47 protein-coding genes and 1 pseudogene (2 of these 48 cut by a window edge) are annotated in these 57,671 nt (G+C 71.5%); 22 read left to right on the forward strand and 26 right to left on the reverse strand.

All coding sequences use genetic code 11. From position 1 onward, the window contains the following. The 3 genes from ACFO6S_RS10355 to ACFO6S_RS10365 form a co-directional block, all read left to right on the forward strand. On the forward strand, nt 1–505 hold the 3' portion of the coding sequence (locus ACFO6S_RS10355) for a hypothetical protein (RefSeq protein WP_378416614.1). Its footprint begins 77 nt before the window's first position; the window shows 505 of its 582 coding nt (coding positions 78–582); its start codon lies off the left edge, out of view; its stop codon occupies nt 503–505. Continuing rightward, complete coding sequence (locus ACFO6S_RS10360; RefSeq protein ID WP_378416615.1) at nt 498–1,160, forward strand: DUF6308 family protein; 663 nt, start codon at nt 498–500, stop codon at nt 1,158–1,160. Before ACFO6S_RS10355 ends, ACFO6S_RS10360 begins: the two co-directional genes overlap by 8 nt. A gap of 610 nt (nt 1,161–1,770) precedes the next feature. Continuing rightward, entirely contained in the window at nt 1,771–3,303 is a 1,533-nt protein-coding gene (locus tag ACFO6S_RS10365) for an HNH endonuclease signature motif containing protein (protein ID WP_378416616.1), read from the forward strand. A gap of 35 nt (nt 3,304–3,338) precedes the next feature. Here ACFO6S_RS10365 and ACFO6S_RS10370 read toward each other — a convergent pair whose 3' ends face one another. Then, the gene (locus ACFO6S_RS10370; protein ID WP_378416619.1) at nt 3,339–4,073 is read right to left on the reverse strand and encodes an Ltp family lipoprotein; all 735 of its coding nucleotides are present in this window, start codon (nt 4,071–4,073) and stop codon (nt 3,339–3,341) included. 284 nt (nt 4,074–4,357) lie between these two features. Between ACFO6S_RS10370 and ACFO6S_RS10375 the strand changes: the two genes are divergently transcribed. Continuing rightward, the gene (locus ACFO6S_RS10375) at nt 4,358–4,657 is read left to right on the forward strand and encodes a type I restriction-modification enzyme R subunit C-terminal domain-containing protein (protein WP_378416621.1); all 300 of its coding nucleotides are present in this window, start codon (nt 4,358–4,360) and stop codon (nt 4,655–4,657) included. A 13-nt stretch (nt 4,658–4,670) separates the two neighbouring features. Here the strand turns inward: ACFO6S_RS10375 and ACFO6S_RS10380 are convergent, their stop codons facing one another. From ACFO6S_RS10380 to ACFO6S_RS10390, 3 genes are all read right to left on the reverse strand, one after another. Further along, nucleotides 4,671–5,327: a M50 family metallopeptidase gene (locus tag ACFO6S_RS10380; protein ID WP_378416623.1), complete on the reverse strand. Its 657-nt coding sequence runs from the start codon at nt 5,325–5,327 to the stop codon at nt 4,671–4,673. A gap of 34 nt (nt 5,328–5,361) precedes the next feature. Beyond that, nucleotides 5,362–6,780: an amidase gene (locus tag ACFO6S_RS10385; RefSeq protein WP_378416625.1), complete on the reverse strand. Its 1,419-nt coding sequence runs from the start codon at nt 6,778–6,780 to the stop codon at nt 5,362–5,364. A gap of 91 nt (nt 6,781–6,871) precedes the next feature. Further along, a complete protein-coding gene (locus tag ACFO6S_RS10390; RefSeq protein WP_378416627.1) occupies nt 6,872–8,461 on the reverse strand; it encodes an ABC-F family ATP-binding cassette domain-containing protein in 1,590 nt (529 codons plus the stop codon). A gap of 244 nt (nt 8,462–8,705) precedes the next feature. On the opposite strand from ACFO6S_RS10390, the gene ACFO6S_RS10395 reads away from it, so the two are divergent. Next, a complete protein-coding gene (locus ACFO6S_RS10395; RefSeq protein ID WP_378416629.1) occupies nt 8,706–9,779 on the forward strand; it encodes an exonuclease/endonuclease/phosphatase family protein in 1,074 nt (357 codons plus the stop codon). Here ACFO6S_RS10395 and ACFO6S_RS10400 read toward each other — a convergent pair. Continuing rightward, the gene (locus tag ACFO6S_RS10400; RefSeq protein WP_378416631.1) at nt 9,776–10,321 is read right to left on the reverse strand and encodes a hypothetical protein; all 546 of its coding nucleotides are present in this window, start codon (nt 10,319–10,321) and stop codon (nt 9,776–9,778) included. The two genes, ACFO6S_RS10395 and ACFO6S_RS10400, sit on opposite strands and share 4 nt — an antisense overlap. A 145-nt stretch (nt 10,322–10,466) precedes the next feature. Here ACFO6S_RS10400 and ACFO6S_RS10405 point away from each other — a divergent pair, with 145 nt between their 5' ends. Further along, nucleotides 10,467–12,326, forward strand: coding sequence for a penicillin-binding transpeptidase domain-containing protein (locus ACFO6S_RS10405; RefSeq protein ID WP_378416632.1), 1,860 nt, complete (start codon nt 10,467–10,469; stop codon nt 12,324–12,326). A gap of 87 nt (nt 12,327–12,413) precedes the next feature. Here ACFO6S_RS10405 and ACFO6S_RS10410 read toward each other — a convergent pair whose 3' ends face one another. The 3 genes from ACFO6S_RS10410 to ACFO6S_RS10420 form a co-directional block, all read right to left on the reverse strand. Continuing rightward, on the reverse strand, nt 12,414–12,590 hold the full coding sequence (locus tag ACFO6S_RS10410; RefSeq protein ID WP_378416634.1) for a hypothetical protein: 177 nt from the start codon (nt 12,588–12,590) through the stop codon (nt 12,414–12,416). A 100-nt stretch (nt 12,591–12,690) separates the two neighbouring features. Beyond that, a complete protein-coding gene (locus ACFO6S_RS10415) occupies nt 12,691–14,160 on the reverse strand; it encodes a peptide MFS transporter (protein WP_378416636.1) in 1,470 nt (489 codons plus the stop codon). 84 nt (nt 14,161–14,244) lie between these two features. Beyond that, entirely contained in the window at nt 14,245–14,619 is a 375-nt protein-coding gene (locus tag ACFO6S_RS10420; protein WP_378416638.1) for a DUF3054 domain-containing protein, read from the reverse strand. Between the two features lie 163 nt (nt 14,620–14,782). On the opposite strand from ACFO6S_RS10420, the gene ACFO6S_RS10425 reads away from it, so the two are divergent. After that, the gene (locus tag ACFO6S_RS10425) at nt 14,783–16,321 is read left to right on the forward strand and encodes an FAD-binding protein (RefSeq protein ID WP_378416640.1); all 1,539 of its coding nucleotides are present in this window, start codon (nt 14,783–14,785) and stop codon (nt 16,319–16,321) included. Between the two features lie 71 nt (nt 16,322–16,392). Here the strand turns inward: ACFO6S_RS10425 and ACFO6S_RS10430 are convergent, their stop codons facing one another. Then, nucleotides 16,393–16,944 (reverse strand): YceI family protein, encoded by a 552-nt coding sequence (locus tag ACFO6S_RS10430; RefSeq protein ID WP_378416642.1) that lies wholly within the window; start codon nt 16,942–16,944, stop codon nt 16,393–16,395. A 296-nt stretch (nt 16,945–17,240) separates the two neighbouring features. On the opposite strand from ACFO6S_RS10430, the gene ACFO6S_RS10435 reads away from it, so the two are divergent. Next, entirely contained in the window at nt 17,241–17,849 is a 609-nt protein-coding gene (locus tag ACFO6S_RS10435) for a hypothetical protein (RefSeq protein ID WP_378416644.1), read from the forward strand. Between the two features lie 67 nt (nt 17,850–17,916). Here ACFO6S_RS10435 and leuA read toward each other — a convergent pair whose 3' ends face one another. Further along, the gene (leuA, locus tag ACFO6S_RS10440) at nt 17,917–19,593 is read right to left on the reverse strand and encodes a 2-isopropylmalate synthase (protein ID WP_378416931.1); all 1,677 of its coding nucleotides are present in this window, start codon (nt 19,591–19,593) and stop codon (nt 17,917–17,919) included. Nucleotides 19,594–19,787: 194 nt separating this feature from the next. On the opposite strand from leuA, the gene ACFO6S_RS10445 reads away from it, so the two are divergent. Continuing rightward, nucleotides 19,788–20,519, forward strand: coding sequence for a FadR/GntR family transcriptional regulator (locus tag ACFO6S_RS10445; protein ID WP_378416646.1), 732 nt, complete (start codon nt 19,788–19,790; stop codon nt 20,517–20,519). A gap of 11 nt (nt 20,520–20,530) precedes the next feature. On the opposite strand, the gene ACFO6S_RS10450 is transcribed toward ACFO6S_RS10445, so the two are convergent. Both ACFO6S_RS10450 and ACFO6S_RS10455 read right to left on the reverse strand, forming a co-directional pair. Continuing rightward, a complete protein-coding gene (locus ACFO6S_RS10450) occupies nt 20,531–21,715 on the reverse strand; it encodes a lysylphosphatidylglycerol synthase transmembrane domain-containing protein (protein WP_378416648.1) in 1,185 nt (394 codons plus the stop codon). Between the two features lie 54 nt (nt 21,716–21,769). Further along, nucleotides 21,770–23,224: an adenylate/guanylate cyclase domain-containing protein gene (locus ACFO6S_RS10455; protein WP_378416933.1), complete on the reverse strand. Its 1,455-nt coding sequence runs from the start codon at nt 23,222–23,224 to the stop codon at nt 21,770–21,772. A 235-nt stretch (nt 23,225–23,459) separates the two neighbouring features. Here ACFO6S_RS10455 and ACFO6S_RS10460 point away from each other — a divergent pair, with 235 nt between their 5' ends. Both ACFO6S_RS10460 and ACFO6S_RS10465 read left to right on the forward strand, forming a co-directional pair. Beyond that, the gene (locus ACFO6S_RS10460; protein WP_378416649.1) at nt 23,460–24,620 is read left to right on the forward strand and encodes an AI-2E family transporter; all 1,161 of its coding nucleotides are present in this window, start codon (nt 23,460–23,462) and stop codon (nt 24,618–24,620) included. A 46-nt stretch (nt 24,621–24,666) separates the two neighbouring features. Beyond that, complete coding sequence (locus ACFO6S_RS10465) at nt 24,667–25,329, forward strand: DUF1707 SHOCT-like domain-containing protein (RefSeq protein WP_378416934.1); 663 nt, start codon at nt 24,667–24,669, stop codon at nt 25,327–25,329. Between the two features lie 21 nt (nt 25,330–25,350). Here ACFO6S_RS10465 and ACFO6S_RS10470 read toward each other — a convergent pair whose 3' ends face one another. From ACFO6S_RS10470 to trmB, 3 genes are read right to left on the reverse strand one after another with little or no spacing between them, the layout of a single operon-like run. Next, nucleotides 25,351–28,224, reverse strand: coding sequence for an MMPL family transporter (locus ACFO6S_RS10470; protein WP_378416651.1), 2,874 nt, complete (start codon nt 28,222–28,224; stop codon nt 25,351–25,353). After that, complete coding sequence (locus ACFO6S_RS10475; RefSeq protein WP_378416652.1) at nt 28,224–28,922, reverse strand: NYN domain-containing protein; 699 nt, start codon at nt 28,920–28,922, stop codon at nt 28,224–28,226. Before ACFO6S_RS10475 ends, ACFO6S_RS10470 begins: the two co-directional genes overlap by 1 nt. Then, a complete protein-coding gene (gene trmB / locus ACFO6S_RS10480; RefSeq protein WP_378416935.1) occupies nt 28,919–29,698 on the reverse strand; it encodes a tRNA (guanosine(46)-N7)-methyltransferase TrmB in 780 nt (259 codons plus the stop codon). The genes ACFO6S_RS10475 and trmB overlap by 4 nt, the downstream gene beginning before the upstream one ends. 285 nt (nt 29,699–29,983) lie before the next feature. Here trmB and ACFO6S_RS10485 point away from each other — a divergent pair, with 285 nt between their 5' ends. From ACFO6S_RS10485 to epsC, 7 genes are all read left to right on the forward strand, one after another. Continuing rightward, nucleotides 29,984–30,763: a hypothetical protein gene (locus tag ACFO6S_RS10485; protein ID WP_378416653.1), complete on the forward strand. Its 780-nt coding sequence runs from the start codon at nt 29,984–29,986 to the stop codon at nt 30,761–30,763. Continuing rightward, entirely contained in the window at nt 30,756–32,261 is a 1,506-nt protein-coding gene (locus ACFO6S_RS10490) for a hypothetical protein (protein ID WP_378416655.1), read from the forward strand. Before ACFO6S_RS10485 ends, ACFO6S_RS10490 begins: the two co-directional genes overlap by 8 nt. Before the next feature lie 46 nt (nt 32,262–32,307). After that, the gene (locus ACFO6S_RS10495) at nt 32,308–32,604 is read left to right on the forward strand and encodes a DUF6802 family protein (RefSeq protein ID WP_378416657.1); all 297 of its coding nucleotides are present in this window, start codon (nt 32,308–32,310) and stop codon (nt 32,602–32,604) included. Between the two features lie 265 nt (nt 32,605–32,869). After that, a complete protein-coding gene (locus ACFO6S_RS10500) occupies nt 32,870–33,580 on the forward strand; it encodes a hypothetical protein (protein WP_378416659.1) in 711 nt (236 codons plus the stop codon). A 365-nt stretch (nt 33,581–33,945) separates the two neighbouring features. Then, nucleotides 33,946–35,772 (forward strand): phosphoenolpyruvate carboxykinase (GTP), encoded by a 1,827-nt coding sequence (locus ACFO6S_RS10505; RefSeq protein ID WP_378416660.1) that lies wholly within the window; start codon nt 33,946–33,948, stop codon nt 35,770–35,772. A 177-nt stretch (nt 35,773–35,949) separates the two neighbouring features. Next, nucleotides 35,950–36,885, forward strand: coding sequence for a cysteine synthase A (cysK, locus tag ACFO6S_RS10510; protein WP_378416661.1), 936 nt, complete (start codon nt 35,950–35,952; stop codon nt 36,883–36,885). 5 nt (nt 36,886–36,890) lie between these two features. After that, complete coding sequence (gene epsC / locus ACFO6S_RS10515) at nt 36,891–37,475, forward strand: serine O-acetyltransferase EpsC (RefSeq protein ID WP_378416662.1); 585 nt, start codon at nt 36,891–36,893, stop codon at nt 37,473–37,475. Between the two features lie 15 nt (nt 37,476–37,490). On the opposite strand, the gene ACFO6S_RS10520 is transcribed toward epsC, so the two are convergent. Then, nucleotides 37,491–38,453 carry a cation diffusion facilitator family transporter gene (locus ACFO6S_RS10520; protein ID WP_378416664.1) on the reverse strand — a complete coding sequence of 321 codons (963 nt, stop codon included), beginning with the start codon at nt 38,451–38,453 and terminating at the stop codon, nt 37,491–37,493. Between the two features lie 218 nt (nt 38,454–38,671). Between ACFO6S_RS10520 and ACFO6S_RS10525 the strand changes: the two genes are divergently transcribed. Next, entirely contained in the window at nt 38,672–39,220 is a 549-nt protein-coding gene (locus tag ACFO6S_RS10525) for a hypothetical protein (RefSeq protein ID WP_378416665.1), read from the forward strand. Between the two features lie 119 nt (nt 39,221–39,339). Here ACFO6S_RS10525 and ACFO6S_RS10530 read toward each other — a convergent pair whose 3' ends face one another. The 4 genes from ACFO6S_RS10530 to ACFO6S_RS10545 form a co-directional block, all read right to left on the reverse strand. Then, a complete protein-coding gene (locus ACFO6S_RS10530) occupies nt 39,340–40,785 on the reverse strand; it encodes an aldehyde dehydrogenase (protein ID WP_378416666.1) in 1,446 nt (481 codons plus the stop codon). A 95-nt stretch (nt 40,786–40,880) separates the two neighbouring features. After that, entirely contained in the window at nt 40,881–42,098 is a 1,218-nt protein-coding gene (locus ACFO6S_RS10535) for a phosphotransferase family protein (protein ID WP_378416668.1), read from the reverse strand. 173 nt (nt 42,099–42,271) lie between these two features. Continuing rightward, nucleotides 42,272–43,159: an ROK family protein gene (locus ACFO6S_RS10540; RefSeq protein WP_378416670.1), complete on the reverse strand. Its 888-nt coding sequence runs from the start codon at nt 43,157–43,159 to the stop codon at nt 42,272–42,274. A 73-nt stretch (nt 43,160–43,232) separates the two neighbouring features. Continuing rightward, nucleotides 43,233–43,985 (reverse strand): class I SAM-dependent methyltransferase, encoded by a 753-nt coding sequence (locus ACFO6S_RS10545; protein WP_378416937.1) that lies wholly within the window; start codon nt 43,983–43,985, stop codon nt 43,233–43,235. Between the two features lie 179 nt (nt 43,986–44,164). Between ACFO6S_RS10545 and ACFO6S_RS10550 the strand changes: the two genes are divergently transcribed. Continuing rightward, the gene (locus ACFO6S_RS10550) at nt 44,165–45,397 is read left to right on the forward strand and encodes a glycosyltransferase family 4 protein (protein ID WP_378416672.1); all 1,233 of its coding nucleotides are present in this window, start codon (nt 44,165–44,167) and stop codon (nt 45,395–45,397) included. Here ACFO6S_RS10550 and ACFO6S_RS10555 read toward each other — a convergent pair. Then, nucleotides 45,335–47,194, reverse strand: coding sequence for an MmpA family trehalose lipid delivery protein (locus ACFO6S_RS10555; RefSeq protein WP_378416673.1), 1,860 nt, complete (start codon nt 47,192–47,194; stop codon nt 45,335–45,337). The two genes, ACFO6S_RS10550 and ACFO6S_RS10555, sit on opposite strands and share 63 nt — an antisense overlap. A 32-nt stretch (nt 47,195–47,226) precedes the next feature. Between ACFO6S_RS10555 and ACFO6S_RS10560 the strand changes: the two genes are divergently transcribed. After that, nucleotides 47,227–48,450: a polysaccharide biosynthesis protein gene (locus ACFO6S_RS10560; protein WP_378416675.1), complete on the forward strand. Its 1,224-nt coding sequence runs from the start codon at nt 47,227–47,229 to the stop codon at nt 48,448–48,450. Nucleotides 48,451–48,751: 301 nt separating this feature from the next. Here the strand turns inward: ACFO6S_RS10560 and pgfA are convergent, their stop codons facing one another. After that, on the reverse strand, nt 48,752–49,939 hold the full coding sequence (pgfA, locus tag ACFO6S_RS10565; protein WP_378416676.1) for a cell envelope lipid trafficking protein PgfA: 1,188 nt from the start codon (nt 49,937–49,939) through the stop codon (nt 48,752–48,754). A gap of 211 nt (nt 49,940–50,150) precedes the next feature. On the opposite strand from pgfA, the pseudogene ACFO6S_RS10570 reads away from it, so the two are divergent. After that, a pseudogene (locus ACFO6S_RS10570) lies at nt 50,151–51,200 on the forward strand (acyltransferase family protein); the annotation flags it as partial. Nucleotides 51,201–51,223: 23 nt separating this feature from the next. On the opposite strand, the gene ACFO6S_RS10575 reads toward ACFO6S_RS10570, so the two are convergent. From ACFO6S_RS10575 to ACFO6S_RS10590, 4 genes are all read right to left on the reverse strand, one after another. After that, nucleotides 51,224–55,657: an alpha-(1->3)-arabinofuranosyltransferase domain-containing protein gene (locus ACFO6S_RS10575; protein WP_378416939.1), complete on the reverse strand. Its 4,434-nt coding sequence runs from the start codon at nt 55,655–55,657 to the stop codon at nt 51,224–51,226. Between the two features lie 12 nt (nt 55,658–55,669). After that, nucleotides 55,670–55,840, reverse strand: coding sequence for a DUF2613 domain-containing protein (locus ACFO6S_RS10580; protein ID WP_378416678.1), 171 nt, complete (start codon nt 55,838–55,840; stop codon nt 55,670–55,672). A gap of 292 nt (nt 55,841–56,132) precedes the next feature. Further along, a complete protein-coding gene (locus ACFO6S_RS10585) occupies nt 56,133–57,224 on the reverse strand; it encodes an isochorismate synthase (protein ID WP_378416679.1) in 1,092 nt (363 codons plus the stop codon). A gap of 47 nt (nt 57,225–57,271) precedes the next feature. Then, on the reverse strand, nt 57,272–57,671 hold the 3' portion of the coding sequence (locus tag ACFO6S_RS10590) for a universal stress protein (protein ID WP_378416680.1). It continues 68 nt past the right edge of the window; the window shows 400 of its 468 coding nt (coding positions 69–468); its start codon lies beyond the right edge, outside the window — the gene reads right to left on this strand; the stop codon is at nt 57,272–57,274.

Consider the following 57,671-nt stretch of genomic DNA (forward strand, 5'->3'; position numbering starts at 1 on the left):
CGACCTGATCTCCGGATACCTCGCGGACGCGTTCGACGACCCGGCCGGCGGCGAGGTGGAGCGGTGGACGCTGAGCGCGCTGCCGTCGACCAACAGCTCCGCGGAGCGGCAGCGGCTGTTCACCCTCAACGTCGGGCCGATGGAGGTGCTCTTCGTCGAGCGGTTCACCGAGGGCGGCGAGATCGTGGACTACCGCACCGTGTTGTACGTCTCGGAGTCCGCCCTGACCGCCGAAACCGGTTGCACCCTGGACGAACTCGCGCTCCGAACGCCGTTGGTGCGGATGCAGCCCACCTCGATGGCGTTCGCCGAGGGGGACGGCGTCATGCTGGACTGGTTCCTCTCCGACGAGGGTGCGGACGAGCAGTTCTTCGAACTGCCGCTGGACAAGGCCACCCGGCCCCTCGCCGAGCACCTCGTCACGAAGGGACGCGGTCCGTACGCGCAGGACCACAACCGCTCGTTCGCGGCCCACGTCCTCGCGCAGGAGTCGGCCGATGAGTGATGCCGCCCTGCCGATCCGGCTGCCCAAGGTGCTGCGGGAGGGGGCCGACGCCGGCGCGATCGACGTGCTGCAGGAGTACTTCACCCGCCCGGCCGTCAAGACCGGCTACCTGCGTCCCGGTGCGCTGTGGGACACCTGGGACCCGAGCGGGCGACGCGACGCCGACTGTGACGTCTTCACCACCGACGACCTGGTCGCCGCCACCCTGCTGTCGGTGCAGGTTCCCGCGCAGGCGGCGCTGATCCTGCTGGGAGACAAACGGCCCGAACTCGATGCCTTGCTCGCCGAAGTCGGGGCCGACCGCGACCTCGCCGACCGAGACGAACCGCTCACCGAGCAGTCGCCGCAATGGCGGCTCGAGACGGCACTGACGCAGATCCACGGAATCGGCCGCACCACCGCGTCGAAACTGATCGCCCGCAAACGCCCCCGGCTGCACCCGGTCTACGACGACGGGGTCGGCCGGGAACTGGGCACCAGAACCGAGCACCTGGAAGCTGTGCGGTCCGCGCTGCACGAGAACGACCGCGCCCTGCACCACCGGCTGATCCGGTTGCGGGACGAGGCCGGGATCGGCGAGACGGTCTCGGCGCTCCGGATCCTCGAGGTGCTGGCCCGGATGCAGGGCAAGAAGTACATTCCCCGCACCGGGTGACCGTCGGCCCTGGTCCGCGCGTCATGCCCGACGCAGGAGCGGCGTTCGCCCGGTGTCGGGGATGCCGGTGTGGGCGGGATGCGCCGCTCCGCTGCGCTCCGACTGGAACCTGGTTGTGCATGCCACCGGGCTGAGCCTGGCGATAATGCACTTGGCCCATCCTCATGGCCGTGCACTGCGGCTGTCTGCATACCGGTGAACGAGGCGGTCGTCACTGCACACACTGATGGCATCACTGTAGGTAACAGCCTCTGGCCCACCATCAGTGCCTTCAGCCCTCCCGGGTTGACGAGGGCTCGGAGCGCCGGCCGCAAGGTGGTCACGGAGGTGCTGATTGCCTCTGCCAGCTCTCTCGCGGACATCGTCCGGCCGGTCGCGAGTTGATCGACGACCTTGCCTTCGTTTCCGGTCCGCGCCGCGCGAGCCGAGGGCGTGGCAGTGATCGAGCGCCGCGCGCCGATGTCCAGCACCACCCCATCGGCGACCAGCACGTCGAGCGACTCCTGCGCCCACACCAGCCGCAGACGCACGTACCGACCCGCTGGCGATGCGCACAAGTGCTGACTCGGATCCGTTGATTCCTGTCAGTTCCCCGCGGTAAAATACGAACATGCTTTCGAGCAGTGAGGTCGGAGACGCGGGCCGGGTGGAACACCACCTGGCCGCCCTCGACGCCGCGGTCGAGGGCCTGCTCGCCGAATCGCTGTCGGGACTGTCCGAGGCCGACGTCGTCGAGTCGCTGCAGCGGATGGAGGTCTCGCTGCGGAAGGCGTCCGCGGCCGGGCACCGGCTGATCGTCGAAGCAGTCGAACGGTCCATTCCGGGCAATCTGGCTTGCCGGTCCGTCAACGAGTTCCTGATCTCGACGCTGCGCCTGTCCGGGGCCGACGCAGCCAAGCGGGTCAAGGGCGCCACCAAGGTTGGCACCTGGCACACCGTCGGCGGCGAGAAGATGGACGCGACGCTGCCCGCAACCGCGTCGGCAGTGCGGGAGGGCGCGATCGGACCGGACCACGTCGCTGCGGTCGCGCAGGCCATGCGCAGGATCCCGCACCGCGCCGGGGCCGACGAGATCGCGGTCGCCGAGAAGATACTTGCCGAGGCTGCCCGCGCCACGACGCCGGAGGACGTCACCAAGATCGGTGTGCGGCTGATCGCGCACTTGAATCCCGACGGCGCCGCACCCGACGAGCACGATCGCAGGCGCCTGCGCGGGGTGCGGATCGGGCGGCAGGGCGCCGACCTCATGACCCCGATCTCGGGGATGCTCGATCCCGAGTTACGTGCCCTCCTCGACCCGGTCCTCGCCAAGCTCGCTCGGCCCGGGATGAACAATCCCGACGATCCGCAGTCCCCGTCCGGCGATGTCGAATCCCCGATCCTCGACCGCGCCGCCCTCGCGAACGCCGCGGCCCGCGACACCCGCACCCCGGCTCAACGCAACCACGACGCACTGAAAGCCGCGCTGCGGCAGCTGCTCTCGTCGGGTGTACTGGGCAGTCACCGCGGCCTGCCGGTCACCGCGATCATCACAATGACCTTGCGGCAACTCGAGGAGGCGTCCGGGGTGGTGACGACTGCATCGGGCGGGACGGTGTCGATCAGGGATGCCCTGCGGATGGCGGAGCAGGCGCACCCGGTGCTGGTGCTGTTCGACCACAACGGCCGGTCGCTGCACCTCGGCCGTCGCCGGCGCCTCGCCTCTGCCGATCAGCGGCTCGCGCTGATCGCGTCCTCGCGTGGCTGCACCCGCCCCGGCTGTGATGCGCCGGCGACGCTGACCGCGGTTCATCACCTCGCGGAGTGGAAGGCCGGTGGCCGTACCGATGTCGTCAACGAAGACCTCGCATGCGACGGGTGCCATGCACTCGTCCACGACGGTCCGGGCGGCTGGAAGACCGACGTCGTACCGGAAGGCCAAAAGCATGCCGGGCGTACCGCATGGACGGCGCCGCCGCACATCGACCCGGAACAGAAACCGCGGGTCAACCACCGGCATCACCTCGACGAATACCTCGCCGCAGCGCTCGCCCGCCACCACGCCAGGCGGGACGCGGAACAACACAGACGGTGCGAGCACAACGAACGCGACAACCGCAGTCGCGGCGACGGCACCGACTCCGGCGACGACCAGGTCCCCTGACCGGCGATCGCCGGTCAGGGGACCCGCAGGGCTCGTCAGTACGCGGCGTTGGCCCCGTACTCGGCCTGTGCGTTCGTGAATCCCTCGAACACCAGCTGATCGACCAGGCCCTGCTTCGAGAACGACGTCATCTCGAGGTAGTTCTTGGCGCTCAGCGCAGCCTGTGCGTTCCAGTCCGCGTTCAGGCTGTCCGTCGCGCTCGTCGCATCCGCAGTGGAGTAGCCCTCGAACTCGAGCTGCTCGATCAGCCCGCTGCGGGAGAACGCCGACATGTCGAGGTACTGCTGGGCGGACCGAACGGCGTTCCGCTGGCCGGAACCGGTCTGCTGCTGTGCAGATGCAGATGCAGGTGCAGGTGCAGGTGCCGGTGCCGGTGCCGGTGCGACAACGGGTGCGACAGCGGGCGCGGGGCTCGGCTTCGGCGCGGTCGAGGCCTCCTGCTCCTGCGACACCAACGCCTGCTCGCGCTTGGTGATGTCGGCGCTCTGCTGGTCGAGGGTGGTGCTGCGCTGCTCGAGCTGGGATTCGCGAGTCTTCACGGCCTGCTCCCGCTCGGTCAATGCCTGCGCCTGCGCGGCCGCATCGGGTTCCTGCTGCGCGACCGCCGAGGTGCGTTCGCCCGTCGGGTCCTGCTCTGCGGCGCTGCCGATCCCGACCCCGGCGAACAGGGCCGCGACCACCGCAACGATCCACGGCCAGCGGCGGCGCTTCTTCTCGGTCGGCAGCGGGGTGGGGGCCGTCGGGAACTGGGGCGCCGGGTACTCGGTCATGTCGAACTCCTACGGATAGCACTGGGCCGTGGCGGGTCACGGCGCGTCTCGTATTTGCGAGAGCCGCACAGAATGGCAGAGCCCACCGACAAGGCTCCCACGACGGCCCGGCAGGAGCAGGGTGTCAGACCCTTCGACTAGCTTCGCCGGCTCCGAAGGTGGAGCGGCGCCCTGTGCCAAGATCAGACACGTCACGGAAAGTGCCTGACCGAAGCCGATCTCGACTCTCTGGAGGAACTGCTGGGCGCAGTGGCGCCGGTGGCCCCGAGGATCTCGAGCGGGCGGTGCCCAACGCGCACGGACTCGGACGCTTCATCAGCTCACTCGTCGGTGTGGACCGGCAGGCGGTGCAGGAAGCGTTTGCCGAGTTCCTCGCCGGTCGCACGGCCACCGCCGGCCAGATCGACTTCGTCAACCTCGTCATCGGGCACCTGACCCGACACGGGGAGATGGACCCGAAGCTGCTGTTCGAAGCGCCGTTCACCGATACCGCGCCGAAGGGGCCGACGCAGCTGTTCGATGCCGACGAGACCCGCAGCCTCGTCGGCGTCATCCGATCGTTCAACGACGCTGCGAGTGCCTAACCGCTGCCAGTGCCTAACCGAGGTACTGCGCCCGCCATGCCAGCACCCCGGTGCCGACGGCCACGGCGACTAGCAGCAGGGTCCACACCGCTCGCGGCAGGTGGGTGAGCGTGCGCAGCTGGTCGAGGTCCGAGCGCCCGGACCGGTTCCGCGCCGCTTCGAGGATGGTCCGCAGGTTGCCGAACAGCAGCAGCCAGATCGCCACGTAGCCGAAGAGCAGCTGCAGGTCGGGCGAGCCGTAGTAGGCGACGGCGCCGAACGCGCCGCCTGCGGCCACCAGTACCAGCAGGCCGAAGAAGTTCCGGATGAACGGCAGCATCACCACCATCAGCGCGGCCGACCCCCACAGCAGCACCGGCAGCTGCCCGACCGCGATCAGCCCGGCCCCCGCCAGCCCGAGCAGCGACGGCGCGAGATACCCGGCGGCCGCGGTGAGCACCATCCCCGGACCGCGCGGCTTGCCGCGCGAGAGGGTCAGCCCCGAGGTGTCCGAGTGCAGCCGGATCCCCGTCAGCCGACGGCCGGTGCCGACCGCGGCGATCGCGTGGCCGGCCTCGTGGGCGAGCGTCACGGCGTGCCGGGTCAGCTGCCACAGCGGCCCGATCAGTACCAGCGTCGCGGCGATCAGCACGGGGAGATAGGCCGACCACGCGTCCCAGAAGGAGTTCACCCGACCATGGTGCCAAGGTCGGTGTGCGGACGGATCAGCGCGGGTCCTGGATGCGGGCCCACGGCATCGCCTGCTCGAGTTCGAAGGCCAACTCCAGCAGCGTCCGCTCGTCGCCGTGGTCGGCGGAGAAGTGGACGCCCAGGGGCAGCCCGGTACTCGTCCGGTGCAGCGGCAGCGAGATGGCCGGTCCACCCGAGGCGTTGTTCAGCGGTGTGAACGCGGTGTAGTTGACGATCTTGGGGAACAGTTCCTCGAAGCTCTGGGCGGGCGAGAGGTATCCGAGTTCCGGCGTGGTGTGCGAGACCACCGGTGAGAGCAGCACGTCGTACCGCTGGAACATCTGCGCGTACAACTGGTACGTGCGGCGCAGCCGGTAGAGCACCTGCGGCGTCTTAGTGATGTTCTTGCGGTACAGGGTGTACAGGCCGCGGGTGAGGTTGTCGGTGCGGGACTTGTCGAAGTCGGCGCCGAGCATCTTCTTGCCACCGACGGAGATCGCGAACGACAGGAACCCCCAGTAGATGCTGAAGTCGTCGACGAAGTCCTGCCCGAACGGCAGCGGCGCCTCCTCGACGACGTGCCCGAGCCCGCTGAGCTTCTCGGCCGTCGCGTGCACGGCGGCGCGGGTCTCGTCGTCGGTCGCGACGCCGGTGATCGAGTCCACCACCACGCCGACCCGCAGGCGGGTGGAACCGGGACCCTCGACCAGTCGGACCGGAGCGAGTTTCGGGTTGCGGTAGTAGGTTTCGGCCGCGGCGTAGTAGTTGGCGGTGTCGCGCACCGATCGGGTCACCACGCCCTGGGCGATGATCCGAATGGGCATGGTGGTGTCCGTCGCGTCGGCGACGGTGCGACCGCGGCTCGGCTTGAGGCCGACGAGACCGCAGGCCGCCGCCGGGATCCGGATGGACCCGCCGCCGTCGTTGGCGTGCGCGATCGGCAGCACCCCGGACGCCACCAGCGCCGCGGAGCCGCCCGAGGAGGCGCCCGACGAGTACGCCGGGTTCCAGGGGTTGTGTACGGGCTCGGCGGAGGCGTACTCGGTGGAGCAGCTGAACCCGAACTCCGGCAGCCGACTCTTGCCGAGCGGCACCACACCGCTGGACAGGAGCTGGGTGACGGCATCGCTGTTCCGGGCGGCGGGCCTCGGTGTGTAGGCCGCGCTGCCGTTTCCCGTCGGCAGCCCCGCCAGGTCGACGTTGTCCTTGACGACGGTCGGCACGCCGGAGAAGACACCGGTGCGCGGATTGTCGGACAGCTCCAGCGCCCGCTCGTAGTCGGGGAAGGCGATGCCGTTGAGCGCGGCCTGCACCGACTCGGCGCGTTCGATCGCCGCGGTGACCACCTCGTGGGCGGAGACCTGCCCGGACCTGACCGCCGCCGCGACCCCGGTGGCGTCGAGGTCACCGAGGGCGTCGTCCCGGAAGGCGTGGATGCGAGTGGCGTCGGTCATGTCTCGACCCTAGGTCAGTCCCGTCGGCCGGGCCGGGATTCGGCGAGCTGTGATCCGCACGGCCGCGATGCGGTGCCCGGGCGGTCGGTGGTCACACCGGATCGACCTCCCGCAGCCCGTCGTCGGTGAGCTCCAGCCACCGCGTCGCGCCGATCTCCCGCAGGAACGGCAGGTCGTGGCTGACCACGACCAGCGCGCCGCGGAACTGTGCCAGGGCCTCGGTGAGGTGCTGCAGGCTCGGCAGGTCGAGGTTGTTGGTGGGCTCGTCGAGCAACAGCAGCCGCGGCGCCGGTTCGGCGAGCAGGATCATCGCCAGCGCCGCGCGCAGCCGCTCGCCCCCGGAGAGAGTCGATGCCGGTGCGTCGGAGTCGTTGCCGCGGAACAGGAACCGTGCCAGTCGGCCCCGAATCTGCTCGGCGGTGGCGTGCGGCGCGGCATCGGCGAGATTCTGAGCCAGGGTCCGGGACTCGTCGAAGACGTCGAGCCGCTGGGACAGCATCCGCCACGGGACCGCGGGTGGGGCGTCCGTCAGCGCACGCAGCAGGGTGGTCTTGCCGATCCCGTTCCGGCCGACCAGCGCGATCCGCTCCGGGCCGGTGACGGAGAGCGAGACCGTCGGGCCGCAGGCGAGCGTCCGCTCGGACAGCTCGAGTACCTGCTGGCCGGGATGAACGGTGCTGTCCGGCAGGTCGATCCGGATCTCGCGGTCGTCGCAGACCAGCTCCTCCGCCTCGGTGAGGGCTTGGCGGGCGCCGTCGAGACGGTCGGCGTGGGTGCCCCGCAACTTGCCGGCGGCCGCCTGGGCCTGGCGCTTGCGTTCGTTTCCGACGATCTTCGGGTACCGGTTCTCCGCCACCATTCGCTTGCCGTACCGCAGTCGTCGGTCGATCTTCGTCTGTGCCTCCACCAGCTCGCGGCCCTGCTTGCGAACATCGGCGCGGGCGTCGCGCACCGCGGCGCGGGCCGTGTCCTGCTCGGCCTCGACGGCGGACTGGTACTCGGCGAAGTTGCCGCCGAACATGCGCAGCTCGCCCCGCCGGAGTTCGGCGATGCTGTCCATCCGGTCGAGCAGGTCGCGGTCGTGACTGACAACCAGGACGATGCCGTCGAACTGCTCGACCGCCGCGTACAGGCGGGCCTTCGCGGTCAGGTCCAGGTTGTTGGTCGGCTCGTCGAGCAGCAGTACCGCCGGTTCGCCGAGCAGCGCGGCGGTCAGTCCCAGCAGCATCGTCTCGCCGCCGGACAACGTGCCGACGGTGCGGCCCAACGCATCCGGCGTCGGCGCGACGTGTGCGAGACCGAGCCGGTCCAGGGTCGCGACGGCTCGTTCCTCGACGTCCCAGTGTCCCGCAGCGGTGACGAAGTCGTCCTCGGTTCCCGTGCCGGACTCGATGCGGTGCAATGCCTTTCGATGTTGCTCGATGCCGAGGACGGAATCGACCGTGCGGTCGGCGTCGAGGGTGAGGTCCTGGCGCAGGTAGGCGAGTTGGCCGTGCACGGTCACCGAGCCGCGGTCCGGGGTGAGGTCGCCCGCGATCAGCCGAAGCAGCGTGGACTTGCCGGAACCGTTGCGGCCGACGAGGCCCGTTCTGCCGGTGACAAACGCGGCGTCGAGGCCCTCGAACACGGGGTCGCCGTCGGGCCAGGTGAAGGTGAGATCGGACAGGGAGAGGTGTGGCATGCATCGTCCTCAGGGGTGGGTGCGGCGACGTCGGTCGTGCACGAGCACGCGACGCCGATGGCGCTTCACTACCGCTGAAGGAGCAAGGGCCCTTCTCCGTTTCGTCGACAACAGGTCCGGTGGCCACGGTACCGACGGCCCGGTGCGTCGGCAAGCGATTTGTGCGCAGTCCCACGCCCACGGCGGTCGCCGCCGCGACGGCGAAGACGGCTCGCGCTGCCCGCCGGTGGGGGTATAAGGATGCATGCGATCAGAGACCACGGCCCGGATCCCGGCGTCGCGCCGGACAATCACACGTAGCGGTCGCCGACGTCGGCTCCGCCTGGCGACGGCCGTGGTGGTGTGGTCGATGGTCGGGGTGCCCGCATCCGCGGGCGCGGCGGTGGGCGCGCAGTCCGCCGCGGCGGCGGCGGACCCGGCCGCCGAGTCGGGTTCCCTCCGGGCGCTGACCTACAACGTCGCCGGGCTGCCGGAACTGCTGTCGAGCGCGACGACCGAGCGGGCCGCGAGCACCACCGCGATCGGTGCGAGGCTTGGCCCGTACGACCTCGTGAACGTGCAGGAGGACTTCAACTACCACTCCTACCTGGACGCCGCGGCCGGTCACCCGTACCGCACGCCGACCAGCGGCGGCGCCGGATTCGGCAGCGGCCTGAACACGCTGTCCGGCTTCCCTCTGGAGGGCCCGGAGCGGGCGAGCTGGGAGCGTTGCTGGATCGGCTCCGGGGACTGTCTGACGCCGAAGAGGTTTACGTTCAACAGAATTCGCCCGGCCGACGGTGTCAGCATCGACGTCTACAACCTGCATGCCGACGCCGGCTCCGAGCCCCGCGACCTGACCGCCCGGGCCGCGAACCTGGACCAGCTTTCCCGCTTCATCGCGGCCCGGTCCGTGGGACAGGCCGTCATCGTCATGGGGGACACCAACAGCCGGTACACCCGGGTGGGGGACGCGATCGCGGAGTTCGCCGCCGCGGACGGGCTGCGGGACCCGTGGGTGGAACTGGTCCGGGGCGGCGACCGGCCGGCGACGGGCGAGCCCGCGATCCTGTGCGACGAGGCCGCACCGACCGACGACTGCGAGGTCGTCGACAAGGTGCTCTACCGCAGCGGAGACCGCGTCGACCTCGAAGCGACCGGATATCGCAACGAACACACCGCGTTCGCCACCGAGGACGGCACGCCGCTGTCCGATCACTTTCCGATCGGGGTCGACTTCGCCTGGTCCTGCGCCGGGGCGTGCGCGTCCGGCCACGAGCTGGCGCCGATCGGCTCGGACGCGGTGGGCTCGGCAGCGCGCGGCGGTTCGGTGGGCTAGACCTGCGGGCCCTCGGCGCGCAGGTCCTCCACCTTGCCCATCGCCTCCCGCAGCTCGGCGAGCCACTGCTCGCTGTGCTGGCCGGCGAGCCGGACCGTCCACTTGAGCGCGTCGGCGCGTGAGCGGGCGACCCCGGCGTCGACCAGGGTGTCGAGGACGATCCGTTCGGACTGGCGCAGCCGCGTCATCACCGGCACCGCGAGATGGGTGAACAGCGCCTGTCGCTCGCCGAGCGTCGCGCCCCACGCCACCTTGCGTCCGTACCGGGCCTCGGCCTCGTCGGCGATCCGCATCCGCTCCGCTCGGGTGGACTCCCGGAACCGGGAGATCCGGCCGTCGGCGGTGGCAGGGGAGTCGTCGTCGGGGGCCGGCAGCTCGCCGGTCACCACGATCTCCTCGCGGTCCACCCGCACGGTGGCCGGTCCGGTGAACCAGTCGTCTGGCAGCCGGCCGGCGAACCACTCGGCGGCGTCGCTCGCGTCGGGGGCCTCGCCCTGCTGCCAGCCGAAGCGTCGCCCGCCGGGTCCTGGTGCGTTTCTCATTGCCCTCACCTCGTCAGTTGCAATGATTACTTGATTACAACGCTACGCCTCGGGTTTGGGCGCCGCCAGGGTGTCGTGATTGGTTGACGGGTCCCAAGGGCCCGTCAACCACGCACTGGGGGCGGAGCCGCCTACCCTCGACGGCATGCGCAAATCGATGGGGATTGCCGTGGTGGGTGTGTTCGCACTGGTGCTGGGGGCCTGCAGCAGCGGGCCGTCCGAGACGGAACAGGCGGCGCAGCAGTTTGCGGACGCGCTCACCGCGCGTGACGCGCAGGCCGCCGCCGACCTCACCTCCGACCCGGCCGCCGCGGCGGCGGCGATCGCCGCGATGTTCGACGGTCTGGATCCGCAGGACGTGCGGTTCACGGTGGCCACCACCGACAGCGACGCGGGCACCTTCACCCTTGCCGCCGACTGGACGCTCGGCGCGCCGGAGCCTGCGCCCACGCCCGCCCCCGGCGCCACCACGACCGAGACCGTGGCGCCCGGCCCGGCCGCCGCGCCCGAGAAGTGGGCCTACACCACCACGGGCGGCGGACCCGCCGTCGCCGACGGCGGCGCCATCGAGTGGGATCCGCAGCTGCTCGCCCCGGGCCTGACCGCCGACTCGACGCTGCGCTACACGACCCTGTCCGGCGGCTCACCGAAGGTGCTCGACGCCGCGGGCCGACCGCTGATGGCCGAGCAGACCGTCACCCTGGTCAACGTCGACACCGCGCAGACCCCGGACCCCGCCGCCACCGCAGCCGCCCTCGCGCCGTTGCTCGCGCCGGTGGCGCCGACCCTCACTGCCGCCTCCGTACAGTCGGATCTGGCTGCGGCGCAGGGCAAGACGGTCAACGTGATCACCCTGCGCGACGCCGACCTCGAGCCGATCGCAGGCGCCCTCGCCGCGGTGCCCGGCGTCGCGCTGGTCAAGCAGTCCCGGCTGCTCACCGTCGACAAGGCGGACACCTCCCCGGCCCTCGACGGGCTGCGTCAGCTCTGGCAGGAGGGCCAGGACGCGACCACCGGCTGGGCGGTACAGATGGTGCACGCCAACGGTTCCGCCGACATGGTCACCGGCGAGGCGGGCACCCCCGCCCCCGACATCGCCAGCACCCTGGACCCGGCAGTCCAGTCCGCCGCGCAGGACGCGATCGCCGCCCTCCCGCAGCAGGCCGCGATCGTCGCGATCCGGCCGTCCACCGGCGCGGTGCTCGCGGTCGCCCAGAACGCGCCCGCGTCGGCGCAGGGTCCGATCGCGCTGACCGGCCTGTACCCGCCGGGCTCCACCTTCAAGACCGTCACCACTTCCGCTGCGCTGCAGTCCGGTTCGGTCACGCCGGACACCGTGCTGCCGTGCCCGGGTAGCGCGAACATCGAGGGCCGCACCATCCCCAACGACGGCAACTTCGACCTCGGCGCGGTGCCGCTGCACACCGCCTTCGCCCACTCCTGCAACACCACCATGGGCCAGCTCGCGGTCGGCATGGGCCCGAACGCGCTGCACGACGCGGCCCTGCAGTTCGGTCTCGGGGTGGACTACGTGACGCCCGGCCTGACCACCGTCACCGGGGCCGTGCCGACCGCCGACTCCCCGGCGGAACGCGTCGAGTCGGCGATCGGGCAGGGGCAGGTGACCGCCTCACCGTTCGGCATGGCGATGGTCGCGGCGTCCATCGCCAAGGGCACCACCCCGGCCCCGATGCTGGTGGTCGGCAGGCCGGGCACCGCGAATGTCACGCCCGCCCCGGCACCGGCGCAGGTGACCGACGAGCTGCGGACGATGATGCGCGAGACCGTCACCGCCGGCACCGCGACCCAGCTCGTCGACCTGCCGGACCTGCGCGGCAAGACCGGCACCGCCGAGGTCGCCAACGGGCCGGCGCACGGCTGGTTCGTCGGCATCGACGGGGACGTGGCGTTCGCGGTCTTCGTCGCCGGCGCCGACAGTTCCACCCCAGCGGTCGACGCGGCCGGCCGGTTCCTGCGACCGATCCAGGCCGTACTGCCCCGGTGAGCGAACCGGGGCAGTACGGCTCGGTGTTGGTTGGCGTGCGGTGGGGTCGGCCGGGAATCGCGGTGTGGGACCGACTTTCGTCGCGGCTCAGATGCACCAGACCAGTGCGGCGGACCCGAGTGGGAGGCTGAAGCACAGGGCCACCGAACCGACGGCCGGCGAGACGGCCGGGAGTTCGCTGGCGGTGGCGACGGGGCTGGCGAAGACGCCGACGGTCAGCGCGATGGCGGTGGCGGCGAGGGTCTTCGTGATCTTGGCGGACATGATGCTCACACCTTGGCGAGGATTGGACGAGCGGAACAGCCACCTCTGTCGTGGCTCCTACCATCGTCCGCCCGTCGCCCGTGTCACACAAGGGCTCGGCTCAGTGCACGCCGCGCATCATCCTGCTGATCCAGGGCGACAGCAGCACCATCACCAGGCCGACCCCGATCGATGCCCCGCCGATCCAGGCGAAGTACGGCGCCTGGTTGTCCTCGTTGTAGTACTTCGCCAGCGTGCCGGCCATCGAGGAGCCCAGGGCCACCGAGAGGAAGAACAGCGCGACCATCTGGGTGTGGAACGCGTGCGGCGCCAGCTTGGTGGAGAGCGAGAGCCCGACGGGGGAGAGGAACAGTTCCGCGAAGGTGAACAGCAGCAGCGTGAACATCAGGCCGAGCAGCGGCGCGCTGTTGGGGCCGCCGCCGGCGAACGGCAGGAACGACAGGAAAGCCAGGCCCATGATGGTGGTGCCTGCCGCGAACTTCAGCGGCGTCGACGGCTGGCGCGGCCCGAGTTTGGTCCACATCGCGGCGAACACGCCTGCGAAGATGATGATGAACACCGGGTTGATCGACTGCACCCACGAGGCCGGGAAGTCCCAGCCGAACAGGCTGCGGTCGAGGAACTTGTCGGCGTAGATCGCGACCACCGTGAACTGCTGCTGGAACAGCGACCAGAACGCGGCGCTGGCCAGGAACATCGGGATGAATGCGATGACCCGGCTGCGCTCGGTGCTGGTGATCTTCCGGCTCGACAGGATGATCGCGAAGTACCCGATCGAGGCGACGACGGTCACGCCGACCACCACGTCGGAGAGGTTGTCGAGGGTGATCAGCCCGAACACAGACGCCGCGGCGAGGACCGCCAGCGCCGCCGCCGCGATTGCCACGAAGCGCAACCGCTCGGTGGCGGGCAGCGGGTTCGACGGCGTCGCGCCGATGCCGGCCAGCCGCTTGCGTCCGATCGTGTACTGGATCAGGCCGAGGGCCATGCCGATCGCGGCGAGCAGGAAGCCGGCGTGGAAACCCCAGTTCTTCTGTGCCCACCCGGTGAGCAGCGGACCCACGAAGGCGCCCAGGTTGATGCCCATGTAGAACAGGGAGAACCCGGCGTCACGGCGCTCGTCGCCCTCCGCGTAGAGGTCCCCGACCAGCGAGGTGGCGTTCGCCTTGAGTCCGCCACTGCCGACCGCGATCGCGACGAGTCCGACGCCGACACCCGCCAGCCCCGGGATCGCCGCCAACGCCACGTGCCCGAGCATCACCAGCACGGCGCTGTAGAACAGGGTGCGTTCGGAGCCGAGCAGTCGGTCCGCCACCCAGGCGCCGAGGATGGTGGAGAGGTAGACGGTGCCGCCGTACGCGCCGACGATGCTGACCGCGGACGCCTCCGAGATGCCCAGCCCGCCCTCGGCGACCGAGTAGTAGAGGTAGTACAGCAGGATGCCCTGCATGCCGTAGAACGAGAACCGTTCCCACATCTCGACGCCGAACAGGTTGGCCAGCGCGAACGGCTGGCCGAAGAACCCGCGGTCGGACTTGGGGTCTCGGGGTGGCGACGCAAGTTCGCTCATCCGAAAAGCGTCCCACGCCGGAGCGCCCTTCGCCCGGAGCGGACGCGGCGTGTGTCAGGCGGGTGGCGTCAGTGGCGCATGGTGTCAGCGGGTGGTGCGGGCGCGGACGGCCGCGTACACCGCGCGCCAGCCGATCAGGAACACCGCCAGCACGGTGGCGGCCACCAGGATGAAGCTGAACGCGGTGCCCTGCCCGCCGACGACGCGCAGCAGCATCCCGACCACCAGGGTGGTCAGCCACACCAGCACGCCGGTCGGCACCACCGACAGGGCGTCGAACTTCTTCCGGTACAGCGCGTACGTCGCGAGCCAACCCGCCGCGAGGCCGCCGAGGAACGGCCACGCGGTCGACGCGAGGCCGGCGAGGGCGTTGGCCTCGTCGTGGCTGCGTCGGCCGATCGCGCAGAACACGATGACGAGGACGACGTCGACGGCGAGGGCGGGCAGCAGCTTCTTCACGAGCTTCAGGGTAGGCGGTCGGGCGGTGTCCCTGTCCGTGGGACGCGCTATCGGACGGCCCCGGGATCCGGGCCTAGCGTGGGCGCGAGACGTCCGACTGGGTGCCCGCCGCGAAGGTGCGCGCGCAGTGGGAGCAACGAGCGGCCTGGGAGGTACGAGCAGCATGACGCAGTGGACCGAGGAATGCGATGTCCTGGTGGTGGGCTCGGGTGGCGGCGGCGTCACCGGCGCCTACACGGCGGCGCGCGAGGGACTGTCGGTTGTCCTGGTGGAGGCGTCGGACAAGTTCGGCGGCACCACCGCGTACTCCGGCGGCGGCGGGGTGTGGTTCCCGTGCAACCCGGTGCTCAAGCGCGCGGGCACCGACGACACCGTCGACGACGCCCTCGAGTACTACCACTCGGTGGTGGGCGATCGCACCCCGCGCGAGCTGCAGGACGCGTACGTCCGCGGCGGCGCGCCGCTGATCGAGTACCTCGAGGCGGACGAGCACCTGAAGTTCGAGATGCTGCCCTGGCCGGACTACTTCGGCAAGGCGCCCAAGGCCCGACTCGACGGCCAGCGGCACACCATGCCGACGCCGCTGCCGGCGTCGGCGACGGGTGACCTGCACGAGCTGGTGCGCGGCCCCCTCGACTTCGACCGGCTCGGCGCGCCGCTGCCCGACTACCTCATCGGCGGGCGGGCGCTGATCGGCCGGTTCCTGATGGCGATCGGCAAGTACCCGAACGCCGCGCTGCGGCTGAACACCGCGCTGGTCGAGTTGGTGGTCGAGGACGGCGCCGTCGTCGGCGGCATCGTCGAGCGCGACGGCGAGCGCACCGCCATCCGCGCCCGCAAGGGTGTGGTGCTCGCGGCCGGCGGGTTCGAGCAGAACGACGAGCTGCGCCAGAAGTACGGGGTCCCGGGCCAGGCCCGCGACACCATGGGCCCGTGGGCCAACCTCGGCAGGGCACACGAGGCGGGCATCGCGGTCGGCGCCGACACCGACCTCATGGGTGAGGCCTGGTGGTCGCCGGGCATGACCCACCCGGACGGCAGTTCCGCGTTCGCGCTCTGGTTCACCGGCGGCATCTTCGTCAACCAGGACGGCAAGCGGTTCGTCAACGAGTCCGCGCCGTACGACCGCCTCGGCCGGGACGTCATCCGCCAGCTCGAGGACGGCAGCGCCACCCTGCCGTACTGGATGGTCTACGACCACAAGGAGGGCGAGGTGCCGCCGGTCAAGGCCACCAACGTCACCATGGTCGAGACCGAGAAGTACGTCGAGGCCGGCCTGTGGCACACCGCCGACACCCTCCCCGAGCTCGCCGCGAAGATCGGCGTGCCTGCCGAGAACCTGATCGCCACCGTCGCGCGGTTCAACGAGATGGTGGCCCGGGGCGTCGACGAGGACTTCGGTCGCGGCGACGAGGCGTACGACCGGGCGTTCTCGAACGGCGAGCCGCCGCTGGTCACCATCGACCAGGGGCCGTTCCACGCGGCCGCGTTCGGCATCTCGGACCTGGGCACCAAGGGTGGGCTGCGCACCGATGCCGCGGCCCGGGTGCTCGACACCTCGGGCAGCCCGATCGTCGGCCTGTACGCCGCGGGCAACACGATGGCGGCGCCGAGCGGCACCGTCTACCCCGGCGGCGGGAACCCGATCGGCACCAGCATGCTGTTCAGCCACCTCGCGGTGCTGGACATGCTCGGTCGCTAGCACCCGCCAACGACGAACCCGCCGCGGCCCAAGGGGTTGGCCACGGCGGGTTCGTCGTCTGTACGGGTGGATCAGGCCTGGTAGCCGGCCTCGATCTCGAGGGTGAGGGTGATCTTGTCGCCGACCACGGCGCCGCCGCCCTCGAGGGGCATCTCGATGCTGATGCCGTAGTCCTTGCGGTTGATCACGGTGCTGGCCTCGAAGCCGGCGACCGGGCCGTGGCCCATGCCGGGGTTGACGCCGTTGAACTCGAGCTCGAGGTCCACCGGGCGGGTCACGCCGCGCAGGGTGAAGTCGCCGGTCACGACGAAGTCCTCGCCCTTGGCCGTGACCGAGGTGGACTTGAAGGTGGCGGTCGGGTACTGCTCGGCGTCGAAGAAGTCGGCCGCGCGGAGGTGGTTGTCGCGCTGCTCGTTGTCGGTGGTGATGGACGCGACCTGGATCTGCGCCTCGACCGAGGGGGTGCCGTCCTCGGCGACGGTGATCGCGCCGGAGAAGTCCTGGAAGCGGCCGCGGACCTTGCTCACCATCAGGTGGCGCACGGAGAACCCGACGGTGGAGTGGCTGGCGTCGATGGCCCAGGTGCCGGCGGTGAGGGTGGGCAGGGCGATGGCGGTGGTCATGTGAACTCCCGAGGGTAGGTAGTTGAATCTTGAAGCACTGGTGATTTCAACCGTGCCATCGCCGGGCTTCTTCCCGCAACCCGATGTGATCCGCACCACTGGAGGCAGGTCGGGGAAATCATCGAATAGATTTCTTACTTCTCGGTAAGTTCCCGTGATAGGTTCGCGTTGCTTCGCAGCTTTTGTCTGGTTTGTCCGTACACCTGGGGCTACCGCGTATTCACCTCGGCTGCACCCGATCTCCGGGCGGCTTGGTGGAAATCGGCGCCCCGACATGGAAGCCAAGGAGAAAACCTTTGTCGAAGAAGACGACCATCGCCCGTCGTGCCGCCGCCGCCGCGGCACTCACCGGCGCCCTCGCCCTCGCTCTGCCGGGCATCACGTCCGCGGCCCCGACCGGCGAGGTGCCGGACCCGAAGATCTCGGCAAGCGCCGACGGTGATGTCATCGACATGAAACTCACGCAGACGAGTGCCGGTCAGGGCGTCATGTGCGTGCCGATCATCCTCGCCGCGAACGATGCGCTGCCCCTCGCCGCGATGCCGAAGGACCAGTGGCCCGGCTTCTCCGAACTCCTGGGCAAGGTCTACTACGTCGGCAGTCCGACATCCGATGCGTCGCCCACGGTGGAGAGCACCACCGGGGGTGAGGGCAACACGGGCCTGCTCAAGCCGATCACGCCCGGCGCCTACGCCGTGGTCGGCGCGTGCGTCGACGGTGCCGAACAGGACGCCGTCCTGTCGTACAGCTACCAGGTCGTGTTCTCCCCGGGCGGCGTCGGCAGCCTTGGTCAGGCACTGGACCTGGGCAGCTCCACCCTCGAGATGGACGGCGGCAGCACCGTCATCGCGGACCTGCTGACCAGCGGCGCAGGCAGCAGCATGCTGTCCTCCAGCCTCAGCTGACGGCTCCTCCACCCGGCGCCAGCCGAAACACGCTCGAGCGAAGCGTGTTTCGGCCGGCGCCGTAGCGTCATGCCGGCCGCGGCGCCGCCGCCCGGGTGGTGGCGGCCAGCACGGCGCGCAACGCAGAGGCCGCAACGGACCGGTCGAGCCCGATGCCCCAACGCGCCGTCCCGCCGCTGCTGCACAGCGCGTACGTCACCGCCCGGCTGTCACTGCCCGCACCCACCGAGTGCTGCACGAGCGAGAGCACCTCGGCGGGGCGGCCGTGATCGGACAGGATCCGCACGAGTGCGTCCACCGGTCCGCTGCCGAACGCCGCACCGGCGAGTGTCGTCCCGTCGAACTCGGCATGTACCTGCAGGCGGTCACCGTCGTCCTGGTGCTCAACCGACCACCGGTCGAGCGTGCCGTCGAAGCCGTACTCCGCGTGGAGCAACTCCCACAGCTGCGCCGCGGTGACTTCCGCGCCGCTGCCGTCGGACGCCTGCTGCACCCGTTTCGCGAAGTCGATCTGCAACGGTCGCGGCAGGTCGAGCCCGTACCCCGTCTGGAGCAGGTACGCGATTCCGCCCTTGCCGGACTGGCTGTTGACCCGGATCACCGCCTCGTAGTCGCGGCCCACGTCGCGGGGGTCGATCGGCAGGTACGGCACGTCCCAGGGCGCCTGTCCCGGCTCGACGCCGGCCGCCTCGGCGCTCGTGTGGTGGTGCGCGAACCCCTTCTTGATGGCGTCCTGATGGGTCCCGGAGAATGCGGTGTAGACCAGGTCGCCGCCGTAGGGGTGTCGCTCGTGCACGGCGATCCTGTTGCAGTACTCCACGGTTCGGCGCACCGCGTCGATGTCGGTGAAGTCGATCATCGGGTCGACGCCCTGTGCGTGCAGGTTCAGTGCGAGTGTCACCAGGTCCACGTTGCCGGTTCGCTCGCCGTTCCCGAACAGGCAGCCCTCCACTCGTTGTGCGCCGGCCAGCACTGCCAGTTCTGCGCACGCGACGCCGGTTCCGCGGTCATTGTGCGGGTGCACCGACAGGATCACCGAGTCGCGTCGGGCCAGGTTCCGGTGCATGTACTCGATCTGATCGGCGTAGACGTTCGGCGTCGAAACCTCCACCGTCGCAGGCAGGTTGTGGATCACGGGCCGGTCCTCGCTGGCGTCCCACAGCTCGGTGAGGCTGTCGCACACCTGCAGCACGAAGTCCGGTTCGGTCAGGTTGAACACCTCGGGGGAGAACTCGTAGCGGATGCCCGGCTGGTGGTCACCGCCTCGGGCGACGTCCTGCGCGGCGTCGAAGATCAAGCGGTGCAACCTGTCCCGGTCGTGGCCGAGCACCACCTGACGCCAGGTCGGGGCGGTCGCGGTGTACATGTGCACCACCACGTCCGGCAGCCCGCGTACCGACTCGTAGGTGCGCTCGATCAGGTCGGTGCGGGCGGCGGTGAACACCACGATCGTGACGTCGTCCGGCACGAGGTCCGCGGTGACCAGTTCGCGCACGAAGTCGAAGTCGGTCTGGCTGGCCGACGGGTAGCCGACCTCGATCTCCTTGTAGCCCATGGCAACCAGCTGCTCGAACAGTCGGCGTTTGCGGGCTGGATCCATCGGTTCGGCGAGTGCCTGGTTGCCGTCGCGCAGGTCCACCGGTACCCACAGCGGGGCCGTCGTGGTGCGGTTCGACGGCCAGGTGCGCTCGGTGAGCGGTACCGGCACCCGGTCGGTGTACGGGCGGTAGCGGTGCGACGGCATGGCGGACGGGGTCTGGCGATTCCAGTTCACGGGGGAGCTCCTGATGTGGGCGGTCGGTCGACCGGCACGGCGGAACCCCGCGGCGGGGAGCCGGTCCGGTCAGGCCCCGCCGCGGCTGCCGAGGAGGAGAACCCGAGTGGCCACGAGCGGTACGCTAGGCGAGATCTACTTGTCTGACAACCTGAGGAGAGAATTTGGCGTCGCCACTACGGCGCAACCTGCTGGCCGATCAGGCCGCCGACCTGCTCCTGTCCCGGCTGGGTGCAGGCGAGTGGGACGTCGGGGCGAGGCTGCCGGGGGAGACCACCCTCGCGGCCGAACTGGGGGTCGGCCGGTCCACCGTCCGGGAGGCGCTGCGGATGCTCGCCGGCCAGGGCCTGCTGCGCTCGCGGCAGGGCATCGGAGTCTTCGTCGAGCGCACCGAACCCGTCGCAGACGGGTGGACGAACGTGCTGCGCGGCGCGGCCATCGCCGCGGTCGTCGAGGTCCGAAACGCCATCGAGGTCGAGGCGGCGCGGCTCGCCGCCCGGCGAGCCACCGATGCGGACGTGCGGTCGCTGCGCCGCGCCCTCGACCTGCGGGCCGCTGCATTCGACAAGGGTGACGCGGAGTTCGTGGCGGCCGACGTCGAGGTGCACCGCGCGATTGTCGTCGCGGCCCACAACCCGGTGCTGACCGAGCTGTTCGAGACCTTCGTGCCGAGGCTGACGGAGGCGATGATTGAGATGATCGAGCTGCTGGGTTTGCGCCGTCGGGATCCGGCTCCCGACGCGGACGACCACCACCTACTGGTGGAGGCGATTGCGGCGGGCGACGCCGAGGCCGCCGCGCGGATCAGCCGGGCACACCTCGATGCAATGCTCGGCGCATTGAACGACGGATGTGCACCCGCCGAACCCGGAACGAATGCGAGATTCGGTCGGTAGGGGGGTGGCGGTCAGTTGGGGTCTTGGCGCCCGCTCGTGGGGTCGGACAGGTGGTCGCGGCCGGGGTCTGTGGACCGGTCCCGTTCGTGCAGCGCCTTCTGCTCGCTGCGCTCGAGTTCGACGTCGAAGTGCAGGTCCTCGTGCTGGTGCGCACGGAAGAGCACCAGGAAGACGATCCAGCCGACCAGCGCCACCAGGATGAAGCTCACGCCCCGGTAGACGAACGCGGCCGCGACGGCCTGCGAGGCGCTGATGCTCGCCGCGGTGGTCAGCGTCGCGATCAGGGTGGCGTCGACGAACACCAGCCCGCCCGGCGCCAGCGGGATGGTGGCCACGGCCTTGCCGGCCGCGAACGCGATCAGCAGCCCTGCCGGGAGCGGGTCCGCGCCGATCGCGTAGCAGGCGAAGGCCAGGCACGCGACGTCGCCGAGCCGGTGCACCGCGGACCACCCGAGTGCCAGCGCGCCGTCCTTGCGGCCGAGTCGCACCGAGTCGAGTTGACTGAGCATCTCCGAGACTGCATGCATCCCGGTCCCGGAGGGCTTGCCGCGGACCGCGTTGACCCGCGTCAGCAGCCACCGGGCCGCGGCCTCGATCGAGCTGGGGTGGGTGCTGACGTACCGGACACCGAGGATCAGCCCGATCAGCCCGGCGACCGAGAACGTGAGGGTGAACGGGCTGACGGACCCGCCGACCAGCAGCGCGCCGCCCAGTCCGAGCAGCGCCAGTCCGATGCCCGCGATCACCCCGGAGATCGCCAGCTGCCACGACGCCACCACCGGGCTCGCGCCCCAGCGCCGGGTCTCGCGGTAGGTGAACGCGGTGGAGAAGACCTGCCCGGCCGGCAGCGTCACCGCCATCGCGGTGGAGGCGTAGACGACGGACTCCGACTTGCGCTGGCTGACATCGACCCCACCGGCGTGGAGGAGTTGCTTCTGCACGCGCCCGTACCCGCTCAGCGACACGGCCTGGGCCACGATGCAGGCGGCCAGCCAGCCCCAGTGAATCTCCGTGAGGGCCGTCCAGGACTCGTGCAGGCGCGGCCACAGGTACACGCCCTCGCCGACGAGCAGCGCGATCAGCGCCAGCCCGGCGGCCCATCGGAGCCACCGGAATCGGCCGCGGGGACGTTCGTCCGCCGGCGCGTCCCGGTTGCGGGGGTCGCCCCCAGGCGGGTCGGGCTGCGGCGCTACCACTAGCTCAGACTAGCCAAACGAACGCCGATAATCCGAACCGCAAGTGCCGTCGGGTCAGGGATATCTCACCGGATGCGCGAGGTCTGTGAGCCTGGTCCGACCCCGCAGCATCACCTGGTCGCCGAGTTCCCACTGCGCCTGTTCCTCCTCGTCGGCGAAATACAGCGCGCCGGTCGAGGCCAGCACCCGGCTGGGGTGCAGCTTGGCCAGCTCGGTGAGGCGGGACGCCTCGTTGACCGGGTCGCCGATCACGGTGTACTCGAACCGCTCGGCGGCACCGATGTTGCCGGCCACTGCCAGCCCGGCGGAGACGCCGATGCCGATGTCCAGCCCGCTGATCTCGTCGAGTGCGAACCGCAGCTCCCGGGCCGCCGCGAGCGCCGCGGTGGGGGCGTCGGGCCGGTCCAACGGTGCGCCGAAGATCGCCAGGGCGGCGTCCCCCATGAACTTGTTGACGAAGCCGTGGTGCGTGTCGACGACCGAGACGACCACCCGGAAGAACTCGTTGAGCATGTCGACGACCTCGCCGGGCGGTCGCTCGGCGGCCGCCCCGGTCGAGCCCACCATGTCCACGAACAGCACCGCCACGAACCGGGTCTCGCCACCGAGTTCCGTACCGAACTGCAGCGCCCGGCGCGCCACGTCCTCGCCGACGTGCTGGCCGAACAGCTCCCGCAGCACCTGGCGCTCGGAGGCGTCCTCCATCATCCGGTTGAAGCCCACCTGCAGGCGGCCGATCTCGCTGCCGTCGAAGACCTCGACCTGCACGTCGGTGGCGCCGCGCTGGACGCGCTCGATGGCCTTGCGCAGCTGCCGGATCGGATCCGAGATCTGGCTGGCGGTGAGCATCGACAGGACGAATGCGACGGTGATGGCCATGCCGCACAGCAGCAGCGTCGCCACCGCCAGCGAGTCCGCGGTGAATGTCAGGTCGGTGCTCAGCTGGGTGGCGCACAGCAGGACGATCCCGATGACCGGCATCAGGGTGCCCAGGCCCCAGGTCATCGCCATCCGGGTGCCGACGCCGGGCGCCAGGGTCCGGTCGAACCGGCCCTCGCTCAGCGCGCGCGCGGCGACCGGCCGCAGGATGCGTTCGCCGAGCATGTAGGTGAAGCCGAACGTCGTGGTCGCGGCCAGGCTCACCGTCAACACCACCGCGATCGCGAGCGAGGGCATGTCCGAGATGGTCAGGGCGACGAACAGGATCCCGCCGACCACCCACAGCACCAGGTGCACGATTGCCTGCCGGAGCGGGGCGTGCAGCGCGGCCATCTGTTCGCTGCGGGTCGGCGGACCGCCACGCAGCTGCCAGAGGATCACCGACCGCAGCATCAGCGCGGCGGCGCCGAGACTCACCACGCCCGCCAGTGCCAGGTAGACACCGAAGACGATGCCGTTGCGGGCGCGGTCCCGGACGATGGCTTCCGAGACGGTGATCGGCAGGCCGTACCGGAGAAACGCCAGCACCAGCACCGCGCCGAAGAAGTTGGCAAGGATCATCGAACCCATGTAGAGCGGCCAACGGCTACGCATGGTCAGCGCTACCGCTCGATAGGAAGATGCCAGCACAACGACCAATTTAACTGTGTCGCGCCGATACCGGGTGCGCCGCGTCGGGGCACGGGCCCGCGGGTCGGCGGTATCGGCACAAATCGGGCGCCTCGGACCGCTGTCCGCGGTGACGCGACCCGCCCGCGGCTGCTGAACCGGGCCATTGCGGCCGCGCCCCGATAGGCTCGCCCGGATGACGGCTAACGAGCCGATTCCGACTCCCGGGCGGGGGACCGACGCGCTGTCGGTGCACCCGCTGGTGCGAATCGGCGCCGAGTGGGCGTGGCGGCTGCTGGTGCTGTTCGCGGCGCTGGTGACGCTGGGCTACATCGTGTCGAAGCTCGAGACGGTGCTGATCCCGGTGGGTCTGGCGCTGCTGGCGTCCGCGTTGCTGGTGCCGCTGGTGGACTGGCTGCAGAGCCGCGGCGTCCCGCGGTCCGCGGCGGTGGTGCTGGTCCTGGTCGCGGGCATCGGAGTCGTCGCCGGCATCCTGGCCTTCGTCGTCCAGCAGTTCGTCGAGGGCCTGCCCCAGCTCAGCGACCAGTTCACGCAGTCGATCACGCAGATCCAGGACTGGCTGACCGCCGGGCCCTTCCACTTCTCCGAGGAGCAGATCCGGCAGGCCGGCGACTCGGTGGTCACGGCCGTCCAGGACAACCGGGAGGCGCTGACCAGCGGCGCGCTCACCACCGCGACCGTCATCGGCGAGATCTTCACCGGCGCGCTGCTGACCCTGTTCACCCTGATCTTCTTCCTGTACGGCGGCGAGCAGGTCTGGGAGTTCGTCACCCGGATCGTCCCCACCGCCTCCCGCGCCCGGGTCCGGCTGGCCGGCAGCCAGGGTTTCGCCTCGCTGGTCGGCTACGTGCGGGCCACCGTCGTCGTCGCGGCGGCCGACGCGGTCGGTATCGGGGCCGGCCTGGCGATCCTGGGTGTCCCGCTGGCGCTGCCGCTGGCCTCGCTGGTGTTCATGGGCGCCTTCATCCCGATCGTCGGCGCGTTCCTCACCGGGTTCGTCGCGGTGTTCGTCGCGCTGGTGACCAAGGGCCTGGTGACCGCGCTGATCGTGCTCGGCATCATCATCGGGATCATGCAGCTCGAGGGTCACGTGCTGCAGCCGTTGCTGCTCGGGCGGGCGGTCCGTCTGCACCCACTGGCGGTGGTGCTGGCGATCACCGCGGGCATCGTGCTGGCCGGGATCGTCGGCGGTCTGCTCGCGGTGCCCGTCGTCGCGGTGCTCAACACCGCGATCCGGTCGCTGCTGGCCGACGACCCCGAGGCGGTCCTCGACGAGGTGGAGATCGACGACCCTCAGGTGCCGTTGTTCCCCGCGACCCCGGACGAGCCGAGGTAGGTCGGCGGACGCCTCTATCCTGGAGCGCATGGAGGCGAGGGAACCGGTGGCCGCGCGAGACCTGAGGGTCTCGGACGCGGAACGCGAACATGTCGGTGAGATGCTGCAACGGGCGGTGGGGCAGGGGTTGCTCTCGCTCGGCGAGTTCACCGAACGGATGGACACGGCGCTGGCCGCCAAGACCCGGGGCGAACTGAACGTGGTGCTCTACGACCTGCCCGGTGTGCAGTTGGTCGGCGACCACGGGCAGACGGCCGCGCCGCCGCCGGCCGCCGCGCAGCCCGCGTACCGGTCGGCCGGACAACCGCAGCCCGGGTACGGGCAGCCCGGTTACCCGCAGCCGTCGGGGCAGGTGGTGCGCGGCCGAATGTCGACGGTGACGCGCAAGGGGCGCTGGCAGGTGCCGCCGACGCTGCATCTGGACAGCCGGATGTCCCAGGTCACCCTCGACTTCAGCGAGGCCGTGATGGCGACCCAGGTGGTCGAGCTGACCGTCGACGACTACTGCAGCACCATCGTCCTGATCGTGCCCTCGGAGGCCACCGTGGATCTGAACGCGGTGGACACCGTCGCAGGCAGCGCGAACAACAAGGTGCGCACCGGACCGCCGATGGGTCCGCTGCACCTGGTGGTGCGCGGCCGGGTGCGGTTCGGGTCGATCACCGCGAAGCACCCGTTCGGGACCAGTTTTCGCCGAATGCTGAGCTGATCCCGCTGGGTCCGGGCCGGGTCAGTCGTGCCGACGCTGGCGGGCCAGCAGCTCGCTGACGCTGACGGTCGGCGTGCCCTCGGCGTGCCGATGCCGACCCGCGTTCGACCGATCCGTTGCGGCGGCCTCGTCCTCGTCGGCCTGCGCCGCGCGGGGCAGATCGGCCGCGGGCATGGCCTCGGTCTCGGCGATTCGCGGGGGCGGCTGGTACGCAGGTGCAGGTGCAGGTGCAGGTGCCGGTGTCGGCTGGTACGTCGGCGTCGCGATCCGGTGCTGGGCCCCGGGCTGGGCGGCCGGCATGGGTGCGGACTGCGGGTACACCGGCGGCGTCGGCGCGGCCGCGGAGCCGCCCCGCTGATGCGGCGCATTCGATGCCCCACCCTGCGCCTTGGCCTGGCTGGGTACTCGCAGTTCCGACAACCAGCTCTCGATGGGCCGGTCAGCCGACGACGGCGCGGGCTTGGCGACGGGCTGCGCTTCCGTCGGGGCCGGCGTCGGGCGCAGCGCCCGACGCCCACCGGACGCCGGTGGGACCGGGATCGGTGCCGAGGGCGTCATCAGGGGGATCGGCTCGGTCAACGGCTCACCCAGCAGCGGCGTCGCCTCCTCGGCGATCCGGCGCGCGGCGGCGGTGCGTCCCGGCAGTACCCGTTCGACGGCGTCCCGGGTCAACGGGCGCGATCGCATGCTGGCGGTGTCCGCCATCGGCAGTGGTACGCCGACCGCCTCGATCTCCGGGACGTCTGCCGGTATCCGCTCGTCATCCAGGATCGGCTCACCCAGGCCCAGCTTCTCCTGGAAGCGCTTCATCCACGCCGGCGCCCACCAGCAGTCGTCACCGAGCATCTTCATCGTCGCCGGGACCAGGAACATCCGGATCAGGGTGGCATCGATGACCAGCGCCGCGATCATGCCGTAGGCGATGTACTTCATCATCACCAACTCGGAGAACGCGAACGCGCCGGTGACCACGATCAGGATCAGCGCGGCCGCGCTGATGATCCGGCCGGTGTGCGCGGTGCCGACCCGGACCGCCTCGGTGGTGCTCGCGCCCTGTGCGCGCGCCTCCACCATCCGGGACAGCAGGAACACCTCGTAGTCGGTGGACAGGCCGTAGATGATCGCCATGATCAGCACCAGCACCGGCGACATGATCGGCCCGGGAGTGAAGTTCATCCACGTGGCGCCGTTGCCGTCGATGAATATCCAGGTGAGGATGCCGAGGGTGGCGCCGAGGCCGAGTGCGGTCATCAGCACCGCCTTGATCGGCAGCACCAGCGACCCGAACGCCAGGAACATCAGCAGGGTCGTCAGCAGCACCACCATCGTCACCATCAACGGCAGGCTGTCCAGCAGCGCCCCGATCGAGTCCTGTTCGATCGCGGGCGTGCCGCCGACCAGCATCTGCACCCCGTCGGGCACGCTCATCGAGCGCAGGTAGTCGATGGTCGCCGCCGAGTCGTTGCGGTCCACCAGGCCGGCCTTGAGGACGGTCACGCCGTTCTTGGTCGGGTTGTTCACGGAGAACTTCTCGACCAGCCCGGGCGCCGCGCTCGCGGTCTTGACGATCTGTCCGAGGTCCTTGCTCTCGGCGCCGGAGACCACCAGCTTGATCGGCTCGGTCCGCTGGTTGGGGAACAGCTCGTCGAACTGCTCCTGGGCGACGCGCGTCACGTTGTCCGGCGGCAGGTAGGTCTCGTTGATGCCGCCGAACTTGATGCCGGAGATCGGGATGGTCAGCAGCAGCAGGCCGATGACGATCGGGATCGCGACCTTGAGCGGGTTCTTCATCACCCACTGCGTCAGCCTGCCCCAGAAGCTGTTCTCGATCTCGTCGGTGGTCTTGGTCTTGCGCATCCACTTGAGGCCGAGCGCGTCGACCCGGCGGCCGAGGATGCCGAGGATGGCGGGCAGCACGGTGACCGAGATGACGGCGGCCAGGATGACCGCGGCGATCGCGCCGTACGCCACCGACTTGAGGAAGCCCTGCGGGAAGATCAGCAGGCCGCCGAGGCTGGCGACGATCATGGTGGCGGAGAAGATGACGGTCCGGCCGGCGGTCATCACGGTCCGGCGCACCGCGTCGGCGGTGCTGTAGCCCTCGGCGATCTCCTCGCGGAACCGGCTGACCATGAACAGCCCGTAGTCGATGGCCAGGCCCAACCCGATCAGCGAGACCACCGGCACGACGAACCCGTTGACCTCGGTGAATCCGGTGATCAGCTTCACCACGCCGTTGGCGGCGATGACGGTGAGGCCGCCGACGATCAGCGGCAACGCGGCCGCGACGATGCCGCCGAAGATGAAGAACAGCAGGATCCCGACCGCGGGGATGGCCAGGATCTCCATCCGGTGCACGTCGTTGGCCATGGTGTCGTTGAGCGTGCTGGTGACCGGCTGCAGGCCGGCCAGCTGCACGTCGACGCCGTCTATGTAGAACTGGTCGCGAACCGCCTTGAAGTTGGCCGCGACCTCGGTGTCGTTGGCGCCGGCGATGCCGACGCTGGCGATGGCGTGGGTCTTGCTGGGGTCGGCCAGCGCGGCGATCTTGGTCTGCCAGTAGCTGCCGTTGACGGCGAGGATCTTGTCCGGATTGTTCTGAACCAACTGGTCCAGGTTCTGGGTGATCTTCGCCCCGAAGGCGGGGTCGTCGACCGTCTTGCCCTCGGGCGCGGTGTACAGCGCGACCACGTCGGCCTTGGTGTCGCGTCCGAAGGTGCCGTCCGCGAGCTTCGCGGCCGCCACCGATTCCGAGCCGGGGTCGTCCCAGCCGCTCTGGCTGAGGTTGTTTTCCAGCCCCAGACCGTATGCCCCGAGTCCGAGCAGCAGCGCAACCATCGCGCCGATGACCGTGTATCGGAGGCGGTAGACCAGGCGACCCCAGCTGTCGAACACTATTGGACTCCTTGACGCCCGAGCAGCAGAGCGGACAGTGGTCGGAACGGCTGGAGCCATGCGCCCTCGTCGGGCAGGGAGTCGAGGCTGACCCGCGGCAACGGCTCGCGGAAGACCCCGACGATGTCCTCGAGGTCGATGAACTCGAGGATCTCGGACGCGACCGCCCAGCTCGCGTGTTCACGGAAGCCGAGTACCTGCACCGGGACGCCGGTCGCGGCGATGTCCTCCAGCGGCTGGCGGAAGGCCTGGCCGTCGGCGGAGGCGACCATGATCCCGGCCAGGCCGCCCTCGCGGGCGCGCAGCGCGATGTGGGCCAGCATGTCGTCGTCGACGTCGCTGTCCTCGTCGACCTTCGGCTTGGCGAACACCGCGAAACCGACGTTGCGCAGCGCCTCGACCCAGGGTCGGACGACGTCGGCGCTGCCCTGCGCGATGTTGGTGAACACCGTCGCCTCGGGTTCGAGCCGCACGCCGCTGGTGCCGGACAGCTCGGCGGTGCGGGTCAGCAGCCACCGGCCCAGAGCGTCGAATCGGGGTCGGTAGGCGGCGGTGGGCCGGCCACCGAGAATCGCGCCGAGGCCCATGTCCAGGTTCGGGGCGTCCCAGACCAGCAGCACGCGCTTCGGCTGGCGGACCTCTCCGATGGGCGCGACGGCCCCCGGCTCGGTGTCGGGCAACCGTTCGCTCACGCTCATCCTTGGACCTTTCCCCAGATCAGTTCGGTGATCGGACGGCCGACGCGGTGCGCCTTGTCCTCGAACTTGGTGACCGGTCGCTCGTGGGTCATCGGCGACTCCGCCGCGCCCTGCGCCAGTTCGTCCCAGCTCAGCCTGGTCAGGAGGGGTTCGGCGTCGCCGGTCTCCGCGATCCACTCGGCGTACTCGGCGTGATCGGTGGCCACGTGCAGCACGCCGCCGGGCATCAACTTCTCGGCGATCAGCTTGAACGTCGGCGCCTGCAGCAGCCGCCGCTTGTGGTGACGCGCCTTGGGCCACGGGTCGGGAAAGAAGACCCGGGCCCCGGTCAGTGACCCGTCGGCCAGCATGTTCTCCAGCACGTCCATCGCGTCGCCGCGCAGCACCCGGATGTTCTGGATCGACTCGCGCTCGATGGCCTGCAGCAGCTGGGCGAGGCCGGGGCGGTACACCTCGACGGCCAGCAGGTTTGCGTGCGGCTCTGCCTTGGCCATCGCGGTGGTCGCGGTGCCGGTGCCACAGCCGATCTCGACGATGGTCGGCGCCTCACGACCGAACCAGGCCGCGGTGTCCAGCGGCTCGTCCGAGACGTCGGCGCCGATCACCGGCCACAGGCGGTCCCAGGTCAACTGCTGGGAATCGGTCAGGGCGCCACGGCGCGAGCGGAAACTTGTCACCCGGGGATGCAGGCGGGAGCCCTGTTCTTCGGGGCCGCTCACCCTGGGTTCGGCGTCATTCACCGCACCATTGTCACGCATGACCGCGGTTTCTGGCAGCGGGGTCTGACCTAAGAGTCGAGACTTTTCGGCTCCCGCGTGCCGGAATCCGCGCCGCGCAGCGCCCCGAGCTGGGTGTTTGCGCTTGGGGTGAAATGCAGGACTCGGCGTACCTCACACTTTCGGCGCGTCGGATCCGGGGGAACTTGGTCGGGAGTCGCCGCGCACGACGACGAGAACTGCGATCATCTGTGCCTGAACGAGGGGTTCGGCTTCACAACTGCGACGGTCCAGGGGCGGGCGGCGCGGGCGGGGTCGGTTCACATGACACCGGGGGGTGGCGCGATGGCGTCGACAGGGGAGGAATGCCGGGCGGACGGGTCGCCGCTGGGCCCGGCAGGCGCGGCCGACGGCGGATTCGAGGCACTGCGTGCGGCGATCCACGGGTACGACGGCGGCGCCGCGGAACGGCTCGACGCCGCGGTCCACCGCTACCGACGGGGGATCTCCGCTCAGGTCACCGGCCGGGCCGGGGTCGGGCGGTCCGCGGTACTCGCGGCCCTGGCCGGCGTGGGCGCCACGGTGGAGCTCGTCGAGTCGGAGGCCTGGGACGTGCCGGGCACGTCCGACCCGGAACTGACCGGGGAGGTGGTGGTGCTGGTGCTGGCCGGTCCGCCGCGCCCCGCGGATCTGCGGGCGGCCCGCGCGGCCCCGCCGCGCTCGCTGGCGGTGCTGAACAAGTCGGATGCCCTCGACGACCCGGCCGCGCTCGCGGCGGCGGCCGGGTCGGAGCTGGGACTGGTGTGCCTGCCGGTCAGTGCCTGCGCCGGGCCGGACGGCGACGGCGACGGCGTCGACGTGGCGCGGGCCGCGGTGCGGGGGTTGGTGGACGCGGTGCGCGCGGACCGCGCGGCCGCCGTGCTCTCGGTGCTGCGGGGACTGACCGGGATGGCGACGGCCCGCGACGACGTGGAGGCCTACCTGGCCGGCGATGCGGGTGTGCGCCTCGCGGCCGACTCCCACCGGTCCTCGGCGGAGGGCCGCGCACCCGATCTCGAGCGGGCAGACCTCGCCCGCAGACGCAACCGGGTGCGGGCCGGGGAGCGGCGAGTCGGCCATGCCTGACCGGTCTCCGGACGCGACGGACGCGCTGGATCCGGCGGCCGCCGACGTCCTGCGCCGCTGGAACCCGTCCGTGCTGTCCGGAGGCCGTCCGCTCCCGTCCGAGACGGAACGGCCCACCGTGCTGGTGCTCGGTCCGCGGGGGAGCGGGCGTGGCACCCTGGCGGCGCTGCTCGGCAGGGGTGAGTCGGCGCCCTACTTCACCGAAGACGCGTCCCGGTCGGCGGACGCGATGCTGATGGTCCTCGACTCCGCCGGGCCGTTGGGGCGCGAGGAGTTGGCACTGCTCGAGCGTGCCTCCGGGCTGGCCGCGGGTCGCGTGGTGTTCGCACTGGCCAGGACCGATGCGCACGACGGCTGGGCGTCGGTCCTGCGTCGCGACGCCGCCCTGCTCGCCGCGCACGCGCCCCGGTTCGCGGCCGCACCGATCCATCCGGTGTCGGCGACGCGGATCGGGCCCGGCTCCGGAATCCCCGAACTGCGGTCGGCCCTGCGTGCGGCGCTCGACGCCGCCGACCCGGCGACGGGAGAGGCGGCCCGTGTCCGAGCCGGCGTCGAGCAGGCCCGGGAATGGGTGCGGGACGCGGTGTCGGTACTGGACCGGGACGAGGACACCGCGGCACTGCGTGCGCAGCGGGCCGTCGCCGTCGCGGACCGGGACGGCCGCCGCGCGGACGCCGCCGCGACGCTGCGGCGGCTGACCGCGCTGGCCCGGGTGGACCTGGTGCACGAGGTCGGCAGCCGGGTACGAGCGGTGTCGGCGGCGTCGTGCTCCGCGCTGGACCGCGGCGGCCGCGTCCAGGCGACGATGCACTCCGAGTACCTGCGATCGGAGGTTGCCAGGCTGACCTCTGCCGTCGATGCGGTCACCGCGGACCGGCTACGGCGAATGGCGGTGGAGGTCCTGGGTCCGGCGGCGGCCGGGTCGGGGGAGGCGGGAGGCAGGTCGTCCGCCGACGCGGGCTGGGTGCCTGCCGTCGAGTCGCCGGAACCACGCCGACGCGGGGTGGAGGACCGGCTGATGGTGGTGGTCGGGGCGTCGGCGGGGCTCGGGCTCGGACGGCTCCTGGCCGCGCCGCTGGCGAGGGTGCCGGCCCTCGAGCTCGTCGGCATTCCGGTGATGCTGCTGGTCGGCGGGCTGGCGGCCTGGTGGTTCACGCGGGCGCGCGGCGAGGCGGCGGATCGCGCGCACCTGCGGTCCTGGTCGGTCGACGCGCTGGCGCAGGTCCGGTCCGGGCTCGAACAGCGGGTCCTCGGACGGCTGGTGGACGCCGAGGCGCGGATCGCGGCCCAGGTGGCGGTCGAACACCGGGACCGGGTGCTCGAGACCGACGAGCGCCTGGCGGTGCTGGACCGGCGGCTGCGGGAGAGTGCGCAGCGGTCCGGGGCGCGGCGAGCGGCGTGCGAGCGGGACCTGGCAGTACTCGACCGGGTGCTCGGCGAGGACCGCGCGCCCGACCGCGAGGAACCGTCGGCGCTGTCGCCGCGTCCAAGCCCGTAGCAGCCGGTCGCGACGGGGCCGGGCCGGATGGCGAAGGGACGCGCCGATGATGCTGGACGAGACGCAGCTGTGCGTGCACGGGTTGGAAGAGGGCGCGGTCGACGCCGATCCGGGGCAGTGGGCGCTGCACGACCCGACCGTCGACCTCGACGGCGACGGAGTCCTCGACACCCGCGGCTACGCGGACGGCGACACCGTGCTGGTGGCGTCGGACCTGGACGGTAACGGCTACGCGGACCACCTGACGTCGGTCGACGGCGACGGTCGGTACGCGGCCTGGCAGGCGCAGCGGTCTGAGACCGGCGAACTGCGATGGGAGCGGACGGAAATCGGCAATCTGTAACGAGGAGATAACGGATCGCGTAGCGTTCGGCACCGGAGATCGGCGAGCTACGAGGCGACTCCATGCAGGAGCGAGTGCCCAGGTCGTGGTCGGTTTGACCGTTAGCGGGCGATTTGCGGAACCGGTTTCGTCAAACCGTTTGCATAACTGGACGGGCGTCCGTATAAACGTTCTGGTGTGACTCGTGTCACGATTCGTTACGAACCCTAAGTGGTTCCGCGCCCCGGGGGCCGGCGCCATGCACATGATCGAAATGGAGATCTACATGTCCCGTACTTCGATGCGTCGCGTCGCGGCCACCGCAGCGTCCGTCGCACTCGTGGCCACCGGTATGACCGTCGGCCTCGGCGCAGGTGCGGCCACCGCCGCCGAGACCTGCTCGCAGACGAGCCACGTCAGCAAGAAGGACGCCAGCACCTGGGGCGTCACGCACAACTACGACAAGACCGTCGACAAGGCCACGGCCAGCCCCGGCACCGAGGTCACCTACACCACGGTCGTCGGCACCACGGGCATCGGCAACCCCTACGTCAACACCATCAACGACATCCCGCCGGTCGGCTTCGCCGCCCCGGTCAAGGCGACCGTCACCGCGTACACCCCGCTCGGGCAGCAGGAGAACGAGGTCACCCCGACGCCGAACGGTGAGGGCTACAAGTTCACCAGCACCGGCTGGTTCGTCAACTCCGGCAACCCGGTCACGCTGAAGACCACCTACAAGGTGCCCACCTCGTTCCCGGCCGGCACCGTGACCAGCCGTGGCACCGGCGTTGCCGGCACCGTCGGCATCGCCAACGAGATGCCGCAGCTGACCGCGTGCTTCAACCTGCGCCTGCCGAACCCGGGCGAGGCGGCCCTGGGCAGCATGGACATGGCCGGCCTGGGCTCCGCCGAGGGCCAGCTGAGCTCCACCGGCTCGGTCAGCGACGTGCTCGGTGACACCATCATCAACGTCATCCAGAACTACGCCAGCTGATCCAGCCGACCGGCTGATCGGCTAGAACAGACACCTCCGTCCCCGGCCGTGTCGAGCGCCTGCGAGCGCTCGGCACGGACCGCGGGGCGGAGGTGTTTTCTGTTTCGACGGGGGCGTGGTCGCCGCCGGTGGGCGTCACTGAATCGGTCCTGTGACGGATCGGACCTGACCCGATTCTCTACCCGGCGTCAGACAGAGTTAATCTCTTAGATAGGACACCCGGCGCCCGTGTCTTCCGTTTGCGCTACGCGCCGACGGGGCAGCGGGAAGCACCCCGCCGAGAGGGGGCAATCGGTACGACCGCGCGCAGCCGTCAGGCGGCGGGTGCGGACGATCCGATTCCGGCACACCCCAGGGAGAGTTTGATGACCTCAGCGACCATTCCAGGTCTGAACGGAACTGACGGCACGCCCACCGCACATGGCGAGCTGCTCGCCTGGGTGCAAGAGGTCGCCGAGCTCACCCAGCCGGACCGCGTCGTCTTCGCGGACGGCTCGGACGAGGAGTGGGACCGTCTCACCGACGTGCTGGTGAAGGCCGGCACGTTCACCAAGCTCAACGACGAGAAGAAGCCGAACTCGTTCGTCGGCAACTCCGACCCGTCGGACGTGGCTCGGGTCGAGTCGCGCACCTACATCTGCTCCCGCGAGGAGATCGACGCCGGTCCGACCAACAACTGGATGGACCCGGCGGAGATGCGGTCGCTGATGACCGAGCTCTACCGCGGCTGCATGCGCGGCCGCACGATGTACGTGGTGCCGTTCTGCATGGGCCCGCTCGGCGCCGAGGACCCCAAGCTGGGCGTCGAGATCACCGACTCCGAGTACGTCGTCGTCTCGATGCGCATCATGACCCGCATGGGCTCCGCCGCGCTCGAGAAGCTCGGCACCGACAAGCCGTTCGTCAAGGCGCTGCACTCCGTGGGCGCGCCGCTCGCCGAGGGCCAGGCCGACGTGCCGTGGCCGTGCAGCGACACCAAGTACATCACCCACTTCCCCGAGGATCGCGAGATCTGGAGCTTCGGTTCCGGCTACGGCGGAAACGCCCTTCTCGGCAAGAAGTGCTACTCGCTGCGCATCGCGTCGGCGATGGCCCACGACGAGGGCTGGCTGGCCGAGCACATGCTCATCCTCAAGCTGATCTCGCCCGAGGACAAGGCGTACTACGTCGCGGCGGCCTTCCCGTCCGCGTGCGGCAAGACCAACCTCGCGATGATCCAGCCGACGATCCCGGGCTGGCGTGCCGAGACCCTCGGTGACGACATCGCGTGGATGCGTTTCGGTGAGGACGGCCGTCTCTACGCCGTCAACCCGGAGTTCGGTTTCTTCGGCGTCGCGCCGGGCACCAACCACGGCTCCAACCCGAACGCCATGAAGACGATCGAGGCCGGCAACACGCTGTACACCAACGTCGGCCTGACCGACGACGGCGACGTCTGGTGGGAGGGCCTCGAGGGCACCCCCGAGCACCTCACCGACTGGAAGGGCAACGACTGGACCCCCGAGTCCGGCGAGAAGGCGGCCCACCCGAACTCGCGCTACTGCACCCCGATGTCGCAGTGCCCGATCCTGGCCCCCGAGTGGGACGACCCGCAGGGTGTGCCGATCTCGGCGATCCTCTTCGGCGGCCGCCGCAAGACCACCGTTCCGCTGGTCAGCGAGTCCTTCGACTGGCAGCACGGCACCTTCCTCGGCGCGACGCTGTCCTCCGAGCAGACCGCCGCCGCCGAGGGCTCGGTCGGTACCGTCCGCCGCGACCCGATGGCGATGATCCCGTTCATCGGCTACAACGCCGGTGACTACATCAACCACTGGATCACCCTCGGCAAGAACGCGGACGCGGACAAGCTGCCGAAGATCTTCTACGTGAACTGGTTCCGTCGCGGCGCCGACGGCCGGTTCCTGTGGCCCGGTTTCGGTGAGAACTCCCGCGTGCTCAAGTGGATCATCGATCGCATCGAGCACAAGGCCGGCGCGCAGTCCACGCCGATCGGCTTCGTGCCGACCGCGGCGGACCTCGAGCTCACCGGACTCGACGTGGATGCCGCCGACGTCGAGGAGGCGCTGGCCGTCGACGTCGAGGAGTGGAAGAAGGAACTGCCGCTGATCGAGGAGTGGTTCGAGTTCCTCGGCGAGAAGGTGCCCTCGGGCATCAAGGACGAGTTCGAGGCGCTCAAGACCCGTCTGGGCTGATCGTCATCCCATCGAATGCCACACCGGAAACGGTGTGGCATTCGGTGTTTCCGGGGGTGGTGTTCTGTCCACCTGTTGGAATTGGTGCAATACCTGTAGCCCGTCACAGGTTGACGAGACAGAGGTTGACGACACAGTGGTCCGGCCGCCCCGCCGGACCCGAAGGAGGATCCACCCATGAGCAAGGTCTACGACAACGTCACCGAGTTGGTCGGGCGGACCCCGCTGGTGCGGCTCAACCGCCTGACCGAGGGCCTCGGCGCCCAGGTGATCGCGAAGTTGGAGTTCTACAACCCGGCCAACAGCGTCAAGGACCGGATCGGGGTCGCCATCGTCGACGCCGCCGAGGCCTCGGGCGAGCTGACGGCAGGTGGCACCATCGTCGAGGGCACCTCCGGCAACACCGGTATCGCCCTCGCCATGGTCGGCGCCGCGCGCGGCTACAAGGTCATCCTGACGATGCCGGAGACCATGTCGATGGAGCGCCGCGTCATGCTGCGTGCCTACGGCGCGGAGATCGTCCTCACCCCCGGCGCCGAGGGCATGGCCGGCGCCGTCGCCAAGGCCGAGGAGCTCGTCGCCAGCACCCCCAACGCGGTGCTGGCCCGCCAGTTCGCCAACGCGGCCAACCCGGAGATCCACGAGCGGACCACCGGCGAGGAGATCTGGGCCGACACCGCGGGCGCGGTCGACATCTTCGTCGCAGGCATCGGCACCGGCGGCACCCTCACCGGGGCCGGCCGCGCGCTGCGCAAGCACAACCCGGACGTGCAGATCGTCGGCGTCGAGCCGGCCGACTCGCCGATCCTCAACGGCGGCCAGCCCGGCCCGCACAAGATCCAGGGCATCGGCGCGAACTTCGTGCCGGAGGTGCTCGACCGGGAGCTGTACAACGAGATCATCGACGTCGAGTTCGACGACGCCGTGCGGGTCGCCCGCGCGCTCGGCACCGACGAGGGCATTCTCGGCGGGATCTCCGCAGGCGCCAACGTGTGGGGGGCGCTCGAGCTGGCCCGCCGCCCGGAGAACGCAGGCAAGGTGATCGTGGTGGTGGTGCCCGACTTCGGCGAGCGCTACATCTCCACGCCACTGTTCGAGCACATCCGGGGCTGAGACTCATGGGAGTGCTGCGCACGGTCCGGGAGGATCTGCAGGCCGCCCGCGGCCAGGACCCGGCCGCGCGCAGCAACATCGAGAACGCGCTGGTCTACTCGGGACTGCACGCGATCTGGTCGCACCGGGTGGCGCACCGGATGTGGGCGGTGCCTGCGCTGCGCGGTCCGGCGCGGGTGCTGGCCCAGCTCACCCGGTTCGCCACCGGCGTCGAGATTCACCCCGGCGCGACGATCGGCCGACGGTTCTTCATCGACCACGGCATGGGAGTGGTGATCGGGGAGACCACGGAGATCGGTGACGACGTGATGCTCTATCACGGGGTCACCCTGGGCGGGAAGTCGCTGGCCAGGACCAAGCGGCACCCGACGATCGGCAACCGCGTCACCATCGGGGCGGGCGCGAAGGTGCTGGGTCCGGTGCTGGTCGGTGACGACAGCGCGGTCGGCGCGAACGCCGTCGTCACCCGGGACGTGCCTGCCGACTCGATCGCGACCGGTATCCCCGCGGTGGTGCGCCGCCGCGGTGGCCGCCAGCACGAGCAGCTGGTGGACCCGACCAGCTACATCGACCCGGCGATGTACATCTGACCTCGGGGTCCGGTCTCACCCGTGGGGGTGGGTGAGGTCCGGGTCCCCCGGGGTGGACAGCGACAGCACCGCCGCGCGGATGTGCGGATGCCGTTCGAGGGCTCGCTCGCAGCGGTCGAGGCGGTCCGCGATGGTGTGCTCGGGAGCGTCACCGACCAGGTCGACGGCGCCGACCAGGAACACCTGGCGCGGGCCGAGGTACTCCATCCGCAGCATCGTCACCCGCTCGACCTCCGGCAGGTCCAGCAGCGCCCGCAGGCCGGCCTCGCGCAACTGCGGCGACGCCTCCTCGCCGACGAGGAACCGTCGGTTCCTGTCGATGAGGATCACCGCGACCACCCCGAGCAGGACGCCCACGAGGATCGATCCGATCGCGTCGGGGACCGGCGAGCCGGTCACCTGGTGCAGCAGCACGCCCGCGAACGCGATCACCAGACCGATCAGTGCCGCGGCGTCCTCGGCGAAGACCGCGCGTACCGTCGGATCTGAGGTCTTGAGGGCGTGCTCGAGCAGGTCGCGATCCGCGGACGCCGCCTCGCTGCGCACCTGCCGGTAGGCCTGCCGGAACGAGATCGCCTCCAGCACAAAGGCGATGGCGAGCACCACGTACGCCACTCCGAAGTCGGTCGCCGGTTCCGGGTGGAAGAGCTCCTGGATGCCGTGCGTGATCGACACCCCCGCGCCGAGCGCGAACAGGCCGAGCGCGGCGAACATCGACCAGACGTAGGCCTCGCGGCCGTATCCGAGGGGGTGCGCCGAGTCCGCCCGGTGCCGGGACCGCCGGCCCGCGATCAGCAGCAGCACCTCGTTGCCGGCGTCCGCCCACGAATGGGTGGCCTCGGCGACCATCGACGCGGACCCGGTCACCACGGCCGCCGCCGACTTGGCCACGGCGATCGCGAGATTCGCGCCGAAGGCGAGCAGCACCGTCACGGCGCTCTCGCGGTCGCCGTCCGGCGTGGGGTCGGGTTCGGTCATGGCGCGAACGATACGACGCGACGGGTGCCCGTCGTTGGACCGACACCGCGGCGCCGCACTTTGTGGAATTGCTTACGGATTCACCGAGTTCGGCAGATTGCCGGGGTTGCGCGCCTAGCCTGTGTGCGTTCCGAAAGGCCGACCTCCCACGGGTGCGCGGCATTCGGAGCGATGATGAGCGCACAACCCAACACCCGACAGTACGAAGAAGGGCAACCATGTCGAGCTCCACCCTCAAGCGGATCGCCGGCGCCGCCGCGGTCACCGCCGCCACCACCGCCGCGCTGGGCCTTGCGATGCCCGCGACGGCCTCGGCCGCGCCGACGACCGCACCCGTGATCACCTCGACCGTCTCGGGGGGCGACGTCACGTTCACGCTCAAGGACAACAACACCGGCGTGCTCGACGGATGCGCCGCCGCACTGGTCGACGCGTCGGCGGCGGTCGAGATCAGCGGCCTGCTCGGGAACATCACGGATCCGGCGAACCTGCTGACGGTCCTGAACTCCGGCGTGATCAAGGGGACGCCGGGGATCACCACCGCCCTGAAGCGCTCGGTGACGCAGACGGTCCTTGACGTGCCCAACGGCGTGTATGCGGTCGTCGGCGCCTGCGCAGGCGTGGGCAAGGAAACCATGACGGCCATCTCGCCGGTGATCATGCCGTCCGGGATCGGCAGTGCCTCCAGCGTGCTCGACTTCGGCAGCACCGTGCTCGAGAACCCGGAGTCCATCCCGCTGTTCCTCACCCTCGCCGGCATCAGCTGAGACCGCTCGGCTGACTTGCTTTCGGCAGGATCGGCCCCGGAGACCGGGGCCGATTCTGCCGAAAACGACGAACGCGCGCCGCACCCTCGGGTGCGGCGCGCGTTCGCGTCAGGATCGGATCACATGCCGTAGCCGGGCGGCATCAGGATGGACTTGAGCTCGCAGTACTCGTCCAGGCCCTCGGGGCCGTTCTCGCGGCCGATGCCGGAGTTCTTGTAACCGCCGAACGGCGAGCCCGGATCGAAGGCGTACCAGTTGATTCCGTAGGTACCGGTGCGGACCTGCTTGGCGACCTCGAGACCCTTCTCGATGTCCGTGGTGTACACCGAGCCGGCCAGACCGTAGTCGGAGTCGTTGGCGATCGCGATGGCCTCCTCGACGGTGTCGTAGGCGATCACCGACAGGACGGGTCCGAAGATCTCCTCGCGCGCGATCGTCATCGAGTTGTCGACGTCCGCGAAGATGGTCGGCTCGACGAAGTAGCCCGTCTCCAGGCCGGCAGGCACACCGCCGCCGACGACGACGCGCGCGCCCTCCTCCTTGCCCTTCTCGATGTAGGCGAGGACCTTGTCACGCTGCGCGGCGGTGATGATCGGGCCGAGCTGCGCGGCCGGGTCGTCCGGCATGCCCATCGGCATGAAGCCGACGAAGTTGGCCATGGCCTCGACGATCTCGTCGTAGCGCGAGCGCGGCGCCAGGATGCGGGTCTGGCCGACGCACGCCTGGCCGGAGTTCATCAGGCCCGAGAGCACCAGCATCGGCATGGTCGCCGGGACGTCCATGTCCTCGAGCAGGATCGCGGCGGACTTGCCGCCGAGCTCGAGGGAACAACGCTTGAGGTTCTGCGCGGCGGTGGCGCCGATCTTGCGGCCCACCGCGCTGCTGCCGGTGAAGGTGATCTTGTCGACGCCGGGGTGCGAGACCAGGTACTCGCCGGTGGGGGCACCACCGGGGACGATGGACAGCACGCCCTCCGGCAGCCCGGCTTCGGCGAAGATCTCCGCGACCACGTTGGCGTTCAGCGGGGTTTCCGGCGCGGGCTTGATCACGATGGCGCAGCCGGAGATGATGGCGGGCCCGAGCTTGTTTGCGAGCAGGAACAGTGGCACGTTCCAGGCGATGACGGCCGCGACGACACCGACCGGCTCCCGCAGCACCTTGGCGGTACCGAACGGTCCGGTGCGCTCCTCCTCCCAGGGGAACGACCCGGCCAGCTCCGCGTAGCTGTTCAGCACGGCCAGTGCCGGGGTCTTCTGCATCAGTTCGACGCCCGCGCGCGGCGCGCCCATCTCGGCCGAGATCAGCGTGCACAGCTCGTCGGTACGCTCCTCGATCAGCTTCGCCGCCTTGACGAGGATCTCGGCACGCTGCGCGGGGGTGGTCTGCGACCAGGGACCCTCGAGTGCCGTGCGGGCGGCGGCGATCGCGGCGTCGATGTCCGCGGGCGCGGCGACGGGAACGCTGCCGACGCGCTCCTCGGTGGCGGGCGAGAACACCTCGAGGCGCTCGTCGGTGGCGGGCGCCACCCACTGGCCGCCGATGTAGAGCTTGTCGTAGTCAGTCATTGAGAACTTCCTTGCTGGTGTGGGATTCGGGCTCGTGATGTGAAGGTCGCGTGGCGGTGTGCGCTACGGGGGCGGGTGCTCGGTCCGGGCGGGTGTCACGACAGCCCCGCCCAGTAGGTGCCGTCGAGCATGGCCTCGAGGGTCGGGCGGTGCAGGATCATGTCGTCCGGGTCGGCGGGCAGCTCGGCCTGGCCGAAGGCGATTGCGCGGCACTGGATCCGGAACATGATGGTCGCGTGCCGCAGCGCGGCGTAGAGGGCGTAGAACTCGATGTTGGTCGACTCGTGCCCGGTGAGGTCCCGGTACCGCGCCTCGACATCCGCGCGCCGCAGGAAGTCCGGCATCCCGTCTAGGTTCGCCAGTCCCGCGAGGTCCTCGAAGAACCTGTGCAGGAAGATCATCCAGGCCAGGTCCATCTCACGCGGGCCCAGCGCGGCCATCTCCCAGTCCAGCACCGCGACCGGGGCGAAGTCGCGATACATGATGTTGCCGATTCGGGAGTCGCCCCAGCACAGCACGGCGGGGGAGTCGTCGGCCGGTACGTTGGCCTCGAGCCAGTCCAGGCTGCGCTCGATCAACGGCGAACGCGGGCCCGCCGCGGCCGCCCAGTTGTAGTAGCCGCGCTGGCGTGCCAGATGCGCGCGGAACGCCTGCTCGGCGGTCGGTCCGCCGTCCGGCAGTTGCAGAAAGTCGAAGTGCTGCACCGGGTTCTCGATGCGGTGCAGCGTCGCGAGCACCTCGACGGACGCGTCCTGCAGGGACCGGCGCTGCGCGTCGGTGGCGTCGAACAGCCACGACGACCCGAAGTTGTAGGGCATCACGTCCGGCGGTACCTCGCCCTCGATGCGCTCCATCACGAAGAACGGCGCGCCGAGGGCCGCGGGGTCGGACTCGGACCAGTACGCGGTCGGGACCGGCACGTCGGACAGCTCACCGACCCGCTTCATGACGGCGAACTGGGTGCCCATGTCGTAGCTCGGGAAGATCGGCATGGTGGTGGCGCCGGGCTCGACGCGGGCGACCAGTTCGTGGGTGCGTCGGGTGCCCGGCTCCGAGAAGAGCGCGTCCTCGGTCGACTCGGTCCAGACCGCGTCGAACAGGATGGTCTCGCTGGACATGCCGTTGGCGCCGGGCAGTCGGACGTCGGTGACCTGAGGGTTCGCGCCCTCGTGCAGGCGGGTCTCGAGCCAGGCCTGCAGCTCACGGCCGAGTTCGGCGGTGTCGCGTTGGGACCCGCTCGGGCGGGCCACCTCGGCGAAGTTGTCGGCGTCGCCCGCGGGCGCCTCGCTGGATGCGGTCTCGGCTGTGCTCACGGTGTCCTCGTTCCATCGTCACCGCGGCCGCGGTGCGGTCCGGCGGTGAAAAAATCGAGTGTGGTGAGGAGCACACTAGAACACGTTACAGAACTCCGCCGGGCAAATCAGCCCCCATATCGGTTCGGGTCGGAACGAAACCCGAATTCGACGCCCGACCAGGCGCGACGCGGCTACTCCCCGAGGGTCAGTGCCGCCGCACCGGCCAGCGTCGCGCTGCCGCCGAGCTCGGCGGGGACAATTCGCAAGCCGCGGGTGAAGGAGAGTCCCGCTCGTCGCCGGGCGGCCGCCCGCATCGGCTCCCACAGCGCCGGGCCGGCCAGTGCGAACCCGCCGCCGACCACAGCCAGGTCCAGGTCGGCCAGCGCCGCGGTCGACGCGATCGCCGCGCCGAGCGCCGTCCCGGCCCGGTCGAGCGCGGCCAGCGCGACGGCGTCACCGGCCCGGGCCGACGCGGCCAGTTCCACCCCCGTCGCGCCCCGCCAGCCCCGGGAGTTCGCCCACCGCACCGACGAGGGTCCGCTGGCGACCGCCTCCAGGCAGCCGACGCCGCCGCAGGCACACGGGGTGTCCTCGGCGTCCGGCACCACCACGTGCCCGATGTGCCCGGCGTTGCCGGTGCGCCCCGCGACGACGGCGCCGCCCAGGACAAGTCCGCCGCCGATCCCGGTGGAGACGATCATGCCCAGCAGGTCACCGGTGCCGCGGCCGGCGCCGAGGCGGTGCTCGGCCAGCGTGCAGCAGGCGCCGTCGATGGCCAGCCGGACGGTGGCGCGGGTGAACAGCGACCGGGTGCCCTCGACGATCGGGAAGCCGCCACGCCACTCCGAGATGTTCAGCGGGGCGACGGTGCCGGCGCCCACGTCGACCGGGCCGGCCGACGCAATGCCGACCGCGGTGACCGTCCGCCCGCCGGCCACGGCCCGCAACAGCCCGGCGGCGGCGTCCCACACCCCGGTCGCGGGCGTCGGCACGCGGTGCTCGTCGAGGAGGGTGCCGTCGGACGCGACCAGGCCCGCCGCGAGCTTGGTGCCGCCGATGTCCAGGGCGAGAGCGGTCATGCGCGCAGGCTATCGCCCGTGCCTGGTTGACGGGTCCATGGACCCGTCGACCACGCACGAGCGGCGGAGCCGCCTACTTGCGCATCACCAGGACGAGGTTGCTCACCAGCAGCTCGCGCAACCACGGCAGTCGCACCATCCACCACGCCCAGCGCGGGTGGTAGCGGGGGAAGGCGGCGAGCAGTTCGCCGCTCGATGTCGAACGCGCCCAGCGCAGTCCGTCCGCGGCGCCGACGTCGAACAGGGAGACCCCGAACCGGTTCTTCGGCTCGCGGCCCTGCTTGCGGGCGTACCGGCGGGCCGCGTACTCGCCGCCCAGGAAGTGCCACGGGCCGGTCTCGTGGCCGCCGAACGGCCCCCACCACAGGGTGTAGGACAGGATCATCAGCCCGCCGGGCTTGGTGACCCGCAGCATCTCCTCTGCCATCGTCCACGGCTCGGGGACGTGCTCGGCGACGTTGGAGGAGAAGCAGATGTCGACGCTGTCCGACCGGACCGGCAGCGCCATCCCGGACCCGCGGATCGCGTCGCCGACCGTGATGCCGGCGGCGTGCATCTCGGTCGGGTCGGGCTCGACCGGTACGTACCGCGCGCCGGCGCCGTGGAAGGCGTCGGCGAAGTAGCCGGGGCCGCCGCCGACGTCGAGCACGATGCGCCCGGACAGCGGCTCCCCGGTCGCCCCGGCGTAGAGGTCCTCCACCAACTCCAGCGAGTCGCGGGCGAGGGCGCCGTAGAAGATGTCCGGATCGGTCTGCTCGTACCGGAAGTCCGACAGCAGGCGCACCGACCGTCGGAGGGTGGCCCGGCGGGCGAAGACACGGGTCACGGGGAGTGCGGTCACGGGGAGCCACCCTAGTTCGCGGCGCCGCGGTCGCCGGTGCCCGGTCCGCCGAGCGGCCTCCTCGCGCAGTCCGCCGGAGCGGCCCCTCGCACGGCCCGCAGCGGATAAAGTGATCAACGGCCGCGCCGCGGTCGTCACCACCCGAAGGCCGTAGGAGTAGTGCCGTGCGCGAGGTTCTGTTGTTGTGCTGGCGGGACACCGGGCACCCGCAGGGCGGCGGCAGCGAGCGCTACCTCGAGCAGGTCGGCGCCGGGCTCGCGGCCCGCGGCATCACGGTCACCCTGCGCACCGCGAGCTACCCGGGGGCACCGCGGGAGGAGACGGTCGACGGCATCCGGATCAGCCGCGGCGGCGGCCGGTTCACCGTCTACCCGCGGGCACTGGCCGCGATCGCCGCCGGTCGGCTCGGTTTCGGCCCGCTCCGCGGCATCGCTCCCGACGCGGTGATCGACACCCAGAACGGCATCCCCTTCTTCGCCCGCATGGTGGCGGGTGCGCCGGTCACCGTGCTGGTGCACCACTGCCACCGGGAACAGTGGCCGGTAGCCGGTCGGCTGGTCGGCCGGATCGGCTGGTGGGTCGAGTCGGTGCTCTCGCCGCGGGTGCACCGCCGTAACCAGTACCTGACGGTGTCGCTGCCGTCGTCCGAGGAGTTGACCGCGCTCGGCGTCGACCGCGAGCGGGTCGCGGTGGTGCGCAACGGCGCCGACGCGCTGCCCGACGCCGTCCTCGCCGGTGACGACGCCACCCGCACCGTCCATCCGAGCGTGTGCGTGCTGTCCCGGCTGGTGCCGCACAAGCAGATCGAGGACGCGCTGGCCGCGGTCGCGGCGCTGCGCGAGACCACGCCCGGCCTGCACCTGGACGTGATCGGCGGTGGCTGGTGGGAGGAGAACCTGCGTGAGCGGGCCCGTGACCTCGGCATCGCCGACGCGGTGACCTTCCACGGGCACGTGCCGGAGGAGGACAAGCACCGCCTCCTCTCCCGGGCGTGGGTGCACGTGATGCCCTCGCGCAAGGAGGGCTGGGGGCTGGCGGTGATCGAGGCGGCCCAGCACGGCGTCCCGACCGTCGGCTACCGCAGCTCCCGCGGGCTGACCGACTCCGTCGTCGACGGCGTCACCGGGCTGCTGGTGGACGACGCCGAGCAGCTCACCGCCGCGGTCGCCGAGCTGCTCGAGGTCGAGGTCCGGCGCGCCGACCTCGGCGACAAGGCCCGGTCGCGGGCGGCGGAGTTTTCCTGGACGCAGACCGCGGCAGGCGTGCACACCGTGCTCGCCGAGTCGGCCTCCGGCCGGTACGTCTCGGGCCTGATCGGGACCCCGGACGCGCCCTCAGACCCGGTCGGCGCGGCCCCGGACCCGGGACACCGCGCAGCCGAGCGCGCAGCCGGCTAGCAGCACCGCCCAGGCCAGGTGCGCGGCGGCCACCGTGGCCACCGCGCCCGCCCGGTGCGGCCGCGCCACGGGCTCGCCCGGCACCCGGTAGAGGGCCAGGTGTTCGTCGCCGAACACCGGTTCCAGCTGTGCCAGCGTGTGTTCGGCGGCCCCGACCGGACCGGCCGCGTCGCGTTCGACGAGCACCCAGCCGACGCCCAGGTCCGGCAGGTGGTCGGCGGGACCACCGGCGAGCAGCAGCGCCTCGACCTGTTCCGCCCGGTCGCCCTCGCCGCCGATGTCGGTGTAGCCCGCGCCGGTCCCGCTCGGTTCCGCGCCCGACCCGGGGCCGGCCCCGACCAGCAGTCGGCCGGTCTGGAGCACGTCGAGCGGCAGCATCCGCGGCGCCGGGTCCAGCACCGGGACCGTGCCGCTGTACGGGAACCGCCGGAAGGTACCCGCCGGCAGCACCGCGACGTCGCCGGACCGGTCCTCGAGCAGGTCCGCAACCTCTCCCCACGACGCCGGGTAGGCCACCGGGCGCACCGCGCCGCCGACGCCCCAGACCAGGTCGGGCAGCGCGATCAGCACAGCGACCACGCCCACGCCTGCGGCCGTAGCCGATCCGGAACGACTCCGCCCGGGTGGCCTCGACAAGCCCTCGCCGCCGAACACCCGCCGGCCGAGCGCGGCCAGCGTGCCCACCCCGGCCGCCGCCGCCAGGGCGTAGAACGGCATCGCCAGCGCCACCCACTTCTGGGCGTCGCGCAGCAGGCCGGCGCCGGGCACGGCAGTGACCGCCCACTCGCCGACCCGCAGGCCCCACCCGGTGGCGCCGAGAGCGGGCAGAACCACCGCCAGGCCGGCGACGACGGCCAGCGTCACGATCAGCGGGTTGCCGCGGCGGCGCCACAGCGCGGGCAGCCCGCAGCCGACGACCGCCAGCAGCAGCGCCGTACCGACCAACGCCCACAGCGAGGTTCGGCTGCCCGGTACCGCGTCCGCGTTCCAGATCCCGCCGAGACCGGCGAGGCTGCCGAGCGTGCCGAGGCCCGGTTCGGCGCGCGCCGCGAAGGCCGCGACGGCCGCCGGGTCCGAACCCTGACCGCCGGCGCCTGCGAACAGGGTCGCCACCAACCAGGGCGCCGAGGCGACCGCGGCCAGTGCCGCGGCCACCGTCAGTCGCGGCCGCCGGGCACCGCGACCGCCCGGCGTCGCCAGCAGCGCCAGGGCCAGCGTCGCGGCGAGCAGCGCGCCGGTGGGGGTCAGCGCGGCCGCCGCCAGCGTCAGGCCGAGCGGGCACCAGGCCCGCGGTGACCACGGCCGCCTCGCGCGGCGCAGGCGCAGCACCGCCGGGACCGTCCACGGCAGCGCCGCGTAGCCGGCCAGCAGGCTCCAGTGCCCCTGCAGCAGGCGCTCCGCGACGTACGGGTTCCACAGCGCCACCGTCGAGGCCAGCAGCAGCGGCCCCGGGCCCGCGGTGGGCAGCAGCGACGCCACCGCCCGCGCGGCGCCCCAGCCGGCGAGCCACAGCGCCAGCAGCGTCAGTGCCGTCACCAGCAGGCCGCCGTCGACCGCGGTCGACGCCACCGCGAGCAGCGCGTCCTGCGGCACCGCCCGGGCGGCCGCGTCGGTCAGCCCCAGGGCGGAGTCGGTGAGGTACGACCGGGGCGTGCTGACCGCGTCGCGGACCAGCAGGTATCCGGGCCCGAGCAGCGGCCCGAGGATCAGCGTCGCGAGGGCGAGGCTGTAGAGCGGAGGCAGGGTGCGGCGCGCGTCGAACCGGGCCCCGGGGCGCCCCGCGGGCCGCGCGATCATGTACCGAACGATACGGGTGCGATCATGGGCGGATGACGCCTCGCCTCGCCGCCACCTCCGCGGTGGCCGGTATGACGATGGTGACGGCGGGGTCGATGATCGCCAACCTCGCGTCGTACCTGCTGCACCTGCCCGCCAGCCGCTGGCTCGGTCCGGTCGGCTACGGCGAGTTCGCGGCGCTGCTGGCCGCGCAACTGGTGCTGGCGGTGCCGGCACTGGCGCTGCAGACCGTGGTGGCCCGCGAGGTGGTGCACGGGCAGGGCGACGGCGCCTTGCGGGCGTTGGGACGCCGGTGCGCGGTGATCGTCGCGATGATCGCGGTGCTGCTGGTGGCCCCCGTCGCCGCTGCCCTGAACACCTCGGTGACCGCGGCCGGCGCCGCGCTGCTGACCGCGCCGCTGCTGGTGCTGCTGGCCACCGAACAGGGGCTGCTGCAGGGTCGTGGCCGGTTCGGCGAGCTCAGCGTGGTGCTCGCGGCGACCGGCGTGGCGAAGGTGGTGCCCGCGGTGGCGGTGCTCGCCCTCGGCGGTGGCCCGGGGCCCGCGCTGGCCGCCGCGGCGGTGGGCACCGGGGCGGTGGCGCTCGGTGCCCGGGTGCTGGTCGGACGCGGCGAACCGGGCCCGGACGGCACCGATCCGGACGGCGGTGATGCAAGCGGCGGTGATGCAAGCGGCGGCACCGCGGGCGTGGCGGCGGTGCTGCGGGCCTCGCAGGTCCAGTTGGCGCTGATCGGCATGTCCTCGGTGGACCTGCTGCTGGCCCGGGTGGTGCTCGACGAGTCGCAGGCCGGGCAGTACGCGCTCGGCGCCGTGGCGGCCAAGGCGGCGTTCTGGCTGCCTGCCGCGGTCGGGGTGGTGCTGTACCCGAAGATGGCCAGCCGCGCGGAGTCCGCGAAGGCGGTCCGCTCGGCGCTCGGGGTGCTGCTCGGGCTCGGCGCGGTGACGGTCGCCGGGGTGGCGCTGGTCGCGCCGCTGGCGCCGCTGGTGGCCGGCGAGGACTACGCCCCGGTCCAGGGACTGCTGTGGGTGTTCGCGCTCACCGGTGCCGCGTTGGCGGTGCTGCAGGGCGCGCTGCTGTCCGCGATCGCCCGCGAGCGGACCCGGTTGGCACTGGTCGCGTGGCTGGGGCTGGCGGTGGAGGCCGGGCTGATCCTCGCGTTCGCGTCGACCATGCAGGAACTGGTCACCATCGCGGTGGTGACGGCCACGGTCACTGCGGCGGTGGTGAGCGTCGCGGCGCTGCGCGACGCCGGCTGACCCGCTCCGGGGACCGGAACACCACCACAGCGGCGCCGTCCACCGGAGCCGGGGTCGGCCGGCCGTGTCGCGCGGCCGCCGGGAAGTCGTTCCGAGCCGGCGCTGCAGAGGCACTCGCGGTGCCCCGGCGCCCCAATGCGCAGGCACGCGCACGCGCGGACACGCGGGTGCCTGTGGGACCGGTGGCTCGACCCGTCGAACCTGCGCCCCGCCGAACCCCTGGGAGTGCCAGCGCCCCCCCGGAACCGAAAGGGCCCGCACTCGTTTCGAGTGCGGGCCCTTTCACGGTCTGCGGTGCGGACTACAGCCGAGTCGTCGGCGGGTCCTGGTTCGGGTCGATGACCGGGAACACCTCGGTCCGGTCCGACTCGGTCCAGTCCTGCTGCGGGATCATCTCGGTCGCGGCGTCCTGCGAGTCGTAACCCTGGTTCGGGTCGTTCGCGGGAGCCACCGGCGTGGTGGCGGGGCCGGCGTTGGTGGCGGGGGTCTTCGGGCCGTTGCCGCCGCGGGTGCCGAGGTAGATGCCGCCGATCAGCGAGATCAGGCCGAGGATGCCTGCCGCGATCGGCACGGTGCGGCCGAACAGCGACAGCTTGTCGGCGCCGTCCTTGGCCTGGCCGACCTGGTACGCGATGGTGTCCTCGTCGAAGGGCAGCGTCGCCTTGAGGACCGTCACCTCGGGCTTGTCGGCCTCGCGGGCGTAGTACTGGTACAGCTTCTCCTGGCCCTTGACGATGACGCCGGTGACCGGGTCGACCCAGAGGTCACGCTCGTTGGCGTACCAGCGGCTCATGGTGACGGGGGCGTCTCCGCCCTCCACGCCCCAGGTGGCTGCGGGCAGGCTCAGCTTGTTCGTCGGGGACGCGACAACCGTGGACAGGTCAACGGGCGCGACCTTCTGGTTGTAGTGGTACACCTTCATACCGTTGATCTCCGTCTCCTCGACGAAGTTCACGTCCTGGGTCTCACGGGAGTTCAGGTCGAAGTACGGGTACGCCTTCTGCTCGGCGTCGAACGGGAACTTGTACTGCAGCCCGTCGCGGTCCTTGACCACCTTGGCCGGCTTGTCCGGTTCGGTCTGGATGGTGCTGGTGCCGTCGGCCACCGGCATCGAGCTGACGCGGTCGAGCGTGACGGTGTCCACGCTCGCGGTGAGCAGGCCGGTGTCGCCCTTCTTGTCGGTGCGACGCACCGTCTGGCCCGCCTGGACGGTGATGTCGTCGGCGTTGGACGGGTCGACGACGGTGACGTAGCGCTGTGCGACCAGCGGGACGTTGGTGTCGACGACGGCCTTGCCTGCCGCCAGTGCCTTGGCGTCGAGGACGTCGCCGTTGCCGGTCGCGATCGTGGTGACCTCGAGATCGAGCGGGGTCTTCTTCAGCTTGTCGACGGTGTATGTCGGGATCAGCAGTGCGGCTGCCAATAGGAAGGCGCCGAGCCCCACCAAGATGCAGGCGAGTGTCCTGCTCGGCCCTGAGCGTTCCGCCATACCGAATCTCCTTCGTCCTTCGTAGCCACAAGTCCCCGAGGCGTGGCCCGAAGCCACGACGAGCGAAGAGCGTCCATACCAGCGGGACACTCAGTGAGCCAGACAGTAACAGTGTCCAGTCCCAGATTGAGCTGGCACGCCGTTTTTTCAGGCGCTGTAAGAACTGCCCGTGCGCGGGGCCGGTGCCGATCCGGTGCAGACTGGACGCCAAATGGCTACCTACGCGACCCCCCCAGCGCCGCCCACCTCGACCGCGCGCGGCTTCGTGCCGGCCCTGGACGGGATGCGTGGGTTGGCCGCGATGGCCGTGGTGGTCACCCACGTCGCCTTCCAGACCGGGGCCGCCTCGACGCCGGTGCTGGGCCGGGTGTGGGGCCGGTTCGACCTGGCGGTCGCGGTGTTCTTCGCGCTCTCCGGCTTTCTGCTGTGGCGCCCGCACGCCGCCGCCGCCCGCGGACTCGGCCCGGCGCCGGGCACCGGCCGCTACCTGCTGCACCGGGCGGCCCGGATCCTGCCGGTGTACTGGCTGGTGATCGTCGTGGTGCTGGCGTTCCTGCCGGTGTCCGGCGGCGGCGCCACGGTGTGGATGGCCAACCTCGCCCTGGTGCAGGTCTTCGTGCCGCTCACCCTGACCGACGGGCTGACCCAGATGTGGAGCCTGTCGGTGGAGGTGGCCTTCTACGCGCTGTTGCCGCTCTTCGCGTGGGCGATGGTGCGCCTGCGCGGGCCGTCGGCCCGGCTGCGGGTGCCGGTGCTGCTCGGCGTGTCGGCGCTGGCCCTGGCCTGGGGCTTCCTGCCGATCCCGACGCCGGACGGCATCCACGCAGACAACTGGCTGCCCGGCTACCTGCCGTGGTTCGGCGCGGGGATGGTGCTGGCCGAGCTGGCGACGGGCCCCGAGACGCCGATGCACCGGCTGGCGCGTCGGCGCGGGCTGTTCGCGGCGCTCGCCGTGGTGTCCTTCGGGTTGGCCTGCACGGACCTGGCCGGCCCCGAGGGCCTGGAGCGGGCCGCGCCGTGGCAGTACGCCACCAAGATCGTGCTCGGCACCGTGCTGGCGTTCGCGCTGATCGCACCGCTGGTGCTGGACCGCTCCCGTGCGCACCGGTGGCTGTCCGGTCCGGCCGCGCTGGCCGTCGGTCGCTGGTCCTACGGTCTGTTCGTCTGGCACCTCGCGGTGCTCTCGATCGTGTTCCCGGTGTTCGGCATCCCGCAGTTCGGCGGCAGCTTCGTGTTCGTCCTGGTGGTGACGATGGTGCTCAGCCTGGCCGTGGCGTCGGCGAGCTACGCGCTGGTGGAGGAGCCGGTCCGGCTCGCCCTCGGTCGCTGGGAGAGTCGGCGTCGGACCGCAACGGCCGTCCGCGCCGAGATCGGCAGCACCGCCAGCCCGACCGCGACCACCGCGACCAGCGCCGCCAGCTGAACGAGCGCCGAGTGGCCGACGTACCCGGTCGGTGAGCGCCACGGTCCGGTGGAGAGCAGCAGGGCGCTGAGCCCGGTGCCGACGCCGGCGAGCCCGACCAGGGTCCGGGCTGCGGGGGCGAGCCCGCGACGCCGCCAGACTGCGGCGGCGAGCCCGGTCACCGCGAACACGACCAGGGTGCCGACCGGCCCCGCGGCCAGGGTGGCCAGCGCCAGCACCCCGAGGTAGCCGACGGTGACGCTGTGCCAGGTGCGCGGCGCCGGTCCGGGATCGCCGGCGGGCCGCCGTCTCGGCCACAGCGCTGTGAGCAGCAGCGGGAGCAGTGCCAGCAGGCCGACGGCGATGCCGAGGCGGTACCACCGGTCGGTCGGGAAGGTCAGGGTGACGGCGCCGTCGGTGCCGGCGGGCACGATCCACCCCTGCTGCCAGCCGTCGACCACCACCGGGGTCAGTTCCGCGCCGCCGGGCGCGGTGGCGACCCAGCCGACGTTGTGGGACTCCGGGACCACCAGCAGCCGGTCGGCGTCGCCGCGGTCGATGTCGAGCGTGCGCAGGGCCGGGCCCCAGCCGTCAGTCGGCACCCGGGTGGCGGCCAGCGTCGCCGGGACGGTCGGCGCCTGCGGGTCGCCGGGGATCGCGGTCAGGGTCAGGCCGTCGACGAAGAACGCCGCACCGGGCGCGACCACCACGTCCTGTCGTCCGGCGGGCAACGGGATTGCCGCGCCCGGATCGGCCGCGACGACCTCGCCCGGACCGGTAACCGAGCAGACCGTCGCAGGCACCGGCGCACCGGAGCGCAGCTGCCCGGCCGTCGCGGTGACGGTGGTGTGCAGTACGTGGCCGGCGACCGATAGCGCGGGCCCGTTCTCGCACCCGACGGTGACGGTGCGGTCGGTCGCCGACCACGGGTCGACACCGGTCCCGGGAACCGGCTGGTCACCGGTGGTGAGGACGCCGATCTCCGCGAGGCCGGTCGGCTGCGGCTGCGCGACCCCGAACCCGGTGACCCCGAGCAGGTCCTCCTGGTCGACGATGCTCAGCTCGATGCGGTCGGTGACGGCGGGTTCGAGCCGAATCGGCTTGCCGTCGTGGAACTCCCGCACCTGTGGGCCGGTGCCGAGGTTCACCGCGACGGTAGTCGGCGCGGCGGGCAGCGACCCGAGGCTGGCCGTCAGGTCCAGTCCGGTGACCAGGGCGGGGTTCGGGAGGCTCACCGTCACAGTCGGTTTCGTGCCGCCATGGGCGCTTGCCGCGGTCGCGTGCCAGCTGGTGCGGGGGTCGCCGTCGACGGCTGCGGCCGCCCCGCCGCGCACGTCCCCGATGTCGGACTTGCCGGTGGCGCGGGCCCGGGCCGGATCGGCGAGCAGGTCGTCGAGCGCCGCGCCCTGACGCGAGCGGACCAGCAGCCGCGCGGTGACGGCCGTGTCCTGGGGCACGGACAGGGTGCGGTCGAACTGGCCGGGCTCCTCCGGCTGCACGGCCAGCCCGGGGCTGCAGCGCACGCGGTCCGTGGCGTCCACGCAGCCGGTGCGGCCGGGCAGTTCCTGGCTCAGGTCCCAGCCGGTGACGGCGGCACCGGCCGGGGTCGGGGGCAGCACGGTGCGGTGCCGGATCGGCACGGTCACCGGGTGGGCGGAATCGGTGTAGTCGTCGACCGAGAGCTCGCTGATCCCGAACTGCGTTCCCGCCGAACCGTTCTCGGTCTTGATGGCGGTGATCTTCAGCCAGGGCGTCGGGCCCGGCGGCAGCGAGACTGTCAGGGGTGCACCGGGTTCGCTGACCCGCACCGCGGTGCTGCCGCTCGGGGTGGTGATCTCGAGCCACTTCACCGGCACGCCGACGGCGGCGGCGCTGGTGCGAAGGTGCAGCAGCCCGCTACTGATCGGGGTGTCGAGGTCCACCCGGAGCCACTGCCCCAGTGCGCTCTCGAGTCCGTTGCTGAACCAGCCGGTGGCCTCGTCGCCGTCGACGGTGGCGGCGGGACCGGTGCCCGGGGCCGTGCCGCCGAGCTGGGTGGCGTCCGACGCGGAGCTCGAGACGGTGATCCGGGCGCCGTCCCACTGCCCGGTGACCAGCTCGGCGCCCGCCACGGGGTAGTCCGGCACCCGGTTGTAGGTGCGCCGCGGGTCGTCGGGGGTGCGCAGCGCGGAACTGTGGTTGTCCACCTCGCCGAAGTCGGTCTCCCGGTCGGTGGGGGTGTCGGTCACGGTGACGGCGTCGACCGGCAGCCCGGCGCGGGCGGCGTCGGTGGCCAGCAGCACCGGGCCTGCGGTCGGCCCGGTGGCCGGGGCGGTCCCCGCGGGCTGGGAGTTCAGGTGCTGCAACGACTCCGGGCCGCCCTGCAGGACCGGAACGTCGGCCAGGTCCACGGTGTACGGCCCGGCGGCGACGGGGTCGGCGCGCTGGGGGTCGGTGACCCGGAAGATCTCGATCGCGGGGTAGCGCGGCCGCAGGTCACCGTCGGAGACGAATCCGTCGACGTGCCCGGGCCCGACGTCCTCGCCGAACTCCGCGACCTTCGTCAGTCCCGGCGAGCCCTCGACGGACTGGTGCACCAGCAACGGCCGCGCCGAGCGGGAGTTCTCGGGATCCAGGTCGTTGCGCACCACCAGGTAGCTGACCCCCTGCCGGAGCAGCGTCGGGGCCAGCCCGTCGGACGCGGTGCCTGCGGAGATCAACCGCTGCACCGAGTCGAGGGCCCGGATCGCGCCGGGCGGCACCAGCGGGACCGCGTCGCGGACCGCCCACGGGGTGGTGGCGAGAGCCTGCAGCGGTTCGTCGCGGGTCAGGCCCCACACCTGACTGGCGAACGGGGCGCCGGGCACCACCAGCGCGCGCTGGGCGTCGGAGCCGTCGGCGGCGTCGCCGCCTGCATGCTCACCGAGCCAGTCCGCGGCCTCCTGCCAGTACCCGGGGACCTCCCGGTAGGCGCCGCTGGGGGCGAGCCGGCCGGTCCAGGCCAGCGAGGTGGTGAGGGTGAGGGCCACCAGGATCAGGCTGGTCAGCGCGACCATCGGCTGGCGTTCGGGGTGCGCGAGCGCGTTGCGCCAGCGGGCCGACGGCACCGAGCCGGGCAGCGGGACCCGGGCCAGCAGGTGCGCGAGCCCGAGCACCAGGGGCAGCCGGATCAGCGGTTCGAGTTTGTGCACGTTGCGCAGCGCGGCGCCGCCGGAGTCGAGGAACGCGCGCACGCTCTCGGCGACGGGGGAGCCGAGCTCGCCGACGTAGCCGGCCGTCAGCCCGGCCAGCCCGACGAACAGGATCAGGGTCAGTCGTCCCCGCGCGGGCATCGACCGCATCGCCAGTCCGGCCATGCCTGCGGCCGCGACCAGGCCCGTCGCCACCACGGCGGCGGGCTGGGTGACCAGCAGCGAGCCGGCCACGTGGTCGGGGGAGACGAACGGCGTCCAGCTGTCGGTGCCGCGCAGCACCTCGGCGAGGCTGGTCCACTGCGTCGTCACGCCCGACGACTCGATGTAGTCCAGGAACGGCGGGCTGACCCGGCCGAGCATCAGCAGCGGCACCGCCCACCACGCGACCGCGACCAGGCACATCGGCAGCCACCACGCGGTGAACCGCCACCAGCGGCGGTTCGGCCGGTGCGCGGCCCACCACAGCGCGGCGATCAGGCAGGCGGCGGCGGTGGCGACGGCGTTGACCGCACCCATCAGCGCGACCGCCGTCGCGGACTGCGCGGCCAGCACCGGGGCGCTCCGCGCCCGTGCGTCCTGTCCCCCCTGGGGACCGACAGGACGCACGGGCGACGTCGTCGCCAGGACGACGGGCAGCAGGACCCACGGCGCCAGCATCATCGGCAACGACTCCGAGGAGATCGAACCGAGCGTGGTCAGGACCCGTGGGGCGAGGGCGAACGCGACGGCGGCGATGACCCGGGAACTGCGGCTGCCGACGCCGAGGGCCTCCGCGAGCCGGACGACGCCCCAGAAGCCGGCGACCAGCAGCAGCGCCCACCACAGCCGCTGGGTGATCCAGGGTGGGACGTGCAGGAGCTGACCCAGGCCGAAGAACGCGCCGTGCGGGAAGAAGTAGCCGTACGCCTGGTTCTGCACCTGGCCGAGCGGGGCCTGGCTGCTCCACTGGTGCGCCGCGCGGGCGAGGAACCCGATCGGGTTCGCGGTGAGGTCGTACTTGGTGTCGGCGACAACCAGGCCGGGGGCCTGCAGGAAGGCCAGTACCAGCGCGACGACGGAGGCGCCGAACAGCCACCGACGAGTCAGTGGATCGGTGTTCGGCGCCTCGGTCGTCGAGACTGGGGTGGTGCGGGTACTCGGGATCGTCGTGAAAGGTTAGCGGCTGCCGTACTCGACCTGGTTGAGCAGGGAGGACGTGGAGTTGCCGCTGGTGTCGATCTGCGGACGCGTGTTGTCCGAGGCGGCTGCCGTGACGCCGAGCACGGCACCGAGGCCGAGAACCGCGCCGATCACTGCACTTGCCACACCGGGGACAAGGAACTTCATCTCGGATCTCCCATTTGCTGCTGCCTGGACAACTTCTCGCGTCAAGGTATCACCTGCACCGCCGGGATCGGGTTCGGTTGTCCGGGACCGGGCGGCACGGCGTCGAGAAGGGGGCCGTCGTCGGATGGCCGGGCCGCCCCGCTCGCGGTCGGGGCGGTGTCCGCGGCGGCGAGCACCGGGGGCTGACCGGGGCCGGGCGGGCGCCGAGTGCGGGCGCGGCCGGCAACGGCTTGGACAACACGGGTTGGACCGTACGTCGCGGTCGCGCGGGGTGGTGGGACCCGTGCGCCGGTCAGCCGTGCGTGTTCACGCCGAGTGCGCCGAGCAGGGTGCCCAACTTGGTGGAGGTCTCGGCGAGCTCGGCGTCCGGGTCCGATGCCGCGACGATGCCGCCGCCCGCCCAGGCCTGCAGACGCAGCCCGTCGGCGTCCACCTCGGCGCACCGGATCGCGACCACCCACTCGCCGTCGCCGTCGGCGTCGCACCAGCCGACTGCGCCGCCGTAGAAACCGCGGGGCTCCTCGGTGTCCCGGATCGCGGCCAGCGCGGCGTCGAACGGGGTGCCGCCGACCGCGGGCGTCGGGTGCAGCAGTCGCGCCAGGTCCAGCGCGGACGGGGCGGGCTCGCGCAGCACGCCCCGGATCGGCGTCGCCAGGTGCCACACCTGACGGGTGCTGATCAGGCGGGGCGCGTCGGGCACGGTCAGCTCGGTGCACACCGGCGCCAGCGCGTCGCGGATCCAGTCGGTGACGAAGGCGTGCTCGGCGCGGTTCTTGTCCGACGCCAGCAGCGCCTCGCCCTCGGCGCGGTCGGCCGCGGGGTCGGCGTGGCGCGGCGCGGTGCCGGCCAGCGGAAAGCACTCGACCTCGCGGCCGGTGCGCCGCAGCAGCAGTTCCGGGCTGGCGCCGACGAGCGAGCGGCCCACGTACCGGCCGCCGGCGGGGCTGAGGTCCACGCCGAACCCGTTGCCGGCGGGGTCCTGCAGCACCAGTCGGGCCAGCAGCGACCACGGCGGCACCGGCGCGTCGGCCTCGAGCAGCACCGAGCGCGCCGCGACCACCTTGTCGAGTTCGCCGGACCGTAGCCGGGTGACCAGCCTCGCCACCCGGGCGCGGTGCTCGTCGGGGCTGGGCAGCCGGTCGACGATCCGGGCCTCCGGCAGTGCCGGCGCCGCCCCGGGCTGCCACGGACCCGCGGTCCGGTGCATCGTCTCGGGGGCGGTGAGGGCGGCGGGGTCGGCGGGGTCGAACGGCAGCGCGCCGACGACCAGCGGCACCGCGCGCCGCGCGAGGGCCTCGGCGGCGGCGTCGATTCCGCGGTACTGGTCCCGGCTGCCACAGGTGCGCAGGGTCCGGTCGGCGCGCGAGAGCAGGAAACCGTTCATGTCGGTTCCCGACGATAGTCGGCGGGCTCGCGGCCCGGCCCGGGTGGCTACTTGCCCGGCGGCACGATGAGCACCGGCCGGTGGCTGTGCCGCAGCACGTGGTCGGCGACCGAGGACTGCAGCAGCGACCGCAGCCCGGTGGTGCCGCGGGTGCCGGTGACGATCACGTCGACGTCGAGGGCGTCGGCGGTCTCGACGATGGTTGTCCAGATGGTCGCGCTGCACTCGACGCAGCGGCCCTCCGCGTCGAGGCCCGCGGCGACGGCCAGGTCCAGACCCTCCGCGTTGGTGGTCTTCGCATCGGTCAGCGCGATGTCCTCGGAGTCCTCGTCGGGCACCCACTCGGGCTGCATCACGCCGGACAGGCCCGACATCCGGGCGGCCTGGCGCGCCATCGGCTCCCAGGCGGTGGCGACGACCGCGCGGTTGGCGCTGAGGAACCGGCCC

This window comes from Rhodococcus kronopolitis, from assembly GCF_042654025.1.
Lineage (GTDB): Bacteria > Actinomycetota > Actinomycetes > Mycobacteriales > Mycobacteriaceae > Rhodococcus_G > Rhodococcus_G kronopolitis.

Coding starts and splice junctions, on each gene's coding strand:
- ACFO6S_RS10560 (WP_378416675.1), top strand. CDS start 47,227: ATGACGCCTCGCCTCGCCGCCACCTCCGCGGTGGCCGGTATGACGATG.
- ACFO6S_RS10495 (WP_378416657.1), top strand. CDS start 32,308: ATGATGCTGGACGAGACGCAGCTGTGCGTGCACGGGTTGGAAGAGGGC.
- ACFO6S_RS10525 (WP_378416665.1), top strand. CDS start 38,672: ATGTCGAGCTCCACCCTCAAGCGGATCGCCGGCGCCGCCGCGGTCACC.
- ACFO6S_RS10385 (WP_378416625.1), bottom strand. CDS start 6,780: ATGACCGACGCCACTCGCATCCACGCCTTCCGGGACGACGCCCTCGGT.
- ACFO6S_RS10540 (WP_378416670.1), bottom strand. CDS start 43,159: ATGACCGCTCTCGCCCTGGACATCGGCGGCACCAAGCTCGCGGCGGGC.
- ACFO6S_RS10405 (WP_378416632.1), top strand. CDS start 10,467: ATGCGCAAATCGATGGGGATTGCCGTGGTGGGTGTGTTCGCACTGGTG.
- ACFO6S_RS10430 (WP_378416642.1), bottom strand. CDS start 16,944: ATGACCACCGCCATCGCCCTGCCCACCCTCACCGCCGGCACCTGGGCC.
- ACFO6S_RS10455 (WP_378416933.1), bottom strand. CDS start 23,224: ATGGGTTCGATGATCCTTGCCAACTTCTTCGGCGCGGTGCTGGTGCTG.
- ACFO6S_RS10485 (WP_378416653.1), top strand. CDS start 29,984: ATGGCGTCGACAGGGGAGGAATGCCGGGCGGACGGGTCGCCGCTGGGC.
- ACFO6S_RS10360 (WP_378416615.1), top strand. CDS start 498: ATGAGTGATGCCGCCCTGCCGATCCGGCTGCCCAAGGTGCTGCGGGAG.
- ACFO6S_RS10475 (WP_378416652.1), bottom strand. CDS start 28,922: ATGAGCGTGAGCGAACGGTTGCCCGACACCGAGCCGGGGGCCGTCGCG.
- ACFO6S_RS10425 (WP_378416640.1), top strand. CDS start 14,783: ATGACGCAGTGGACCGAGGAATGCGATGTCCTGGTGGTGGGCTCGGGT.
- cysK (WP_378416661.1), top strand. CDS start 35,950: ATGAGCAAGGTCTACGACAACGTCACCGAGTTGGTCGGGCGGACCCCG.
- ACFO6S_RS10585 (WP_378416679.1), bottom strand. CDS start 57,224: ATGAACGGTTTCCTGCTCTCGCGCGCCGACCGGACCCTGCGCACCTGT.
- ACFO6S_RS10370 (WP_378416619.1), bottom strand. CDS start 4,073: ATGACCGAGTACCCGGCGCCCCAGTTCCCGACGGCCCCCACCCCGCTG.
- ACFO6S_RS10410 (WP_378416634.1), bottom strand. CDS start 12,590: ATGTCCGCCAAGATCACGAAGACCCTCGCCGCCACCGCCATCGCGCTG.
- ACFO6S_RS10580 (WP_378416678.1), bottom strand. CDS start 55,840: ATGAAGTTCCTTGTCCCCGGTGTGGCAAGTGCAGTGATCGGCGCGGTT.
- leuA (WP_378416931.1), bottom strand. CDS start 19,593: ATGCCGTCGCACCGCTACCGCCCGTACACCGACCGGGTGCCGGTACCG.
- pgfA (WP_378416676.1), bottom strand. CDS start 49,939: ATGGCGGAACGCTCAGGGCCGAGCAGGACACTCGCCTGCATCTTGGTG.
- ACFO6S_RS10505 (WP_378416660.1), top strand. CDS start 33,946: ATGACCTCAGCGACCATTCCAGGTCTGAACGGAACTGACGGCACGCCC.
- ACFO6S_RS10395 (WP_378416629.1), top strand. CDS start 8,706: ATGCGATCAGAGACCACGGCCCGGATCCCGGCGTCGCGCCGGACAATC.
- ACFO6S_RS10415 (WP_378416636.1), bottom strand. CDS start 14,160: ATGAGCGAACTTGCGTCGCCACCCCGAGACCCCAAGTCCGACCGCGGG.
- ACFO6S_RS10555 (WP_378416673.1), bottom strand. CDS start 47,194: ATGATCGCGCGGCCCGCGGGGCGCCCCGGGGCCCGGTTCGACGCGCGC.
- ACFO6S_RS10390 (WP_378416627.1), bottom strand. CDS start 8,461: ATGCCACACCTCTCCCTGTCCGATCTCACCTTCACCTGGCCCGACGGC.
- ACFO6S_RS10500 (WP_378416659.1), top strand. CDS start 32,870: ATGTCCCGTACTTCGATGCGTCGCGTCGCGGCCACCGCAGCGTCCGTC.
- ACFO6S_RS10460 (WP_378416649.1), top strand. CDS start 23,460: ATGACGGCTAACGAGCCGATTCCGACTCCCGGGCGGGGGACCGACGCG.
- ACFO6S_RS10520 (WP_378416664.1), bottom strand. CDS start 38,453: ATGACCGAACCCGACCCCACGCCGGACGGCGACCGCGAGAGCGCCGTG.
- ACFO6S_RS10365 (WP_378416616.1), top strand. CDS start 1,771: ATGCTTTCGAGCAGTGAGGTCGGAGACGCGGGCCGGGTGGAACACCAC.
- ACFO6S_RS10400 (WP_378416631.1), bottom strand. CDS start 10,321: ATGAGAAACGCACCAGGACCCGGCGGGCGACGCTTCGGCTGGCAGCAG.
- ACFO6S_RS10490 (WP_378416655.1), top strand. CDS start 30,756: ATGCCTGACCGGTCTCCGGACGCGACGGACGCGCTGGATCCGGCGGCC.
- ACFO6S_RS10530 (WP_378416666.1), bottom strand. CDS start 40,785: ATGACTGACTACGACAAGCTCTACATCGGCGGCCAGTGGGTGGCGCCC.
- epsC (WP_378416662.1), top strand. CDS start 36,891: ATGGGAGTGCTGCGCACGGTCCGGGAGGATCTGCAGGCCGCCCGCGGC.